This is a genomic window from Burkholderia crassaminum, from assembly GCF_964265005.1.
Classification (GTDB): domain Bacteria; phylum Pseudomonadota; class Gammaproteobacteria; order Burkholderiales; family Burkholderiaceae; genus Burkholderia.
The window spans coordinates 1,259,262-1,316,932 of sequence record NZ_OZ183799.1 but is presented as its reverse complement, the minus strand read 5'-3'; the positions used below and the strand labels follow the sequence as shown (position 1 = coordinate 1,316,932).

Below are 57,671 nucleotides of genomic sequence, written 5' to 3'. Positions count from 1 at the left end.
CCCGAGCTTGCGCGGATCGCACAGCGCAACCTGCGCGCGAATCGCGCCGGTTTCCTTGAGCCGCTGCACGCGCTTCCAGCACGGTGTCTGCGACAGGTTCACGCGCTGTGCCAATTCCGCGATCGGCAGCGTGGCATCCGCCTGCAACAGCTCCAGCAGCTTGCGATCGATGGCGTCCATTTCTCCAGTCCCTCGTAGATAGAAATTTATTCTATTCATCCTGCACAACGGGGAACAATATGAAAACCGCATCGCCGCGTCGACCGGTATAAATACCGATCCGGTATGCACGCGAGACGAGCGAATCCGCCGGCACGCGGCCCGCTCCAGACGAAACAGGCGATCCCGCCCGTCAAGGTGGAATCGCCTGGCGTTCCTGCACGTACGGCCGGCCCCGCGCTCACGCGCCGCCGGCCGGCGCGCCGCTCAATACGCGGCCGTCGCGATCTCGCGCACGAAGCTGCCTTGCTCGAGCGCATCGACGAACGCGACCGCGTAGTCTTCCGCCGAGATCTTGCTGTTGCCCTGTGCGTCCACGATCAGCTTGCCGACGCCCGTGCGGAACGTACCCGTGCGCTCGCCCGGGGCGATCAACGCGGCCGGCGCGAAGAACGTCCAGTCGAGATCGCCGGCCGTCTTCAGGTAGTCGAGCGCGTCGCGGTGCGCGAGTGCGACCGCCTTGTACGCCTCCGGGAAACCTTCGCTGTCGACAAGCTGCTTGCCGGGTGCGACTTCGAGCGAACCGGCACCGCCCACCACCACGAGCCGTTTCAGCCCTGCCTGGCGGGTGCCGGCGACCAGTGCCTTCGCAGCCGCGACGACCTTCGCCGCATCGTCCTGCTTCGGGCCGTACGCGCTCGCGACGACGTCATGACCCGGCAGCGCGGCCGCAATACTGGCCGCGTCGAACAGGTCCGCCGCCTTCACGGTGATGCCTTCGCCGGCTGCACCGGGGTTGCGCGACAGCGCGGTCACGCGATGGCCGCGTCGTGCGGCTTCCGCGGCGATGCGCGAGCCGATCGTGCCGGTAGCGCCGAACAGCGCGATATTCAAAGTACGTTGCGTCATATCGATTCTCCAGTAAGAAAAATATGTAACACAATTAATTACATATAAGACCGAAAAAAACGGGGCAAAGCCCCCGTTGCGCCGGACGCCGCGCCTCTCGCGCCGTCCGGCCTCCTGCCCTGCCGCCGGTCACCCGCCGGCGCGCGCCTCATGTTGCGTGCGCTGCTCCAGCTCCAGCACGTCGGCCGTGACGTCGGCCAACGTGCGCGTGGCAAGCGATGCTTCCATCGCACGCTGCGCATCGCCGATGTAATCGATCAACGCACCCTGGATGTGCCGCCCGACGAGACACGCGGGATTCGGCGCCTCGCGGTGCAGCGCGAACAGTTGCGCATCGTCAACCGCGCGATACACGTCGAGCAGCGTGATCGCGCCGGGCTCGCGCGCCAGCAGCGCACCGCCGCCCGCACCCAGTTGCGACGTGGTCAGCCCCGCGGCCGCCAGCATCGACAGCAACCGGCGGATCAGCGCCGGATTCGTGTTCACGCTGCCCGCGATCATGTCGGACGACAGCGGCACGCCCTCCTGCATCGACAGCAAGGCAAGCACGTGGACGGCAAACGCGAACCGGCTGCTGGTATTCATTCCTGACTCACTTGACGACGCCGGCCCGTCCTGCAGCCGGCGACATGTGTAACCATCATAATTACATTTCGCGGATCATGCAAGCCCGCATCACTCTCCGCTCGCAGGCTTGGCGCCCGAGGCATTCTGCTGGCTCCACTGCTGGAGCTTCTTGCCGGCTTCCGCGATCTTCGCGCCGGCTTCGGAAGCCGCATGCGCGACGACGGCGGACGCGGCCGCGTCGATCTGCGCCTGCGCGGCGGATGCGAGGCCGCTCGCGGACAGCGGCGGCACCGCTGACGCCGCGGACGCGATGCCGGCCTTCGCGGCGTTGAGCTGCTGGTTGACGGTGCTCGCCACCTGGTCGAGCGCCTTGGCCGCGTTGTTCGCGGCATCGGCAGCCGCGCTCGCGGCCGTATCGGGTTGCGTGACCGGCGCACCGGACTTCTCGCAGCCCGCGAGCAACAGCAGCGCGCCGGCGGCCACGGCCGCCAGTACGGACCCGGGCACACGACGCGCCCGCGATGTCTTCATGTTCATCAGCAATCTCCGGCCGCGCATCGCGCGGCCTCGTGGTTGGACCGACGTCGATGATACCGCCTGTGGAACAGGGCCAATCACGCCCCGCCATTAAAAATGGCTTTCAATTTCGGACTCGTCTGATTCAATCGCGCACGCGAGCGCACTAAAGTTGACACGCTTCAATCCGCTTCGGACGTGCCCCTTTTTCTCATGGATTTCCTCATCGACTGGTTCATCGCCCTGGCCGCGCTGCTCGCCGCCATCCTGTTCCTGTGTCTGCGCCCGCGGTCGGCGTGCCGTCTGGCCGAATCCGGGCGAGCGCGCCGCGTCGCAACCGCGCGACTGCTCACACAGGCCGTGATCGGGTTCTGGACGGCCGCGCTGATCGTCGTGCAAGGCATCCTCGGCCCCGACGGCGAAGGCCAGTCGCTTGCGGGCTTCGCGGCGCTCGCGTTTGCCGCGCTCGGGCTGACGACCGTCGCCGCCTACTGGTCGGCGTGCGCGCTGCGGCTGCGCCGGCCGCCCCAGCTGTTCCCGCGCCACTGACGCAGCGGATCGGTGCGCAACGACGCACCATCGCGCACCACGCCGCACCAATCGGCTCGTCGCACGCACCAGTTCCGCACGCACCGCACCACACACGTGCACCCGGCATCGCACTCGGTCCGTGCCGGGCGCGCCCCCTTCCCGTGCACGATTCACCGGAATGCCGCAACGTGCGGCGTTCGAGCACCAACTCCATGCAGCCGCTCACCAAGTTGGCTCGATACTTGCATTCCTTGCCCGTTTTTTGCGCAAGGAAGCCACGGCATGGTTGGTCTGAAATCCGGCGTCGACACACTGTTCCTGTTGATCGGTGCCGTCATGGTGCTCGCGATGCACGCGGGCTTTGCATTTCTCGAACTCGGCACGGTCCGCAAGAAGAACCAGGTCAACGCGCTCGTGAAGATCCTGGTCGACTTCTCGGTGTCGACGCTCGCGTATTTCTTCATTGGCTACACGATCGCGTACGGCGTCGAATTCTTCGACGACATCGGCACGCTGTCGCAGCACAACGGCTACGCGCTCGTGCGCTTCTTCTTCCTGCTGACCTTCGCGGCGGCGATTCCCGCGATCGTGTCCGGCGGCATCGCCGAGCGCGCGAAGTTCAATCCGCAACTCGTCGCGACGCTGATCATCGTCGGCTTCATCTATCCGTTCTTCGAAGGAATGGCATGGAACGAACGCTTCGGCGTGCAAGCCTGGCTCACGCACGCGTTCGGCGCGCCGTTCCACGATTTCGCGGGCTCGGTCGTCGTGCACGCGTTCGGCGGCTGGGTCGCGCTGCCGGCCGTACTGCTGCTCGGCGCGCGCCACGGCCGCTACGCGAAGGACGGCCGGATCGCCGCGCACCCGCCGTCGAACATCCCGTTCCTCGCGCTCGGCGCGTGGGTGCTCGCGGTCGGCTGGTTCGGCTTCAACGTGATGAGCGCACAAACGCTCGACAAGGTCAGCGGCCTCGTCGCCGTGAACTCGCTGATGGCGATGGTCGGTGGCACGCTCGCCGCGTGGATGGCCGGCCGCAACGACCCGGGCTTCACGTACAACGGGCCGCTCGCGGGCCTCGTCGCGGTGTGCGCGGGCTCCGACGTGATGCACCCGATCGGCGCACTCGTCACGGGCGCCGCGGCCGGCGCGCTGTTCGTCGCGATGTTCACCTGCGTACAGAACAAGTGGCGCATCGACGACGTGCTCGGCGTATGGCCGCTGCACGGCATGTGCGGCGCGCTCGGCGGCCTCGCGGCCGGCGTGTTCGGCCTGCCTGCCCTCGGCGGCCTTGGCGGCGTGTCGTTCATGTCGCAGCTCGTCGGCACGCTCGGCGGCATCGCGATCGCGACCGCGGGCGGCACGCTCGTCTACGGTGCGCTGAAAGCGACCGTCGGGCTGCGCCTCGACCGCGAAGCCGAGTTCGACGGCGCCGACCTGTCGATCCACCGTATCTCGGCGACGCCCGAACGCGATTGAGCGCCTGACGAACGCCTGACGCATCATTACGTTTTCAATTCAAAAAACTTTCATCGAGCGTCCTTACACTTCCGTCCAGTTTTCAATATGCCTTCGTGAAGCTTGCCGTTCGCCTGCTTGCGCTTCACGAAGGCCATTCTTCCAACAACTGAAACTGGACTCCACATGCCCGCGTTGCCCAATGCTGCCCGTCGTCAGGCCCTGAAGATCCTCGCCGGCGCGCCGATGCTGCCCCTTTCCGGCCTCGCGCTGCCGGCCCTGCTGACGGGTTGCGGCGGCGACGACAATCCGGCGTCGACGCCGGCCCCGGTCGCCGCAGCGTACACGTCGGCGACGTTCTCGGCGATGGCCGCGCCCACGCTCGACAACGCGGCCGCGATGGCCACGACGACGGTCGGCTCGACGCTGTCGGTGTCGTTCTCGGACGGCTCGTCGCGCAACTTCAAGCTGGCGTACCGGCCGTTCTTCGTGACGGGCGACATGGTGCCGGACGGCAAGGGCGGCACGACGCTCGCGGGCGGCTACTACGACATCAACAACCAGCCGATCATCGACCGCTCGGTTGCCGGCAAGGAGCGCCAGTTCTATTCCGACTGCCCGGACGGCAGCTCGCTGCTGACGCTGAAGAACGCGAACGTGCCCGGTGTGAAGGGCAACACGGTGTTCGCCGTCGTGCAGTTCGAATACACGACGCGCGACCAGGCCAGCGCATCGCAGTACGGCCAGCTGCCGTCGCCGATCGCGGTGCTGACGCTCGACCAGGATCCGGCCAACGGCGCGCTGAAGGTCGTCAAATACCACAACGTCGACACGTCGAAGGCGCACGGCCTGTGGATCACCTGCGGCGCGAGCCTGTCGCCGTGGGGCACGCACCTGTCGAGCGAGGAGTACGAGCCGGACGCGACCAAGGTCGCGACCGACGCGCAGTTCAAGGCGTTCAGCAAGAACACGTTCGGCGACGAGACGAAGGCGAACCCCTACCACTACGGCCACCTGCCCGAGATCACCGTGAATCCGGACGGCACGGGCACCGTGAAGAAGCACTATTGCCTCGGCCGCATCTCGCACGAGCTGATCCAGGTGATGCCGGACCAGCGCACCGTGATGATGGGTGACGACGCAACCAACGGCGGCCTGTTCATGTTCGTCGCCGACAAGGTGGCCGACCTGTCGGCCGGCACGCTGTACGTCGCGAAGTGGACGCAGACGTCGTCCGCCGGCGCGGGTACCGCCACGCTGACGTGGATCAGGATCGGCCATGCGACGAGCGGCGAAATCGAAACGCTCGCGAACACGCTGAAGGCGTCGGACATCATGGACCTGGTGACCACCGACCCGAACGATGCGAGCTATACGAAGATCCACTTCGGCGGCAAGTTCAACTGGATGCGCGTGAAGCCGGGGATGGAAAAGGCGGCCGCGTTCCTCGAGACGCACCGCTACGCGGCGCTGCTCGGCGGCAGCATGGGCTTCACGAAGCTCGAAGGCACGACCGTGAACGCGAAGGACAAGATCGTCTACACGGCGATGTCGCGGATCGAGACGTCGATGGTCAAGGGCAACGCGGTGTCGCGCGACGTCGCGGTCGACAAGAAGATCGCAGCTGGCGCCGTCTATGCACTGAACCTGAAGGGCAGCCAGCGCGACACGACGGGCAGCGCGATCGACAGCGAATGGGTGCCGGTCGACATGGGCGCGCCGGCCGCGCTCGTCGGCGAGGATCTCGCCACGGCCGATGCGCTCGGCAACCTCGCGCACCAGGACAAGATCGCGAACCCGGACAACCTGAAGTTCTCCGAAAAACTGCGCACGCTCTTCATCGGCGAAGACTCGGGCATGCACGTGAACAACTTCCTGTGGGCCTACAACGTCGACACGAAGTCGCTCGTGCGCGTGCTGTCGTGCCCGGCCGGCGCGGAATCGACGGGCCTGCACGCGGTCGACGAGATCAACGGCTGGACGTACATCATGAGCAACTTCCAGCACGCGGGCGACTGGGAATCGCCGCTGCACGACAAGGTCAAGCCGACGCTCGATCCGCTCGTGCGCGCGAACTTCAAGGATCGCTTCGGCGCGAGCGTCGGCTACCTGACGGCCGAGCAAACCAGCATCAAGCTCGCGAAGGCCTGACCGGGCCACGCGAGGAGGACCCGCCTCCTGGCCGGGCGCCCCTAACCGGGCGTCCCTTTCTTCATCACCGTTCATTCGTCGGCGCTCCACGCCGTTTGATGCGCGATGCCCCGTGCGGGCATCGCGCTTTTTTTTGCGCACGCGAATCGCGTAACGCGCACGCGCAAAGAGACGCCGCACGGGTTCGAACGGGGGCTTTCGACGATCGGGGGATAATACGGGTCTGACGCGTCCGGGCGGACGAGCAGAAAGACAGGCAAAAAAAAGCGCCACGGAGACCGTGGCGCTAAAAAAGTTCTAGCCATTCCGAGGGCCGTGCTAGAACCTGAGAGACTGCGCGAAACACCGTTGCCGGTTAAACTCCTGAAACGATGTTTCGAAAACGTGAGACATTCTTTCCGTTTCCGCCCGACAAGTCAAGCGGTATTTGCACCGGTTCATGCACTTTGTGGCAACGCACATTTGAGCGTTTTCCTAATAAACCAAGGGTGAACCCGTAAAATCTCATCCAATGACCGGTTCACCTGCAGAACATGCATCCTTTGACAATAGTCCTACAATACCAACAAAATTGAAATCGAGTTTCGGAAATAGAGAGAATCCCTCGTGTCGACAACTGTAACCTCTCCCGCGTCGCGGGACCGTGAATCCTCGCCCGACGAGATCACCGCCCTCGCCCGCGGCCTCGCCGTGCTGCGTCGCATCGCGGCTGCCGACGCGCCCGTCAGCAACCGCGAGCTGACCGAACTGACCGGCATCCCGAAGCCGACCGTCTCGCGCATCACCGCGACGCTCGTCAGCGCCGGCTTCCTGTTCCAGTTGCCCGACAGCGAGCGCTTCGTGCTCACCGCGTCGGTACTCGAACTGAGCCACGGCTTCCTGCGCAACTTCGACATCCGCGCGCGTTCGCGGCCGTTCATGATCGAGCTGGCCGAACGCACGTCGCTGTCCGTGCACCTCGCGGTGCGCGACCGGCTCGACATGGTCGCGATCGACGTGATCCGGCCGCGCTCGGCCGTGCTCGTCACGCGTCTCGAGATCGGCTCGCGGATGGACATCGCGCGCACCGCGGTGGGGCGTGCGTATCTCGCCGCACTCGAGGACGACGAACGCCGCCTGCTGCTCGAGTCGCTGCGCACCACGGCGGGCGACGACTGGCCGCATGTGTCCGCGCGCCTGAACCCCGCGCTGGACGACGCAATGCGCGACGGCCACGCAATCGCGATCGGCGAATGGCGCGAGGGCCTGAATGCCGTCGCGGCCGGTTTCGTCGGCCCGTCGGGCCAACGCTATTCGGTGAATTGCGGTGGCGCGTCGCACCAGTGCCCGCCCGAATGGCTGCACGAACACGTGGTGCCCGCGCTGCACGAATGCATCGCGAAAATCACCCGCGAGATCGGCGGCGCACCGGCCCGGCGGCACACCGTGTAAGCGATTCGTCATCGTTCTGTCGTGTTCTGTAACGACCGTAACCCGATGAAAGATAGACCACTGGACTGTAACGGGGACGGGACGTAGGATCATGCCCATCGTCGCGCCGCCTTCGCGGTGCGCACCGCTCTTTTCCCGCGCAGGCCGGCGGGGCCCCGGACCGAGCCGGGCGCCCCCTCCCGGCACCGCCCGCTCACGCGCAGCCTAGCAGTCCGATTTCCGGCACGCCGCGCCGTCTTCCTGACAGAACACGATGGATAACGAACAAAAGCCCACGCCTCCTTCGAAAGATCCCGCGTCTCCCGCCGCACGGCGCCCGCGCCGCACGCTGATGGCCGGGGCGCTCGCGGTCGTCGTTATCGGCGGCCTGCTGTGGTGGCACCCGTGGAACCGTACGCCGGCGGCCGGCAGTACCGCGACGGGCGCAGGCGCAAGCGCCGCCAGTGGTGCCGGCGGCCACCGCGGCCGTGGCGGCCCCGCCGCGATGGCGAACGTTCCGCAGCCCGTGCAGGTCGCGACCGCGACGCAGGGCGAAATGCCGATCGTGCTGTCCGCGCTCGGCACCGTCACGCCGCTCGCGAACGTGACGGTCAAGACGCAGCTGTCGGGCTACCTGCAGTCGGTCTCGTTCCAGGAAGGCCAGATCGTCAAGAAAGGCGATGTGCTCGCGCAGATCGACCCGCGCCCCTACCAGGTGTCGCTCGAAAACGCCGAAGGCACGCACGCGCGCGACTCGGCGCTGCTCGCGACGGCCCGCCTCGACCTGAAGCGCTACCAGACGCTGCTGTCGCAGGACTCGATCGCGTCGCAGACCGTCGATACGCAGGCTTCGCTCGTCAAGCAATACGAAGGCGCGGTGAAGACCGACCAGGCCGCGATCGATTCCGCGAAGCTGAACCTCACGTATGCGCGCATCACCGCGCCGGTGACGGGCCGCGTCGGCCTGCGCCAGGTCGACGCCGGCAACTACGTGACGCCGGGCGATTCCAACGGCCTCGTCGTGATCACGCAGCTGCAGCCGATGAGCGTGATCTTCACGACGTCGGAAGACAACCTGCCACAGATCCTCAAGCAGGTGAACGCGGGCCAGACGCTGTCGGTCACCGCGTACAACCGCAACAACACGGTGCCGCTCGAGACGGGCTCGCTCGCGACCCTCGACAACCAGATCGACACGAGCACGGGCACGGTCAAGCTGCGCGCGAACTTCGATAACAAGGCAGGCATGCTGTTCCCGAATCAGTTCGTGAACACACGCCTGCTCGTCGACGTGCTGCGCAATGCGACGATTGTGCCGACGTCCGCGGTACTGACCGGCTCGATCGGCCAGTTCGTCTACGTCGTGAAACCCGACAACACGGTGACCGTGCGCAAGGTCACGATCGGCCCGGTCGACGGCGAACGCACGAGCATCGCCAGCGGCGTGTCGCTCGGCGAGCGCGTGGTGACCGACGGCTCCGACCGCCTGCGCGAAGGCGCGAAGATCTCGATCCCGGCCGACAAGCCGAAAGGCGCGTCGGGCGCGCGCGGCGCCGGTGCGGCGTCGGGTGCATCGGGCGCCGGCGGCCATCGCGGCGGACACAAGCACGGCGCGTCGCAGGCAGCGGCCCCCGCGGCCCAGTAACGCGCGGGCCGCTCGATGAATCCATCCCGCCTCTTCATTCTCCGGCCGGTCGGCACCGCGCTCCTGATGGCGGCGATCATGCTGGCCGGTCTCGTCGCGCTACGCTTCCTGCCGCTCGCCGCACTGCCGGAAGTCGACTACCCGACGATCCAGGTCCAGACCTTCTACCCGGGCGCGAGCCCGGAGGTGATGACCTCGTCGGTCACCGCGCCGCTCGAACGGCAGTTCGGGCAGATGCCGTCGCTGAACCAGATGTCGTCGCAGAGTTCGGCCGGCTCGTCCGTGATCACGCTGCAGTTCTCGCTCGACCTGCCGCTCGACATCGCCGAACAGGAAGTGCAGGCCGCGATCAACGCCGCCGGCAACCTGCTGCCGTCCGACCTCCCTGCCCCGCCGATCTATGCGAAGGTCAACCCGGCCGACGCGCCGGTGATCACGCTCGCCGTCACGTCGAAGACGCTGCCGCTCACGCAGGTGCAGGATCTGGCCGACACGCGCCTCGCGATGAAGATCTCGCAGGTCGCGGGCGTCGGCCTCGTCAGCCTGTCCGGCGGCAACCGCCCGGCCGTGCGGATCCAGGCGAACCCGACCGCGCTCGCGCAGTACGGGATGAACCTCGACGACCTGCGCACGACGATCTCGAACCTGAACGTGAACACGCCGAAGGGCAACTTCGACGGCCCGACGCGCGCCTACACGATCAACGCGAACGACCAGCTCACGAGCGCCGACCAGTACAACAGCGCCGTCGTCGCCTACAAGAACGGCCGCCCGGTGATGCTCACCGACGTCGCGACGGTCGTCGCCGGCTCGGAGAACACCAAGCTCGGCGCCTGGGTGAATTCGGAGCCCGCGATCATCCTGAACGTGCAGCGCCAGCCGGGCGCGAACGTGATCCAGACGGTGGACGCGATCAAGGCGCAGCTGCCGAAGCTGCAGGAAACGCTGCCGGCCGCACTCGACGTGCAGATCGTCACCGACCGCACGACGATGATCCGCGCCGCCGTGCGCGACGTGCAGTTCGAACTGCTGGTCGCGGTCGGGCTCGTCGTGCTGGTGATGTACCTGTTCCTCGCGAACATCTACGCGACGATCATCCCGAGCCTGTCGGTGCCGCTGTCGCTGATCGGCACGCTCGCGGTGATGTACATGGCCGGCTTCTCGCTGAACAACCTGTCGCTGATGGCGCTCACCATCGCGACCGGCTTCGTCGTCGACGACGCGATCGTGATGATCGAGAACATCGCGCGCTACGTCGAGGAAGGCGAATCGGGGCTCGAGGCCGCGCTGAAGGGCTCGAAGCAGATCGGCTTCACGATCATCTCGCTGACGGTGTCGCTGATCGCGGTGCTGATCCCGCTGCTGTTCATGGGCGACGTGGTCGGGCGCCTCTTCCACGAATTCGCGATCACGCTCGCGGTGACGATCGTGATCTCGGCGATCGTGTCGCTCACGCTCGTGCCGATGATGTGCGCGAAGCTGCTGCGCCATTCGCCGCCGCCCGAGAGCCATCGCTTCGAGGCGCGCGTGCACCGGGCGATCGACTGGGTGATCGCGCGCTACGCGGTCGCGCTCGAATGGGTGCTGAACCGCCAGGGCTCGACGCTCGTGGTTGCCGTACTGACGCTCGTGCTGACCGGGCTGCTGTACGTCTACGTGCCGAAGGGCTTCTTCCCCGCGCAGGATACCGGCGTGATCCAGGCGATCACGCAGGCGCCGCAGTCGATCTCGTACGGCGCGATGGCCGAGCGCCAGCAGGCGCTCGCGGCCGAGATCCTGAAGGATCCGAACGTCGAGAGCCTCACGTCGTTCATCGGCGTCGACGGCAGCAACATCACGCTGAACAGCGGCCGGATGCTGATCAACCTGAAGGCGCGCGACGACCGTTCCGAGACGGCCGCGCAGATCATCCGCGACCTGCAGCATCGTGTGTCGAACATCACCGGCATCTCGCTCTTCATGCAGTCGGTGCAGGATCTGACGATCGACTCGACCGTCAGCCCGACGCAGTACCAGTTCATGCTGACGAGCCCGAACTCGGAAGAATTCGCGACCTGGGTGCCGAAGCTCATCGCACGGCTGCAGCAGGAGCCGTCGCTCGCCGACGTCGCGACCGACCTGCAGAGCAACGGCCAGTCCGTCTACATCGAGATCGACCGCGCGAGCGCCGCGCGCTTCGGCATCACGCCGGCGACCGTCGACAACGCGTTGTACGACGCGTTCGGCCAGCGCATCGTGTCGACGATCTTCACGCAATCGAACCAGTACCGCGTGATTCTCGAGTCCGAGCCGAAGGAGCAGCACTACGCGCAATCGCTGAACGACATCTACCTGCCGTCGGCCGGTGGCGGCCAGGTGCCGCTGTCGTCGATCGCGTCGTTCCACGAGCGGCCGTCGCCGCTGCTGGTCGCGCACCTGTCGCAGTTCCCGTCGACCACCATCTCGTTCAACCTCGCGGCAGGCGCATCGCTCGGCGAGGCGGTCAAGGCGATCGACGCCGCCGAGAAGGACATCGGGCTGCCCGCGTCGTTCCAGACGCGCTTCCAGGGCGCGGCGCTCGCGTTCCAGGCATCGCTGTCGAACCAGCTGTTCCTGATCCTCGCGGCGGTCATCACGATGTACATCGTGCTCGGCGTGCTGTACGAGAGCTACATCCATCCGATCACGATCCTGTCGACGCTGCCGTCGGCCGGCGTCGGCGCGTTGCTCGCGCTGATGATCACCGGGCACGACCTCGACATCATCGGGATCATCGGCATCGTGCTGCTGATCGGTATCGTGAAGAAGAACGCGATCATGATGATCGACTTCGCGCTCGAGGCCGAGCGCGTCGAAGGCAAGCCGCCGCGCGAGGCGATCTACCAAGCGTGCCTGCTGCGCTTCCGGCCGATCCTGATGACGACGCTCGCCGCGCTGCTCGGCGCGGTGCCGCTGATCATCGGCTCCGGCGCGGGCTCCGAGCTGCGCCAGCCGCTCGGGGTCGCGATCGCCGGCGGCCTGATCGTGTCGCAGGTGCTGACGCTGTTCACGACACCCGTGATCTACCTCGGCTTCGACTCGCTCGCGCGCCGTGTGCGCGGCTGGTTCGAACGCCACGGCCCCCATGCCGGCAAGCGCACGGATGCGTAAATGAACCCCCACGCTCACTTCGTTCGCTGCCCCCGAGGGGGCGGTCGGCACCCTTGGGGCGGCCCAGCGGGTGCCGACATGAAACGACCCCCACGCTCACTTCGTTCGCGTGGGGGGGCGCAGCCCCCCCATCTCCCGAAAACGCATCCGTCGGAACACGCGGCGGCCCAGCGAGTGCCGACATGAACCTGTCGCGCCCCTTCATCACCCGCCCCGTCGCGACGACGCTGCTCGCGATCGGCGTCGCGCTCGCGGGCCTGTTTGCGTTCGTCAAGCTGCCGGTGTCGCCGCTGCCGCAGGTCGACTTCCCCACCATCTCGGTGCAGGCGTCGCTGCCCGGCGCGAGCCCCGAGACGGTCGCGACCAGCGTGACGAGCCCGCTGGAGCGGCACCTCGGCTCGATCGCCGACGTCTCCGAAATGACGTCGACGAGCACGGTCGGCAATGCCCGGATCATCCTGCAGTTCGGCCTGAACCGCGACATCGACGGCGCCGCGCGCGACGTGCAGGCCGCGATCAACGCGGCGCGTGCCGACCTGCCCGCCGCGCTGAAGAGCAACCCGACCTACCGCAAGGTCAACCCGGCCGACTCGCCGATCATGATCGTGTCGCTGACGTCGGAGACCTCGTCGCCCGCGAAGCTGTACGACGCCGCGTCGACGGTGCTACAGCAGTCGCTGTCGCAGATCGACGGGATCGGCCAGGTGTCGGTGAGCGGCTCCGCGAACCCGGCCGTGCGCGTCGAGCTCGAGCCGCAGGCGCTGTTCCACTACGGGATCGGCCTCGAGGACGTGCGCGCGGCGCTCGCCTCCGCGAACGCCAACGCGCCGAAGGGTGCGATCGAATTCGGCCCGCAGCGCTACCAGCTGTATACGAACGACCAGGCGTCCGAGGCGTCGCAGTACCGCGACCTCGTCGTCGCGTATCGCAACGGCGCGGCCGTGCGGCTGTCCGACCTGTCCGACGTCGTCGATTCGGTCGAGGATCTCCGCAACCTCGGCCTGTCGAACGGCAAGCGCGCGGTGCTCGTGATCCTCTACCGCTCGCCCGGCGCGAACATCATCGATACGATCGACCGCGTACGCGCGGCGCTGCCGCAGCTCACCGCGTCGCTGCCGGCCGACATCACGGTCACGCCCGTGCTCGACCGCTCGACCACCATTCGCGCATCGCTGAAGGACACCGAGCACACGCTGCTGATCGCGGTCAGCCTCGTCGTGATGGTCGTGTTCCTGTTCCTGCGCAACTGGCGCGCGACGCTGATCCCGAGCGTCGCGGTGCCGATCTCGATCATCGGCACGTTCGGCGCGATGTACCTGCTCGGCTTCTCGATCGACAACCTGTCGCTGATGGCGTTGATCGTCGCGACCGGCTTCGTCGTCGACGATGCGATCGTCGTGCTCGAGAACATCTCGCGGCACATCGAGAACGGCAAGTCGCGCATGCAGGCCGCGTTCGACGGCGCGCGCGAGGTCGGCTTCACGGTGCTGTCGATGAGCATTTCGCTCGTCGCGGTGTTCCTGCCGATCCTGCTGATGGGCGGCATCGTCGGGCGCCTGTTCCGCGAGTTCGCGCTGACGCTGTCGCTCGCGATCGCCGTGTCGCTCGCGGTGTCGCTCACGGTGACACCGATGATGTGCGCGCGCCTGCTCCCCGAGTCGCACGAACCGCAGAGCGAAGGCCGCTTCGCGCGATTCCTGGAACGCTGTTTCAGCCGCATGCAGCGCGGCTACGAACGTTCGCTGTCGTGGGCGCTGCGCCGGCCGCTGCTGATCCTGCTGACCCTGTTCGCGACGATCGGGCTGAACGTCTACCTGTACATCGTCGTGCCGAAAGGCTTCTTCCCGCAGCAGGACACCGGGCTGATGATCGGCGGCATCCAGGCCGACCAGTCGACGTCGTTCCAGGCGATGAAGCTGAAATTCTCCGAGATGATGCGGATCGTGCAGAGCAACCCGAACGTGAAGAGCGTCGCGGGCTTCACCGGCGGCACGCAGACCAACTCGGGCTTCATGTTCGTCACGCTGAAGGATCGCACCGAGCGCAAGCTGTCGGCCGACCAGGTGATCCAGCAACTGCGCCCGCCGCTGTCGGACGTCGCGGGTGCACGCACGTTCCTGCAGGCCGCGCAGGACATCCGCGTCGGCGGCCGGCAGAGCAACGCGCAGTACCAGTTCACGCTGCTCGGCGATTCGAGCACCGACCTGTACAAGTGGGGGCCGGTCCTGACCGAGGCGCTGCAAAAGCGCCCCGAGCTGACCGACGTGAACTCGGACCAGCAGCAAGGCGGCCTCGAGGCGATGGTGACAATCGACCGCGCGACGGCCGCGCGGTTCGGCATCAAGCCCGCGCAGATCGACAATACGCTGTACGACGCATTCGGCCAGCGCCAGGTCTCGACGATCTACAACCCGCTGAACCAGTACCACGTGGTGATGGAGGTCGCGCCGAAATACTGGCAGAGCCCCGAGATGCTGAACCAGGTGTGGGTCAGCACGTCGGGGGGCAGCGCGAACGGCTCGCAGACCACCAACGCGGCCGCAGGCACCTACGTCGCGACCGCGGCCGGCACGTCGAGCGCCGGCACGGCTGCGCAGAGCGCCGCGGCGATCGCGTCGGACTCCGCGCGCAACCAGGCGCTCAACTCGATCGCCGCGAGCGGCAAGTCGAGCGCGTCGTCGGGTGCGTCGGTGTCGACGTCGAAATCGACGATGATCCCGCTGTCGGCGATCGCGACATTCGGGCCGAGCACGACGCCGCTGTCGGTCAACCACCAGGGGCTGTTCGTCGCGACGACCATCTCGTTCAACCTGCCGCCCGGCGTGTCGCTGTCGCAGGCGACGCAGGTGATCTATCAGACGATGGCGCAGGTCGGCGTCCCGCCGACCATCGTCGGCAGCTTCCAGGGCACCGCGCAGGCGTTCCAGCAGTCGATGAACGACCAGCCGATCCTGATCCTCGCGGCGCTGCTGGCCGTCTATATCGTGCTCGGGATCCTGTACGAGAGCTACATCCACCCGATCACGATCCTGTCGACGTTGCCGTCGGCCGGTGTCGGTGCGCTGCTCGCGCTGCTGCTGTTCAAGACCGAGTTCAGCATCATCGCGCTGATCGGCGTGATCCTGCTGATCGGCATCGTGAAGAAGAACGCGATCATGATGGTCGACTTCGCGATCGACCAGACGCGCAACTACGGCAAATCGTCGTTCGACGCGATCCACGAGGCGTGCCTGCTGCGCTTCCGCCCGATCATGATGACGACGATGGCAGCGCTCCTCGGCGCACTGCCGCTCGCGTTCGGCAACGGCGACGGTGCCGAGCTGCGTGCGCCGCTCGGGATCGCGATCGCCGGCGGCCTGATCGTGTCGCAGGTGCTGACGCTCTATACGACGCCGGTCGTCTACCTGTACATGGACCGTTTCCGCGTCTGGGGCGAGAAGCGGCGCAACCGCCGCGGGAATTCCGGCGGGCCGGCCGTCGCCGGGGAATAAGGAAAGCGGCCGCCCGCCGGGCGGCCGCTTGCCGCGCTTGCGCACCGGCAGCGATCGGCTATCGTGAGTCCATGCCCACCGCGGGGCCCTTCACGGGGACACACCATGAACGTCCAGCTCAACCATACGATCGTCTGGTGCCGCGACAAGCGCGCGTCGAGCCGCTTCCTCACCGAGCTTCTGGAACTGCCGCCGCCGACGCCGTTCGGCGCGATGCTGGTCGTCCCGCTCGACAACGGTGTGTCGCTCGATTTCTACGAGCAGGCGGGGGACATCCGGTCGCAGCATTACGCGTTCCTGCTCGACGAAGCCGGCTTCGATCGCGTGCTGGCCCGCATCCGCGAGCGCGGACTGCCGCACTGGGCCGATCCGGCGAAGCGGCAACCCAACGACATCTACCGCCACAACGGCGGCCGCGGCGTGTATTTCGACGATCCGGACGGCCACTTCCTCGAAGTGATGACGCGGCCTTATGTAATGAACGATTAGCTCGGCTGGCGGGCCGGCATTGCGCCGGCCGCTATTGCGCGGTGCGGAGGCCGGCCTGGGTGCAGGCCTGTTTCGGACGACACCCGGCCGGCGGCCCTTACTCGGCAGTTACTCGCGGGTTACTCGGCCGCTGCCGCCGTCTTGCGCGGACGCCGCGCGCGCGGTGCCGCCTTGCGGGCCGGTTTCTTCGGCTTGGCTTCGGCGGACGCCTCGACAGCCGCCCCGGCCGGCGCGGCAGCCCCCTCTCCGCCGACATCGCCGGCCGTCGGCTCGGCGTGCGTCACCGCGGCGGGCCACATGTCGCCCTGCTCCGGGTCGCGATGCGTATCGTCCGCATGCTTGCCGTGCGCGTGCTTGTCGCCACCGTGCTTCGCCGCGCCATGCCCGGCGTCGTCCGGCTTCCCGGCCGACTGACGGCCAACGCTCTTCGCGGCGGCGCCCTTCTTCGCGCCGGTTTTCTTCGCCGCGCTCTTGCGCGCACGCTTGCGGCCATCCTTCGCGTCGCCGTGCACCTCGGCCACTTCCACCGCTTCGGTCGTTTCAGCCGGCACGAGTACCGCCGCTTCGGCGGCTTCGGCCATCGCCGCCTCTTCCGCGTCGACCTGCACGGTTTCGTGCACGACCGCTTCCGCCCGCGGCTCGCGACGGCGCGGCTGGCGGCCGGCCCGCGCCGGCTCCGCCGGGCGCGACCCGTGATGCGCGCCATGGTGTGCGCCACCGCCGTCGCCGGCCTGCGCAGCCTGCTCCGCGGCCGCCGACTGGCGTGCCCGCGACACGAACGCGCCCGACTTGTCGTCACGCCCCACTTCGAGCAGGCCGCGCGCCTGCGCCTCGTCGAGCAGGTTGCCGAACGCGCGGAATCCGTAATACGACTCGTTGAAATCCGGCTTGCGACGCTTGATCGCGCTCTTCAACACCGACGCCCAGATCTTGCCGACGTCGTCCCGCTCCGACGCGAGCGCGTCGAACGTCTCCACTGCGAGCGCGATCGCCTCGGCCTTGCGCGCGTCCAGGTCGTGCTTGCGCGACGCCGCCGGCTCGTCCGGCCGCTTCGCACCGCCGTTGCCCGCGCGCTGCTGCTGTTCGCGCTTCGCGAGCGTGCGCTGCTGCTCGCGCACCAGATCGTCGTAGAAGATGAATTCGTCGCAGTTCGCGACCAGCAAGTCGGACGTCGATTTCTTCACGCCGACGCCGATCACCTTCTTCGCGTTCTCGCGCAGCTTCGACACCAGCGGCGAAAAATCCGAGTCGCCGCTGATGATCACGAACGTGTCGACGTGCGACTTCGTGTAGCAGAGGTCGAGCGCGTCCACGACGAGCCGGATGTCGGCCGAATTCTTGCCCGACTGGCGCACGTGCGGAATCTCGATCAGCTCGAAGCTCGCCTCGTGCATCGACGCCTTGAAGCCCTTGTAGCGATCCCAGTCGCAATAGGCCTTCTTCACGACGATGCTGCCCTTGAGCAGCAGGCGCTCCAGCACGGGCTTGATGTCGAACTTCTCGTACTTCGCGTCGCGCACGCCGAGCGCGACGTTCTCGAAGTCGCAGAACACGGCCATGCTGACGTTGTCCAGGGGTAATGCCATGTGTACTCCAACCGGTGGGCCGATGCGTTGTATGACGTAGCGGCGAAAAATGCATCGCGCACATGATAGCCGGTCGGCGCGTCATTCCCGCATCCGTGTGAATGAACGACGACCGGAATGTCCATCGGCCCGCGCCTGATGCCGGTGCGCCCGTAGCCGGTATGCCCCTTAATACACACCCGCCGCTGGGGCAAATCGACATTACACTTGAGTTATCGGTCGTCCGTCCCTATCTGGAAGGATGACGCATCGAGCAAGGAGCGGTTTCATGACGACGAAGGTACTGCTGATTGGCGCGACCGGCCGAACGGGCCAGGCCTGCGCGGATCTGCTGCTCAAGCAGCCGGAGTTCGAGGTCACGGCGCTGGTGCGCCGGCACGGCTATGCGCTGGCAGGCGCACGGGTGGTCGAGGCCGATCTGACGAACGATTTCTCGCACGCATTCCAGGGCATCACGCACGTGATCTACGCGGCCGGCTCGGCCGAATCGGAAGGTGCGGCCGAAGAGGAGCAGGTCGACCGCGACGCGGTCGCCCGCGCGGCCGAATACGCGCTGGCCTACAACGCGCAGAAGCTCGTGGTGATCAGCTCGCTGTCCGCGTACCGGCCCGAACTCGGCCCGGACGCGCTGCATCACTATTCGCAGATGAAGCGCGAAGGCGACGATCGCGTGATCGCGTCGGGCGTCGACTACGCGATCCTGCGCCCCGGCCCGCTCACGGACGATCCGGGCGTCGGCAAGATCGCGCTCACCGACGCGTGGTTCGAAGCCGCCCCGCCCGTGTCGCGCCAGGATGTGGCCTGGGCCGCGATCGAAGCGATCAAGCTCGGTATCTCGCGCAAGGTCGTCGGCTTCGTCGGCGGCAGCGTGCCGATCGAACAGGCATTGCGCGCATAGCGGCCTTACGCGCGCCGCCGCGCGGCGGCGCGTTGCTCCGGTACCGGCGGCCCGCACGACGGGCCGCTTTGACGCACGCAGTGCCCCGGTGCCCGTTTACTGCTTCGGATGCGCGTCGGCCCATGCCTTCACGGCGGTGAGCGTGTTCTCGACGTGCTTGTCGGGCGACATGCTCGTGTATTCGTAGAGAATCTTCCCTTCCGGTGAAATCACGTAGGACACGCGATTCGCGCGGTCGATCGCCGGCAGTTTCGCGTCGTATTCCCGGATGATCTTCGCGTCCGGATCGGCCGCGACCGGGAACTTGCTGCGACACTCGCTCACCGAGAACTTCGTCAGCGTGTCGATATTGTCTGCCGATACGCCGATCACCGTCGCGCCGTAAGCCTTGTAACGGTCGACCGCATCCGCAAACGCGTGCGCCTCGATCGTGCAGCCCTTCGTGAACGCGGCCGGGTAGAAATACAGCACCACCGGCCCCTGCTTCAGCGCGTTAGCGAGCGAGTACGTGTAAGTCTTGCCGCCCAGCGACGCCTGCGTCGTGAAATCGGGCGCCTCGGCGCCCGGCTTCAGCTCCGCCTGCGCCATCAGTGCATGGCCGGCCACCAGCGCCGCCACAGCGGCGCCCAGCAACAGTTTTCGCTTCATCTGCGTCCTCATTTCTTATAAAGTCAGCGTCGATGTAGACCACGCCGGCGTTCGACTGTCGAACACCGGCATGGCCGATTCGGTCCCGCGGCAGCGCCATCCGCGCCCGGCCCGTTAAAGATTCCGCACAGTCTGCCGTTATTCCTTCCGGACAACCGGTTCCAGCCCTTCACGTCAGCGAGAAACATGGAAGCCAACAGGAAACAGACGTCACGCAAGGGCTCCTGGCGCAGTGCCTTGCATACGCTGCGCCGCTTCGCCTGGTCGGGCGGCGCGCTGATGCCTGCGCGCGCGGGCGCGCCGCGCCGCGACGACTCCGTGCGCAACTGGCTGGAACAGACGGTCGGCACGGTGGACTTCCTCGCCCATGTCGACCGGGAGCTGCGCTTTCTGTACGTGTCCGACGCGAGCCTGCGTTTCATCGGCTACCACCGCGACTACCTGCACACGCTGACGTTGCGCGACCTGATCGCTGAACAGGATACCGCGGCGCTCGAAGGCCTGCTTGCGCGCGCCGCGCGTTCCGGCCAGGTCGAGAAGGCGACGATGTGCATCGTCAAGTCGCTGACCTACCCGCTGGACGTCGAGATCCGCGCATTCAAGAGCCGCCACCACGGTGTCGACGGATTCGCGATCGCGGCGTTCGACGTGTCGTCATGGCGCGCGCTCGAGGCGAAGCTGACGTACGAAATGCACCACGACCCGATGACGGGGCTCGACAACCTGTCCGCGCTCGTGCCCGCGCTGATGCGCGCGCAGCAGGCCGCCGACGAGGACGGCACCTGCGCGGCGCTGCTGCTCCTCGACCTCGACGACTACCAGCGGATCAACCGCGCGCTCGGCTACGACGCAGGCGACACGCTGCTGCGCGAGACCGCGCAGCGGCTGAAGGCGCTCGTCACGCCGAACGAACAGCTCGCACGCGTCGCGAGCGACAAGTTCGCGGTCGTGCTCGGCGCGCCGGACCGCACGCAGGCAAGCAACGCGGCCGATGCACTCGCACGCCGGCTGCAGGCCGCGGTGCGCGAGCCTTACGTGTACCACGGGCAGACCGTGCACCTGTCCGCGAGCATCGGCATCGCGCTCTACCCGGACGAACGTGCCGCGCCGCATCGCGCGCAGCACCACAGCCCGCTGCTGCGCCGCGCCGACCACGCGCTCGCGCAAGCGAAGGCATCGGGCGGCAACGCGCTCGCGTTCCATGCGCCCGTTGACGATCCGGCGGACGCCGAACGGCTGAAGCTCGAAGCCGACCTGTACGACGGTGTGCGCAACGGCGAGTTTTCGCTCCATTTTCAGCCGATCACGCGCAGCCAGTCAGGCGCGGTGGTCGGCGTCGAGGCGCTGATCCGCTGGCGCCATCCGGTGCACGGCCTCGTGCCGCCGGCGACCTTCATTCCGCTCGCCGAATCGATCGGCCTGATCAACTATCTCGGCAACTGGGTGCTCAAGGCCGCGTGCATGCAGCTCGTCGCGTGGGATCGCCAGGGGCTCGCACTGCAGTACGTGGCGGTCAACGTGTCGCCGCAACAGTTCCGCGACCCGCGCTTCACGCAGAGCGTGCGCGAGGCGATCGCGCTGACGGGCATCGACCCGCGCCGCATCGTGCTCGAGATCACCGAAAGCCTGCTGATGCACGATCCCGCGCAGGCGAAGGGGTTGCTCGAGGAGCTGACCGATCTCGGCATCCGCTTCGCGATCGACGATTTCGGTACCGGCTATTCGAGCCTCGCATATCTGCAGCGCTTCCCGCTCGCGAAGCTGAAGATCGACCGCAGTTTCGTCGAGAATCTGCTGACCTCGCGCAACGACCGCGCGATCGTGTCGGCCGTGGTCGGCCTCGCGCAGACGCTCGATCTCGAGCTCGTCGCGGAAGGCGTCGAGACCGAGGCGCAGCGCGAATTGCTGACGGAGATGGGCTGCAACCATATCCAGGGCTGGCTCGTCTGCCAGGCGCTGCCGTCCGAAGAGCTTGCGCGGCGCTTCGAGGCACAGCAGCTGCACCTGCACGCCGCCGCCTGACGCGCGCGGCGAACCGGACAGATCCGTATGTCAATCACCGAACACCTGCCCCGCACCGCATTGCTCGACAAGCTGTGGGCCCGGATGAACGAACGGGGCGATTTCCCGCTGCTGTCGGAGTCGCTGCGCGCGACGATGGCCGCGATGAAGAACGACGACCTCGACTTCACCGCGCTCGTGCGCGTCGTACTGTCGGACTTCGCCCTCACGCAGAAAGTGCTGCGGCTCGCGAACTCCGCGATGTACATGGCGTTCGGCGGCAACATCACGACCGTGACCCGAGCACTGATGGTGCTCGGCATGGATGCCGTCGGCCATCTGGTCGTCGGGCTCAAGCTCGTCGACCATTTCCACCACAGTACGCCGCGGCGCATCGATGCGAAGCTCGAACTGAACCGCGCGCTGCTGTCCGGCTGCGTCGCGCGCAAGCTCACCGAGCGCGCCGAGCTGCGCGCGGGCGAAGAAGCCGTCGTCTGCACGCTGATGCGCCAGGTCGGCAAGCTGCTCGTGGTCTGCTATCTCGACAGCGAATGGGACCGGATCCGCCGCCGCGCGGCCGAGCTGAACGGCGACGAAGCGGCCGCCTGCATCGACGTGCTCGGCGTCGGCTTCGACGAGATCGGGCTCGAGGCGGCCGCGCGCTGGCGGTTGCCCGACGTGATCCGCGCGGGGATGGCCGACCACGACCACGTGGTCTGCACCGACGCGTTCGGCAACGACGAGGACGACCGCGATGCGGGCCATGCGACCGATGACGGCCCGGCCGACCGCGTCCGCTGGCTGCGCGAGATCAGCCGCTGCTCGACCGACGTCGCAGGCGCGCTCGTGATGCCCGCGAGCCCGCAGCGCGATGCGCGCATCGCGGCGCTCGCGCAGCACTACGGCGCGGAACTCGACATGGAACCCGACGCACTCGTCGAGATCGCCGAGCGGCTCGCGCGCGAGGAAGCGAGCGACACCATGATGCGCGAGATCGTCGAGCTGCGCGCAAACGCCGATGCGATCGCACGCGCACAGGCCGAGCCCGAGGCGTGCCTCGAAGCCGGCCTCGCGGACCTGCGCGCGCTGCCGTCCGAGCACGTGCTGACACCGGTGCTCGCGCTCGCGTCGGAAAGCCTGCTGGCCGGCCTCGCGTTCACGCGCACCGTGATGTTCGTACGTCACGACGACGGCATGTTCGCCGCGCGCCTCGGCTTCGGCACCGGCGTCGATACGGCCCTCGACCGGCTGCGCTTCGACGAGCGCTTCGAGCCGGACGTGTTTCATCTCGCGATCTCGAACTCGGTCGGCATCTTCATCGAGCAGGCGCAGGAGCCGAAGATGCTCAAGCGCCTGCCCGGCTGGTATCTCGACGCGTTCGACGACACGCGCGCGTTCGTGCTGCTGCCCGTGCGCGTCGGCACGACGACCGTCGCGCTGCTGTACGGCGACTGGGCCGGCGCGCAGCCCGCGCGCAAGATCACGCAGCAGGAAATGAGCGTGCTCAACGAGCTCGCCCACGAACTGGGCCGGTTCTTTCCGGCCTGACGCGGCCGCGGGCCGCCGCCCCCTGCCGTTTTCCACCTCCAAAAGCAAACCGGCCGCATGAGCGGCCGGTTTGTTTGCATCGTGCGATCGAACGCAGTGCTTACTTGAGCGTCACGGGCACGCTGAAGTACTTCTTCGCGAGGTTGTCGATCGTGCCGTCGGCCTTCAGGTCCTTCAGCGCCTGATCGAGCGCGGTCTTCAGCGCCGCGTCGTTCTTGCGCAGGCCGAAACCGACGCCCGAGCCGAGGATCTCGGCATCGCTCACGGTACCGCCCGCGAACGCGAAGCCCTGGCCTTGCGGCTTCGTCAGGAAGCCCTTCGAACCGGCTTCCGCGTCCTGGAACGTCGCGTCGAGACGGCCCGACTTCAGGTCGGCGTAGGCCAGGTCCTGCGTCTGGTACGGCACGACTTCGACGCCTGCCGGCGCCCACTTCTTCTTCGCGTACGCTTCCTGGATCGTGCCCTGCAGCACGCCGACGCGCTTGCCCTTCAGCGATTGCGGGGTCGGCAGCAGGCCGCTGCCCTGCTTCGCGATCAGCTGGTTCGGAATCGTGTAGATCGGATCGGTGAACGCGATCGCATGCTTGCGCTGGTCGGTGATCGTCATGTCCGAGTTGATCGCGTCGAACTTGCGCGCCTGCAGCGCCGGGATCAGGCCGTCGAAGTCGTTCTCGACCCACACGCACTTCGTCTTCAGCTTCGCGCACACCGCGTTGCCGATGTCGATATCGAAGCCGGTCAGCTTGCCGTCGGGCGTCTTGTATTCGAACGGCGCGTACGAGGCTTCGACGCCGAAACGGATCTCTTTCAGATCCGCGGCAAACGCGCTGCCTGCCGCCACGGCCGATGCCGCCACCACCGCATGCGCGGCCACTTTACGCCAATCCAACTTCATCAGGTGTTCTCCTCGATACTCGAATGTTCCGGAACTACGGGCGCATGCATCATTGCAGGGTCGAATGACCGCGACAACGTTGCCGCCGCGCCGTGATGCGGCGCAACAGCCGCAAGGCCGCGATTGTACCAATCCGCGCGGCCCGATATGGCAAAGCAGCCGTCAGTGCGCAATGTTGCGGTGCGCACACGACGCCGGTCGGGCCGGCCGCCGAACTTGCAAGACGATGTCGCAAATACGCAAGCGCGACGCGCTGGCCGTCTGCGCGGCGTGGGGGCGTCATCTCGAAAAAAGAATGGTGGCCAGGCGATGCGCGGGCCGTGGGTCGCCGCGGCCGCGCGCAATCGGCACCGTCAGACGAGCGCGGCGAGCGTGTCGCGCGTCGTGTCGACGACGAGCAGGCCCGCGCGCAAACCCGGCTTCACCGACGGATTCGGGAACACGATGCGCTCCTCGTCATGCGTCACCGTGTAGCGATAGTCGCCGTCCTGCGCGAGTACCGTGCCGCGCACGAACGCGGTGAAGTTCGCGACGTCGGCCGCGACGAATAGTTCGAGCGCATCGCTCTGCTTCGTGATCTGGTCGATCACGGTAAACACGCGCGGCAACGGAATGTCGACCTCGTAAGCGGCGCCCGACACGAGCTTGCGCACCGCACGGTCGGCCGGCGCGAAGCGCGTGAGGTCGTTCTGGCCGAACGGGCGCACCTTGCCGAGTTCCAGCGTGCACGCGAGCGCGCCGCAGTGCTCGGCCGTGAAATGCGAATACGTATTGCCCTTCGCGGTATGCAGCAGCACGGCCGCGATGCGCGCGTCGCCGAGCCATTCGAACATCGCGCGCGTCGGCGGCGTGCCCGTGTGCGGCAGCAGTGCGAACTGCTCGAACACCGACGCGCGGATCGCCGTATGCATGTCGATGTGCCAGCGCGCGGCGCCGGCCGGCGCGGCCGCGAAGAACGCGGCGGCGGCCGCTTCGAGCTGCGTGGCGCGCGGCGCTTCGCGGCTGGCGGGCACCTGCGCGTAACGGCCGCTGAACAGGCGGTTCAGGTCGTCGTCGAGATAGCGTTCGCCGGCGCGCATCGCCGGCACGTTGCCGAGCACGACGAGCAGCCGGCACGCGAGCGGCAACGCCCCAGATGCGAGATCGCGCACGAGCATCGACAGCAGCTCGATCGGCGCCGTCTCGTCGCCGTGCACGCCGGCCGACACGAGCACGCTCGCGCGTGCCGCGCCGGCGGTCTCGGCCGCGGCCGGTTCGAGCGCGAGCAGCCCGTCGCCGCGCCATTGCCAGCGCACAGCGCCCGCTGCGCAGGTGCCGTCCGTTACGGACGGCGCACTACCCGTCAGCGTGAACGCGAGGAAGTCGTCGAGCAGCGCGTTGGCCGGCATCCGTGCCTCAGCGCTGGAAGTCATACAGCGAACCGACGCGCAGGATCTGCGTGAGCTCGTCGAGCGCCGTGCGCGATTCTTCGAGCAACGCCGGATCGGCGAGATCTTCCGGTGCAAGGCGATCGCGATAGTGCCGGTCGATCCACGTGTCGAGCGACGTGAACAGCGTGTCGTTGATCCACACGTTCGACGTCACGGCCGCGCGTTCCGCTTCGTTCAGCACGACGCGCAGGCGCAGGCACGCCGGGCCGCCGCCGTTCTTCATGCTTTCGCGCAGGTCGAACACGAGCACGTCGTGAATCGGGCCGCTGCCGGCCGCGAGTTCGTCGAGATAGGCCGCGACGTTCGCGTTCTCGCGGCATTCCTGCGGCACGACGAGCACCTGCGAGCCGTCCGCGCGCGACAGCAGCTGGCTGTTGAACAGATACGACGTCACCGCGTCGTTCACGCTCACGGCCGCATCCGGCACCTCGATCACGTTCAGGCGCGCGCCGCGTGCGTCGAGCGCGGCGGTCAGCGTGTCGTAGATCGCCTGCTTGTTGACGAACGCGCGCTCGTGCGTGAACAGCGTGTCGCGGTTGCCGACCGAGATCACGTCGTTGTGGAACACGCCCGCGTCGATCACGTCCGGATCCTGCTGCGCATAGACGGTCGCCTCTTCGGCGAGCCCGTGGCGATGCGCGACCGCGCGGCTCGCCTCGAACGTCTGGCGCGCCGGGAAGCGCTTCGGCTCCGGCCCGCGGCGGTATTCCGCACGGCCGTACACGAAGAACTCGATGCCCGGCTTGCCGTATTCGGCGCAGAAGCGCGTATGGTTCGCCGCGCCTTCGTCGCCGAGTGCCGGCGTACCGGTCAGCGCTTCGTGCACCGCGAAATGCGCGGGATCGGCGAACAGCGTCGACAGCGTGCGGCGCGTTGCTTCGTGTTCGATCGCGCGATGCAGCTTGCTGCACAGGTTCGCCGGCGTGAAGTGCACGCGGCCGTCGCTCGTGTCGGCCGACGGGCTGACGGTGGCCGCGTTCGCGGTCCACATCGCCGATGCCGAGCTCGCCGCGGCGAGCAGTTCGGGCGCCTGCTTCGCGGCCTTCGCGATCACGTCCGCGTCCTTGCCCGAGAAGCCGAGCTCGCGCAACAGGCGCAGCGACGGCCGCTCCTGCGGCGGCAGCACGCCTTGCGCGAAGCCGAGATCGGCGAGCTGCTTCATCTTGCGCAGCCCCTGCTTCGCGGCGGCCTTCGGGTTCGCGGCCGACTTCTCGTTGTTGAGCGACGCCACGTTGCCGAACGACAGGCCGGCGTAGTTGTGGGTCGGGCCGACGAGCCCGTCGAAATTGGCTTCTTGTGCGTTCATCGTCGTTCCCTCGTTCAGAAATGCAGGCCCGGCGACAGGCTCGCGGGCAAGGTCAGTTGCGTGCTTTCCACCGACGCCATCGGATACGCGCAATAGTCGGCCGCGTAGTACGCGCTCGGGCGATGGTTGCCCGAGCGGCCCGCGCCGCCGAACGGCGCGGCGGACGACGCGCCGTTGGTCGGTCGGTTCCAGTTGACGATCCCCGCGCGAATCGTGCGGCGGAAGTGCTCCCATGCCTTCGCGTCGTCGGCCAGCAGGCCGGCGGACAGGCCGAATGCCGTGTCGTTCGCGCGCTCGATCGCTTCGTCGAACGTCGCGTAGCGGACGATCTGCGCGAGCGGGCCGAAATGTTCTTCGTCAGGCAGGTTCGCGACACCCGTCACGTCGACGATCGCCGCGTTCACGAAGCCGAGGCGCGGATCGCGCTGCGTCATCGCGATGATCGGCTTCGCGCCCTGCTCGATCAGGCGCGACTGTGCGTCGACCAGCTTCGCGGCCGCACGGGCCGAAATCACCGCGCCCATGAACGGCTGCGGATCGGCATCGAACACGTCGGCCGTGATCTTCGACGTGACGTCGGCGAAACGCGCGAGGAAGCGGTCGCCGAACGCGCCCTGCGGCACGAAGATGCGGCGCGCACACGTGCAGCGCTGGCCGGCCGACAGGAATGCCGACTGGATCGTGTGATGGACGGCCGCGTCGATATCCTCGACTTCGCCGATCACGAGCGGGTTGTTGCCGCCCATCTCGAGTGCGAGCACGATTTCTGGACGGCCGCCGAACTGCTTGTGCAGCAGCGTGCCGGTATCCGAGCTGCCGGTGAAAAACAGCCCGTCGATCTGTCGATGGTTCGCGAGCGCGATGCCCGTATCCTTCTCGCCCTGCACGAGGTTCAGCACGCCGGCCGGGAGCCCGGCTTCCTGCCACACTTCGACCGTCGCGCGCGCGACGCCCGGTGCGAGTTCCGACGGCTTGAACACGACCGCATTGCCGGCGATCAGCGCGGGCACGATATGGCCGTTCGGCAAGTGGCCGGGGAAGTTGTACGGGCCGAACACCGCGACGACGCCGTGCGGGCGGTGGCGCAGCACCGCGACACCGTCGGCCATGTCCTGGCGCTTCTCGCCGGTGCGTTCCTGGTACGCCTGGATCGAGATGCCGACCTTCGCGGCCATCGACGCGACTTCGGTGCGCGCCTCCCACAGCGGCTTGCCCGTCTCGCGGCCGATCGCGGTCGCGATGGCTTCCTTGCGTTCGTTGAGCAACGCAGCGAAACGCTTGACGATCGCGCAGCGCGATTCGAAGTCGAGCGCCGACCAGCCGGCGAATGCGCGGCGCGCGCTCGCGACCGCACGGTCGACGTCGGCCGCCGACGCGCTGGCGCCCTGCCACGCGATCTCGTCGGTGCCCGGGTTGCGCGAAGCGAACACGGGGCCCGAGCCTGCGACCCAGGCGCCGTCGATGAAGAGTTCCGTCATGATTCGTTTATCCCTGTTTGACTTTGAGCGGCAGCACACGCACCGGATCACCGGCCTTCACGTCGAGCGCGACGGCATCGTCGGCCGACAGCACGAACGAGCCGTTCGCGACCACGCCCGGCGCGACGCCGACGCGGAAGTCGGTGAGCGACGTGTTCGACACGAGCGACTTCGGCGGATGGCCGCCCCGCGCACCTTCGCCCGCATCCGGTTCGCCGATCGCGACCGGCACGACGACGCTCTCGCGCACCGTGCGCAGGTCGTTGACGTGGCATTCGAGCACCGGGCCCGCGTCGAAGATGTCGACGTGATTCTGGTAACGCAGCCCTTCCGCCTCGAGCATCTTGCGGGCCGGCAGCGTGTCGCGGTGCGTGAGGCCGACCGCGTCCTGCGCGTCCTGCGGCAGCAGGTCGACGTACACCGGGTAGCGCGGCATCAGTTCCGCGAGGAACGACTTGCGGCCGTGCGAGCTCAGGTAGTCGGCCGCGTTGAAATCGATCTGGTAGAAGTGCGAACCGACTGCGCGCCAGAACGGCGACGTGCCGTCCTCGTCGAAGTGGCCGCGCAGTTCCGCGCAGATGCGTTCCGGAAAGCGCTCGCGGAACTGCGCGATGAACATGAAGCGCGAGCGCGACAGCAGGCCGCCCACACCGCCCGTGCGATAGCGCGGGCTCAGGAACAGCGAGCACACTTCCGCATAGCCGGTCAGGTCGTGCGAGATGTTGAGCGCGGACATCCGCGTCCACACGCCGAGCTCCTGGCTCGCGTGCACGACCGTGCTCACGCGATAGTTGTAGAACGGCTGTTCGAGGCCGACCTGCGTCTCGATCCCGCATACGCCCGCGATGTCGCCCGTCGTCGATTCTTCCATCACGAAGAAGTAGCCGGCCTCGCCGGCCGCGGCCTCGCCCGCGAGCGTGCGGCGCGTGCGCTCGATGCGTGCGGCGAGCGCGTCGCGGTCGGGCTTGAACGTGGTCAGGCCCGGCCCGGTTTCCTTCGCGAGCGACACGAGCGCGTCGACGTCGCCCGTTTGTACGACCCGAACGACGATCATGCTGCGTCTCCCTTCAAATCTTCATCGTCGCGGCGGTGCAGCGGCACGCAGCGCACGACATCGCCATCCTTCACATCGAGCGCCGCACGCACGTCGCCGGCCAGCGGGGCATCGACCGTGTCGCCCGGCAGGTCGGCCAGCACGCAGCGGAACGATTCGCCGCTGCCCGTCGACACCATGTACGCGACGTCGCCCTGCTGGTGCGCGGCCTCGCGCACGACGCGCTCCGTGCCGTGCTTCACGCACGCGGTACGGTCGACCTGCGCGGTCAGCACCGGGCCCGCGTCGAAGATGTCGACAAAGCGGTCGGGCTCGAAGCCTTCCTCGAGATGGATGTCATAGGCGAGCAGTGCCGATTCGTTCGGCTCGCCGAGCACGCGCTGCGCGGCTTCCGGCAGCAGCGGCACGTAGAGCGGATAGGCCGGCATCACTTCCGCGATGAAGGTGCGGCTGCGGCCGCCCGATGCGATGTCGACGTCGGTGAAGTCGCGGCCGAAGAACTTGCGGCCCACCGCTTCCCAGAACGGCGATGCACCCGTGTTGTCGCTCACGCCGAGCAGCAGCGTGAACACTTCCGGCGTGAAGCGGCGGCGGTTCGCGGCGATATACATCATCCGGGCGCGCGAGATCAGGTGCGCGGCCGCGTCGCCGCGCAGCGACGGATCGACGTAGAAGCCCGCGAGCCGGCTCTTGCCGGTCAGCTCGTGCGACATCGTGAGCGCGTGGATCTTGCGGTTCACGTGCAGCTCGCGTGACGCGTGAATCAACGCGTCGTTGCGGAACGCGTAGAACGGTTCCGAGTAGCCGGCCGCGGCCACGATGCTCGCCGTGCCGAGCAGCTTGCCCGTCGACGAATCCTCGAGCACGAAGAGGTAGAACTCCTCGCCGGCGAAGTCGACGTCCGCGCGAAACGAATCCTCGGAGAGCGCCACGCGCGCTTCGAGCGCCGCGCGGTCGTGCGGCAGCGAGTGCAGGACCGGCTGCGCGGTGCGCGCCATGTGCGCGAGCGCATCGAGATCCGTGAGTTTGCCGGGGCGAACAAATAGCATCGTCGTTCCTGTCTGCGATGGGGGCGCCGATCAGCGCGCGGTGGCTTCCTGGGCGGCGAGCACTTGTTCGACTGCCTTCTCGAAGCGCTTCATGCCTTCGTCGAGCAGGTCGAACGGGATCACCAGCGACGGCACGAAGCGCAGCACGTTCGGACCGGCGATCAGCATGATCAGGCCGTTCTCGGCGGCGGCGGTGACGAAGTCCTTCGCGCGGCCGTCGAATGCGGCGGTGAGTTCTGCGCCGACCAGCAGGCCCTTGCCGCGCACGTCCTTGAAGATGCCGAAGCGCGCGTTGATGCGCTCGAGCGCGCCCTTCAGGCGTACGCTGCGTTCGCGCACGCCTTCGAGCAGTTCCGGATCGCCGATCAGTTCGACGACCTTGTCGGCGATCGCCGATGCGAGCGGGTTGCCGCCGTACGTCGTGCCGTGCACGCCGACCTTGAAGTGCGCGGCCAGCTCATTGGTCGTCAGCATCGCGCCAATCGGGAAGCCGTTGCCGAGTGCCTTCGCGGTCGTCAGGATGTCCGGCGTGACGCCCGTGTCCATGTACGCGTAAAACTGGCCCGTGCGGCCGACGCCCGTTTGCACTTCGTCGAAAATCAGCAGCGCGTTGTTCGCGTCACAGGCTTCGCGCAGTGCCTTCAGGAAGGCCGGATCGGCCGGGATCACACCGCCTTCGCCTTGCACGGGCTCGACGATCACGGCGCAGGTTTGCGGGCCGATCGCGGCCTTCGCGGCTTCGATGTCGTTGTACGGCAGGTGCTTGATGCCGCCCGGCACGGGGCCGAAGCCTTCCGAGTATTTCGGCTGGCCGCCGACGCTGACCGTGAAGAACGTGCGGCCGTGGAACGACTGCACGAACGAGATGATTTCCGCCTTATCGGCGCCGTGGCGATCGAACGCGACGCGGCGCGCGAGTTTCAGGGCCGCTTCGTTCGCTTCCGCGCCCGAGTTCGCGAAGAATGCGCGGTCGGCGAAGGTCAGCGATTCGAGGCGCTTGGCGAGGCGCAGCACCGGCTCGTTCGTGTAGCCGTTGCCGATGTGCCAGAGCTTGCGGCTTTGTTCGTCCAGGACTTTCAGCAGTTCCGGGTGGCCGTGGCCGAGCGACGTCACGGCGATCCCGCATGCGAAATCGATGTACTCGCGGCCGGCCGTGTCCCACACGCGGGAGCCCTCTGCGCGATCCGGCACGAACGGCGCGGGGGAAAATACCGGCACCATCACTTCATCGAATGTCTGGCGGGTCACGGTCGAGGTCGTCATGGTCGTTCCTTTCGGTTTCGTAAGAGGGTTCAACAGGATCAAGTTTAGGTAAGGGTGACGCAAGCGTCTTGCGGAATTGCGACGGGTTCTATCGGAAGCGGATAGTGCGCTTTATTTTGCCCTCTCCGGGCGGGGGGTTTCTTGGAAGCGTGTCTGGTTTTTTGGGTTTTTGGGTTTTTGGGTGGTGCGCTTGCCTTTGTCGTGAAGCACCTGTGATCTTGTCGGTCTATTTGCGTCGCCCCTCCGCGGGGCAGCGGTCACTTTTCTTTGTCTTGCCAAAGAAAAGTAACCAAAAGAAAGGCGCCCGGATAACGCATGACTTCCCGGTGCCGTGGCCGTCAAAGTGGTTCGCACCTAAGTGTCCGCGCCAGTCAGGAACGCGGAGTGGTTCGAGCAATGGTTCTGACACCACTCCCCACCCAACAGAGCGGTATACCACCCGCAAGCTCCGCCCTCGCTTCGCTCGGCCGACAGGGACACCCCCTCCAGTAGCGCATGTGGTCAATCAGTTCCGGCAATCGCGGGGGAGCACCCCGAATTCAGCGGATCAAGGCCTGCCCTCATCCGCAAAAAAGGGACGCAGCAACCCATCACGAAAACACACGGCCACGCGACGTCGTCAGACACCCACCGATGCCAAGCAGTCCGATGGATACGAATGGCGTGAGCAAAGAGCGTGTCCGATCCTCTGACGCAGCGCTGGCAGAAGCACGCGAGCGCACGCAATGCGACGTGAATTACCTTGCAGCCGAGCGAAGCGAGGATGGAGCTGGCGGGCGGTATACCGCTCTGTTGGGTAGGGAGTGGTGTCAGAACCATTGCTCGAACCACTCCGCGCTCCTGACTGGCGCGGACACTTAGGCGGTGTCCACTCCGTGGACCACGGCACCGGGAAGTCATGCGTTATCCGGGCGCCTTTCTTTTGGTTACTTTTCTTTGGCAAGACAAAGAAAAGTGACCGCTGCCCCGCGCAGGGGCGACACTAATAGACCGAAAAGATCACAGGTGCTTCACGAAAAAGCCAGTGCACCGCAGAAACCTGAATCAATCCTTCCCGCGCTCGACGAGCGCCCCCCCGCGAGGCTCGCTCCCCCCACCGGTTTGCTTCTCGAGCCACGCTCGCCGATCCTCCCGAGGCGTAACGCCAAATCGCTCGCGGTACGCATTAGAAAAGTGCGCAGCAGAAGAGAACCCACAGGCGAGGCTAACCTGGACGACGGACTTGCTGGTCCGCTGCAACTGCGTCCTTGCCTTGAGCAACCGGAGGTTGAGGTAATACTTCGAGGGCATCGCCCCGAGATACTGTCGAAAGAGCCGCTCCAGCTGCCGGCGTGAAACGCCAACGAGTTCGGCGATCTCATCCGTCGTCAACGGATCCTCGACATTGGCTTCCATGAGCAGCAACGCATCGTTCAACCGAGGATGCCGCTCGCCCGGCGCGGTCACAAAAGGAATCCGCTGCCGCTCTTCGCCGCTCCGCAAAGTCCCGACCCCGAGTGCATCGGCAATCCGCTCCGCGAGGTCCGCCCCATGTTCCCGGCCAATCATGGCCAGCATGAAATCCACAGTAGCCTGCCCACCGGCACAGGTCGCCCGATCCCGATCGATCTCGAAGATCTGCTGCGTGACGATCGACCGCTCGAACTGTTCGGCGAACTGCTGATACGTCTCCCAGTTCACGCTCACCCGATACCCGGAAAGCTGCCCGGCCATCGCAAGCCACCACACGCCATGATGAATCCCGGTCACGAGCGGCGTGCGCTGCCCGACCCGCGCGAGACTCGCGAGAAACAACCGATAGTCGGCAAACTGCTGAAACCGCTCCGACACGACGATGACCCAGTCACACGCGATCGCATCGTTGAACGCCGCATCGGCATGCCACTGCGCACCGCCGGCCAGCGGCACCGGCCGCCCGTCCCACGAACACACCTGCCAGCGATACAGCAGCCGCCCGTCGATCTCGTTCGCGAGGTTCAGCGCGTCGACGATCGGACCCACGCCCGACATCGACACGGGCGGCAATGCAACGATCGCCACCTGCATCGTGCGGGTGGCGCCTGCGGGACGAGACACCGGTACCACGTTTGAAACCTGCCCTGTCGCGTTACTTGAGACTGCCCGACAGGAACTGCTTGAGCCGCTCGCTCTGCGGGCGCACCAGCACTTCCTTCGGATCGCCCTCTTCCTCGGTCCGCCCCTGATGCAGGAACATCACGTGGTTCGACACGTTGCGCGCGAAACCCATCTCGTGCGTGACGACGATCATCGTGCGGCCTTCCTCGGCAAGCTTCTGCATCACCTTCAGCACTTCGCCCACCAGTTCCGGGTCGAGCGCCGACGTCGGTTCGTCGAACAGCATCACGTCCGGATGCATCGCCAGCGCACGCGCGATCGCAACCCGCTGCTGCTGGCCGCCCGACAGGTGCGACGGATACTGCTTCTCGACGCGCGGCGCGAGGCCGACCTTCTCCAAGTATTCGCGCGCACGCTCCTCGGCTTCCTTCTTCGAAATGCCGAGTACGTGCACCGGCGCTTCCATCACGTTCTCGAGCACATTCATGTGCGCCCAGAGGTTGAAGTGCTGGAACACCATCGCGAGCTTCGTGCGAATGCGCTGAAGCTGCTTGTGATCGGCGACCTCGAGCGCACCGGCGCGGTCGGTCTTCGTGCGCACGGCCTCGCCGTCGACGACGATCTGCCCCGCATTCGGCCGCTCGAGAAAATTGATGCAGCGCAGGAACGTGCTCTTGCCCGAACCGCTCGCGCCGATGATGCTGATGACGTCACCGGCCTTCGCGTTCAGCGATACGCCCTTGAGCACTTCGTTGTCGCCGTAGCGCTTGTGGATGTCGAGCGCCGCAAGCTTGGCGGCTGCGCCCGTTTGAGTGATCTCGGCCAACTGGCTCTCCTCGAAGTGAATCAATGACGGGCGGCCGCGAGATACGCGAGCCAGTGGCGCTCCGCGCGGCGAAACGCCGCGACGAGTGCGAACGATACCGCAAGATAGATCAGCGCGGCGATCCCGAACGACTGGAACGCCATGTAGGTCGCGGAATTCGCATCGCGCGCGACCTTCAGGATGTCCGGCACGGTCGCCGTGAACGCGACGGTGGTCGCGTGCAGCATCAGGATCACCTCGTTGCTGTACAGCGGCAACGCGCGGCGCAGCGCCGACGGCAGGATCACGCGGCGATACATCGTGAACGGCGACATCCCGTACGCACGCGCCGCCTCGACCTCGCCGTGCGGAATCGCACGGATCGCACCCGCGAAGATTTCGGTCGTGTACGCGCAGGTATTCAGCGCGAACGCGAGAATCGCGCAGTTGAAGCCGCTGCGGAAGAACGCGTCGAGCAGCGAGTGCGAACGCACGAACTCGAGGCTGTACATGCCCGTGTACAGCAGCAGCAACTGCACGTAGAGCGGCGTGCCGCGGAACACGTACGTGTAGAACCGCACCGGCGTCGACACCCACTTGTTCCTCGACACGCGCGCGACCGCGAGCGGCACCGCGCACACGAAGCCGAGCGAAATCGACGCGACGAGCAGCCACAGCGTCACCGCGAGGCCGGAGAGGCGCTGGCCGTCCCAGTAAAGGAACGCCTGGCCGAATTCCTGGAGGATCTCGATCATAGTTCTGCGTGCCGCACGCCCATGGAGTAACGCTTCTCGAGCTGGATCAGCACGAGGTTGGAAACGGTCGTGATCGCGAGATAGATCAGCGCCGCGACGAGGATGAAGAAGAACATGTTGAACGTGCTCTTGCCGGCGTCCTGCGCGGCCTTCACGACGTCCGCGAGGCCGATGATCGACACCAGCGCGGTGGCCTTCACGAGCACCTGCCAGTTGTTGCCGATCCCGGGCAGCGCGAAGCGCATCATCTGCGGAAACATGATCCGCGCGAACACCCGCGCGCCGCTCATCCCGTAAGCCGCACCGGCTTCGAGCTGGCCGCGCGGCACCGACAGGAACGCGCCGCGGAAGGTCTCGGTGAAGTACGCGCCATAGATGAAGCCGAGCGTCAGCACGCCGGCCACGAACGGGTCGATGTCGATCTGGTCCCAGCCGACGAAATCGGTGAACTGGTTCAGCCAGATCTGGATGCTGTAGAACAACAGCAGCATCAGGACAAGATCGGGCACCGAGCGGATCAGCGTCGTATAACCGGTCGCGATCGCTCGCAGCACCCGGTTGGGCGACAGCTTCGCCACCGCGCCGATCAGCCCCAGCGCCACCGCAGTGGCGAGCGACAGCACCGACAGCTCGATGGTCTGCACGGTGCCGGCCCAGAGGACAGGACCAAAGCCGTAAAGGAACACGCGCGTCTCCAGAGTTGGAATGGATGCCGACGCGTATGCCTGTCCCGCGCCGGGCTGACGCGGATAGTCGCAAGCGAAATTGATTGCCTCAAACCACCTTGCACGCGATTGCTGCGTCGCAACAATCCGTCCCATCATTTGCAACTACGGCCTACGCCGCTGTTTCAAAAGGAAAAAAGCCGCTCCCTGACAACCGGATAACGGGCAGGGAAGCGGACTTTTTGCAATTTTCCGGTCGCTTTTTCGATATAGCGCCGAAGGCGGCTGCGCTTACCGCCCCTTCAGGATGTCGGAGCGCGAAGTCGTATAGACGAGCCCGTCCGGACCGAAATGAACGTTGAAGAATGCGTCGGTGTTGACGCCGTCCTCGAGCCAGCGCCAGCTCCAGACTATCTCGGGCTTGAGCGGATACTGCGCGATGTCGCCGGGCTTGCCGAGCAGGCGCCGCACCTCGTCCTCGTTCATCCCGGGGCGCACCTTCGCGAAATTCTCGGCGGTCAGCACCTGCGTCGCGCCCGTATAGCGGCCGTTCGCATCGAGATCGACGAACCACGTCTGGTTGCCCATCGGGCCGCGCGGGTATTCGAGACGCTTCGAGCCATCGGTGAAGTCGCGCTCGGTCTCGGGCTTGCCCATCGTGCCGCGCACGTCGGCCTCGGTCGATTCGCCGACCTTCAGCCCCTTCAGAAGCAGCGGCGCGGGCTTGATCGCGTTGAAGAAGTCCCTGATACGTTGCACGTCGAAGTTGCCTTGCTTGTCGTCGCAGCCGGTCAGCGCCAGCGCGGCGGCCAGCATCGTCACGGGAAGCAGCCGGAAACGGAAATTCATCGGAAGAAATGCGCGTCGAGAAAACACGCGGCAAGGATACCCGCGCGACGCCAAAAGCGCGAGACGGGCGCGCGGCCCGTCTCATGATCAATGCATCGTTTCAGTTTCGGTTTCGGCCACGCGGCTCGTCGCTTGCGGCGCGCGCGGCACGGCCGGCGGCGCGCCGATGTGGCGCCGCGTACGCACGAGTTCGGCAAGCTGCCACGAACCGAGCGCCAGACAGCCGAACAGCACCTCGCGGCCGCGCTTGACCAGCGCGAGCGACAGCGCCGTCTCGCGGTCGACGCCGAACATCTGCGCGAGCAGCACGACGGTCGCCTCCTGCACGCCGAGGCCGCCCGGCACCATGAACGCCGCATGGCGCACGGCCTGCGTCATCGCCTCGATCGCGATCGCGCCGCCAATCGACACCGGATGGCCAAGCAGCGCGAGCGCCCAGTAGATCTCGAGCGCACCGAGCACGTAGCCGGCCAGTTGCCAGAAGAATGCGCTGAACAACAGGCCCGTGCGCGACATCAGCGCATCGATATCGGCATCGAGCCGCTTGCCGTCCACGCCCTGCAACAGCCGGTGCGAATCGCCGAGCAGGCGGCCCGCGAACCGCTCGATCGCATGGAAGACACCGCCGCGGCGCATCAGCACAACGCCGAGCACGGGTAGCGGCAGTGTCAGCAGCAGCGCGAGGCCGATCGTGCCGCCGCCCATGTTGTCCGTCGTCGCGAGCAGCAGCACGAGGCCGAGCGCGGCAAACGCATACTGGACGACGATCGTCACGAGCACCTCGACGATCACCGACGCCGTCACGCGGCTCGCGTCGGGCACCTGCCAGCGCGCGAGCCGGATGCCGACCAGCTCACCGCCGATCCCGACCACCGGCAGCAGCCGGTTCACCGCTTCGCGCACGGTCGCGATCCACCAGAGGAACGGCAGCGACGAGCGCTTGTCGAGCAGCAGGTGCCACGCGTAGGCGTCGAGCAACAGCGGCAGCGCGTGGAACGGTACGAGCCACAACAGCGCGTAACCGGCGCGCGCGAGCATCCGCGACACGTCGCCGATGCCGTCGTGCAGCCCCAGCGCGAGCAGGATGCCGATGCCGATTGGCCAGCCGAGCCACTTGATCCACTTGGTCATGACGGCTGCGCTCCCGGTGCGCGCGGCGCATGCGCGCCGCGCCGCGCCGCGGGCTGGGCGAACACGTCGGCAAAACCGCCGGTCGCGACGCCCGCAGCCTTCAGCGCGGCCGCCACGCGCGGCGACAGCAGCGCATCGAGTTCGTCCACCGGACGGTAGCCGGTCATCGTCGGCGTAATCGGGCCGTCGCCGGCCTCGGCCGGATGGCAGTAGATCTCGCCGACGCCCGGCGGCAGCTTGGACAGCGCGTCGAGCAGCACGGCCTCGTCCATCGCGCCCGTGTGTTCGATCCCGACCACGTAGTCGTTGTGCGCGAGACCCGCGCGGTCGAGCCGCGCGCGCACGAGCGCGATCCACGGCTTGAGCAGCGCGGGCGCGCTCGTCTCGTACGGCAGCCGCACCGCGCGCAGCCCGTAGTCGCGGCCGATCTCGATGATCAGCGACAGCACGGTCGGATGCAGGTGGAAATGCTTGTGCGCGTTCACGTGGTCGAGCGGCAGGCCGCTCGCCGCGAACGCGTCGAACTGCGCGCGAATCTCGCGGCGCAGTTGCGCACGAACGTGCGGCAGGAAGAAGAAGCGACAGCCGTCCTTCGCCATCGCGTCGCCGAACCGCCCGTCGGAGCCGACGAGCGCGGGAATCTCATGCGCGGGCAGCGTGGCCGGCCCGTCCGCAAGCACGAGATGCAGGCCGACCGCGAGCGACGGCAGCCGCCGCGCGCGCTCGATCGCATCCTGTGCGGCGGGCGCGCCAACCATCAGGCTGGCAGCGTTCAGCACACCGTCGCGGTGCGCGCGCTCGACTGCCGCGTTGACGCGCGGGTGCAACCCGAAGTCGTCCGCGGTGAAGATCAGCGCCCGCGCCGCCCGCTGCGTCGCCACGGATTACGCCTCGTGTGCGCGCAGGAAGCGGAAGAATTCGACGCCTTCGCGCAGGCGACGCTTCATCATGTCCCAGCTCGTCAGCATCTCGCGCACGATTTCCCAGATCTTCGACGGACGGAAGTAGAACTGGCGATAGAACTGCTCGAGGTGGTGATAGATCTCGTCGCGCGACAGGTGCGCATAGCCGATCGCCGCGAGCTGCACGCCTTCCTTGCTCACCAGGTTGATCGTCTTGTTCTCTTCCATCCAGCCGTTTTCGACGGCCTGCTTGTAGAGCGTCGTGCCCGGATACGGCGCGGCGAGCGAGACCTGGATCGTGTGCGGATTGATTTCCTTCGCGTACTCGATCGTCTTCTTGATGGTCTCCTGCGTCTCGCCCGGCAGGCCGAGGATGAAGGTACCGTGGATCTTGATGCCGAGCTTCTTGCAGTCCGCGCTGAAACGACGCGCGAAATCGGTGCGCACGCCCTTCTTGATGTTCACGAGGATCTGGTCGTCGCCGGATTCGAAGCCGACCAGCAGCAGGCGCAGGCCGTTTTCCTTCATGACCTTGAGCGACTTGTACGGCACGTTGGCCTTCGCGTTGCACGACCACGTCATGCCGAGCTTGCCCAGGCCGATAGCGATGGCTTCGGCGCGCGGCAGGTCGTCGGTGAAGGTGTCGTCGTCGAACATCAGTTCCTTCACTTCCGGCATGTTGTCGCGGATCCACTTCGCTTCCGCGAGCACGTTCTCGACCGAGCGCGTGCGGTAGCGATGGCCGCTGACCGTCTGCGGCCACAGGCAGAACGTGCAGCGCGACTTGCAGCCGCGACCCGTGTAGATCGACACGTACGGGTAGTTCAGGTAGCCGATGAAGTAGTTGTCGATCTTCAGGTCGCGCTTGTAGATGGGCGCGACGAACGGCAGTTCGTCCATGTTCTCGAGGATCGGACGCGCTTCGTTGTGCTCGATCGAGCCGTCCTTCGCGCGCCAGCTCAAGCCCTTGATCTCGGGGAACGGCTTGCCTTCGGCGATTTCCTTGCAGGTGTAGTCGAATTCCTCGCGGCACACGAAGTCGATTGCCTCGCTCGCCGTGAGCGAGTTGTGCGGATCGACCATCACCTTCGCGCCCACCATGCCGACCAGCATCGACGGCTTCATCTTCTTCAGATCCTGCGCGAACATCGCGTCGGTCGGGAACGACGGCGTGCTCGTGTGGATGATCACGAGGTCGTAGTCGTTCGCGATCTTCAGCGTCTCCTCGACCGACAGGCCGTCGGCCGGTGCATCGAGGACGCGGCTGCCCGGCACGAGCGCGGCCGGCTGTGCGAGCCACGTCGGATACCAGAAGGAACGGATTTCGCGCTTCGCCTGATAGCGCGAGCCGGCTCCGCCGTCGAAGCCGTCATACGAAGGGGCCTGCAAGAACAGCGTTTTCATGAGTGCTCCGGTAGCCTGCATAGTTCGATTCGTTACAACGATTCAGTCAAAAAACCGCGGGCCGCCATGCCGGCGCCCGCCTCTCTGTCATGTCGCGTTGCGCGGCCTTGCCGCGCAGCGCGTCTCGGCCCTCGGGCCGGGTTCGATCGGAACGGCCCTAGCGGCCGTCCACTGCTTCAACGGCCGCCGTCGCGCGTTCGCCGCCAACAACCGTCATCCTCGCGCCGCGCCACACGACGTGCGTGCCGAACACGGCCGCGAGCCACTCGAGCGCGAGCAGCGTGTCGCGCACCGCGACGAGCGGCAGGTCGCGCCAGAATGCGCGCCAGCCGTCCTCGCCACGCGCGTGCAGCACGAGCCGCCCGAACGCGCCCACCACGGCCGCCCCGCCCGCCAGCGAGCCGGCGAAGGTGCCGTCGAGGCGCAGCGCGAGCGCCGCGCCGATCGCGAGCCACGGCACGGTGAACGTAATGAACAGGAACGCGAAACCGGCCGGGTTCAGCGAACGGATCGTGCGCAGCCAGCGCGTCTCGCGGTGCCACAGCGGCCCGAACGACGGCTCGATCACGTCGGTCGCGACCTCGACCTCCGACAGCACGGTGCGTCGCCCGAGGCGGCGCGGCAGCTCGGCAAGCCAGAAATCGTCGGCCAGTTCGTCCTTCAGCGCGGGAAAGCCGCCGATCCGGTCGAGCGTGTCGCGCGTCAGCGCGAGCGTCGCGCCGAAGCCGAAGCGGCTCGAGCGGCCGAGGTGCGTGATCCGGACCGACGGCGCGAACCACGCATCGACGAATTGCGCGCCGATTCGCGTCCAGAACCCGCCGACGCTGCGCGCATGATACAGGCACGTGACGACACCGACCGACACATCGGCGAGCGGCGCCGTCACGCGCTCCAGATAGTCGGGCTTCACCGCGATGTCGCTGTCCGCGATCACGATGCGGCCGTACTTCGCGCGCTCGGCGAGATTGATCAGGTTGCTGACCTTCAGGTTCTTGCCGTGCACGCGCGAGTCGACCACCAGCGTGATGTCGCACTCGGGGTAGTCGGCGCGCAGCCGCTCGACGACGGCAATGGCCGGATCGGCCGCCGACGCGACGCCGAACAGCACTTCATAACGCGGATGGCGCTGCTCGCAGAACGTCGCGAGGTTTTCGTACAGGTGCGGCTCCGCGCCGCACAGCGGCTTGAGCACGCTGACCGGCTCGAAGCCGTCGCGCACGGCCGTGCGCGGCGTACGCGGCCGCGGCGCGAACGCGGCGACGAGCGCATAGCCGGCCGCGGCCAGCGTAAAGACGATCAGGAGCCAGTCGAGCATCGTTGCGGTTGCCGTCATGCGCGACGCCTCCCGGCGACCTGAACGCCATGGAGAACGCTTGAGCGTGATTGAGCGTGATTCGATATTCCGACAACGACGAACGCGGGCACGACCCGACTCCTTGTTCCAGCAGCGTCTGTATATGAGGGAGGCTCGACCCATCCTTCGGGTGTGGCCATGCCCGGCTTCGCGTGGCGCATCTTCCGCGCAACGCCCGGACGGGATGCGGGAAGACTCGTATGGCTACCTTCGGCACAACATGGGCAGGCGCCGGATTTTAGCAGTCTGCGGCACACCGCGCTCGGCACTACGAGAAACGCACTGGTGCAATTCCGGCAAAGCTGCGCAGTCGGCGAACCATTTGAGCACACCCGCGTTTACGTTAGCGTAAGCGGTTTGCAGGCGTATTGCAGTCTTGAAAATCAAACGTTTCGTGCAAATTTGTACGTCGATGCGGATTCACATCCAATCGCCGTAAAGATTGGTAATTAATCGCAGATTAGATTGATTTTTGCAACGATCGCCGAATTCGACCCTGCACCCCTGAAAGGCGCATGGGTATCGGGCCGCCCCCAGCACGTTCCGGAACCCTTTGGCAAAATCCTTGGCATTTGTTGCGTACGCGCATCACCCCGCCCCCTCGTTCGAAGGCCAACCGATGACTCCGTTTTCCGTACTCGATCTCGCCCCCATTCCGGCCGGCGCCGACGCCTCCCAGGCTTTCCGCAACACCGTCGATCTCGCGCAGCACGCGGAACGCTGGGGTTACCAGCGCTACTGGCTCGCCGAGCATCACAACATGCCCGGCATCGCGAGCGCGGCAACAGCCGTCGTGATCGGCCATGTCGCGGGCGCCACGCGGACGATCCGGGTCGGGTCGGGCGGCATCATGCTGCCGAACCACGCACCGCTCGTGATCGCCGAGCAGTTCGGCACGCTCGCGTCGCTGTATCCGGGGCGCATCGACCTCGGCCTCGGCCGCGCGCCCGGCACCGACCAGACCACGTCGCGCGCGCTGCGCCGCGACCTGATCGGCAGCGCCGACTCGTTTCCGGACGACGTCGCCGAGCTGCAGCGCTACTTCGCGGAGCCGGTGCCCGGCCAGCGCGTGCGCGCGGTGCCCGGCGCGGGGCTCGACGTGCCGGTGTGGCTGCTGGGTTCGAGTTTGTTCAGCGCGCAGCTGGCCGCGATGCTCGGGCTGCCGTTCGCATTCGCGTCGCACTTCGCGCCGGATTACCTGATGCGCGCGCTCGAGATCTATCGTGCGCAGTACCGGCCGTCGGCCGCATGGCCGAAGCCGCATGCGATGGTCGGCGTCAACGTGTTCGTAGCCGATACCGACGACGAGGCGCGGCGCCTGTTCACATCGCTGCAGCAGCAGTTCATCAATCTGCGGCGCGGCACGCCGGGCAAGCTGCCGCCACCCGTCGACGTGCTCGAGGCCAACGAGCTCGAGCTCGCGACCGTGGCGCATTCGCTGTCGTTCGCGGCGGTCGGCTCACGCGACACGGTGCGCGACAAGCTGCGCGACCGCATCGCGCAGACGGGGGCCGACGAGCTGATCGTCACCGCACAGATCTACGATCACGCGGCACGGCTGCGTTCCTTCGAACTGACCGCGCAGATCCGCGACGAACTCGCGAGCGAAGCGCACTGACGGCACGCGCCCGGGCCGCCTGCGGCCGGCCCCGCATCACTGCGGGTGCACGGCCTCCAGCCCGTCGAGCAGCGCCTTGTGAAACGCGTCCGGGTCCTGGATCTGCGGCGCGTGCCCGAGCGCCGGGAATTCGACGAGCTGCGCGCCGGGGATCGCGGCCTGCGTCCGCTTCGCGAGTTCCGGGTAGTGGCCGAGCTTCGCATGCACGTCGGGCGGCGAGACGTCCTTGCCGATCGCCGTCGTGTCCTTGTCGCCGATCATCAGCAGCGTCGGCACGCGGATCGCGCCGAGTTCATAGACCACCGGCTGCGTGAGGATCATGTCGTAGATCAGCGCGGAGTTCCACGCGACTGCGTCGCGACCGGCACCACGGTACATCCCGGCCAGCATCTGCACCCAGCGCTCGTACGACGGCGACCACTTGCCCGCGTAGTACGTGCCCTGCTCGTAGCGGCGGATGCCGTCGGCCGTGGTCTTCTGCTCGCGCGCATACCAGTAGTCGACCGACAGCGGCGGCACGCCGAGCGCCTTCCAGTCCTCGAGGCCGATCGGGTTCACGAGCACGAGCTGGTCGGTCGCCTTCGGATACATCAGCGCGTAGCGCATCGCGAGCATCCCGCCCGTCGAGTGGCCGACGATCGTCGCCGACTTCACCCCCACCGATTCGAGCAGCGCGTGCGTGTTGCGCGCCAGTTGCTGGAAGCTGTACTGGTAGCGATCGGGCTTCGACGACTTGCAGAAGCCGATCTGGTCCGGCGCGATCACGCGATAGCCGGCGCGGCTCAGCACGCCGATCGTGTCCTCCCAGGTCGCCGCGCAGAAGTTCTTCCCGTGCAGCAGTACGACGGTGCGGCCGTTCGGGTGCGCCGGCTGCACGTCGAGGTAGGCCATTTCGAGCGTTTCGCGCTGCGATACGAACGGGTACAGATGCACGGGCGCCGGATAGGTGAACCCTTCCAGGCGCGGGCCATACACGGGCCCGTCATTGCCGGCGGGCGACGCGGCAGCCGCCACGGCAGGCATGGCGCACGCGACGGCGAAGCCCGCGCCGAGCACGGCGGCGCGCGCGGCAAACAACATCTTGCAAATCGAAAGCATGGCGATCACGGTGATTGGAGACGCACGCGGGCGGCCGGGCTGCCTCGCGCCCCGCGATTCTACGCGGTCGCGCTGACGACGGCGCGCAACACCCCGGGGCCGCGCAACTTCCGCGCGCGCGACGAACTCGGGTATCGTGTGACGTGACCCTGAAACGCGTGCAGGCGATTCCCATGAAAAACGTCCTCAGCATTCAGTCGCACGTCATCTACGGCCATGCCGGCAACAGTGCGGCCGTGTTCCCGATGCAGCGCCTCGGCGTCAACGTCTGGCCGCTCAATACCGTCCAGTTGTCGAATCACATGCAGTACGGCCATTGGGCCGGCAGCGCGATCGATGCCGCGAAGATGGAGCAGCTCGTCGACGGCATCGCCGCGATCGGCGCGCTCAAGCGCTGCGACGCCGTGCTGTCCGGCTTCCTCGGCTCGCCGCCGCAGGCGCGTGCGGCCGTCGAGATCGTGCGCTCGGTGAAGGCGATGAACCCGAACGCGTGGTACTTCTGCGATCCGGCGATGGGCCAGACGGGCGGCATCCGGCCCGAGCCCGGCGTCGAAGAATTCATGGTCCAGGAAATGCCGGCGCTCGCCGACGGCATGTCGCCGAATCACACCGAACTGCAGAAGCTCGCCGGGCGGCGCATCGAAACCGTCGCCGAAGCCGTCGAAGCATGCCGCGCGCTGATCCGGCGCGGCCCGCAAATCATCCTCGTCAAGCACCTGCACGACCGCAACAGCCCCGCCGATCGCTTCAACATGCTCGCCGTCACCGAAACCGAAGCGTGGATCGGCCAGCGCCCGCTGTACGCGTTTCCGCGCCATCCGGTCGGCGTCGGCGACCTGACCAGCGCGATCTTCGTCGCATGCCGGCTGCGCGGCGACTCCGTGCGCGCCGCGTTCGAGCACACGCTCGCGGCCGTGCATGCGGTCGTGAAGGCCACCTACGATGCGCGCCGCTACGAGCTCGAACTCGTCGCCGCGCAGGACGAAATCGCGCACCCGAGCGAATGGTTCGGTGCGTGGGTGACGGACGCCTGATACACCGGCGTCGCCCTTCGCTTCACCGGCGCGCATCCCGCGCCGCTTTCCCGCCCTGCCCCTGCCTCACCACGACCGCTAGCGATATGCCCCCCGACGCTGCGTCGAACTCGCTTCGATGCGGATGCAAACGTTTCCGGACTTCACATGAATGACACCGATTCCTCGCTATGCTCGCGGCGGCACAACCCGGCGCAGCCGCATCCTGCGACCCGGGCGTGCCCTTCCAGCAGTTCCCGCCAATCGGCTCCCCCCTTTATCACACGATAACGACCATGACCCGATCGAACCGTCGTGACTTCCTGCGCGTCGCTGCCGGCACCGCCGGCGCCGCCGCGCTGAACCTGTTCCCGCCCGTGATTCGCGATGCGCTTGCGATTCCTGCGAACCGCCGCACCGGCACCATCCGCGATATCGAACACATCGTGATCCTGATGCAGGAGAACCGCTCGTTCGACCACTACTTCGGCACGATGCGCGGTGTCCGCGGCTTTGGTGACCCGCGCCCGCTGCGCCTCGCGAACGGCAAGTCGGTGTTCCACCAGCCGGTCGGCCCGGCCGAGCTGCTGCCGTTCCATCCGGGCGCGGACAAGCTCGGCCTGCAGTTCCTGCAGGACCTGCCGCACGGCTGGCAGGACATGCACGCGGCATGGAACAAGGGCCGCTATGACCAGTGGGTGCCGAACAAGGGCACCACGACGATGGCGTACCTGAAGCGCGACGACATCCCGTTCCACTACCAGCTCGCCGACGCGTTCACGATCTGCGACGCGTACCACTGCGCGATCCCGAGCTCGACCGACCCGAACCGCTACTACATGTGGACGGGCTACGTCGGCAACGACGGCACGGGCGGCGGCCCGGTGCTCGGCAACGAGGAAGCGGGCTACGGCTGGACGACCTATCCGGAAGTGCTGGAGAACGCCGGCGTGTCGTGGAAGATCTACCAGGACATCGGCACCGGCCTGAACGCCGCCGGGTCGTGGGGCTGGACGCAGAACCCGTACATCGGCAACTACGGCGACAACTCGCTGCTCTACTTCAACCAGTACCGCACCGCGCTGCCCGGCACGCCGCTGTACGACAAGGCGCGCACCGGCACCAACATCAGCGCGGGCGGCACGCTGTTCGACGTGCTGCAGCAGGACGTGAAGAACGGCACGCTGCCGCAGGTGTCGTGGATCTGCGCGCCGGAAGCGTATTCCGAGCATCCGAACTGGCCGGCGAACTACGGCGCGTGGTACATCGAGCAGGTGCTGCAGGCGCTCGTGTCGAATCCGGAAGTTTGGAGCAAGACCGCGCTCTTCATCACGTACGACGAGAACGACGGCTTCTTCGATCACGTGCAGCCGCCGTTCGCGCCGCAGTCGCGCGACAACGGGCTGTCGACGGTCGCGACGACCAACGAAGCGTTCCCCGGCGACGCATCGCATATGGCAGGCCCGTACGGGCTCGGGCCGCGCGTGCCGATGCTCGTCGTGTCGCCGTGGACGAAGGGCGGCTGGGTCTGTTCGCAGACCTTCGATCACACGTCGCTGCTGCAATTCATCGAGGCGCGTTTCGGCGCGCAATACCCGGTCAAGGCGGGCAACGTGTCGCCGTGGCGTCGCACGGTGTGCGGCGACCTGACCGCCGCGTTCGACTTCGCGACGTCCGATGCCGCCTGGCCGACGCTGCCGGACACGAGCAGCTACGCGCCGCCCGACCGCCTGCGCCACCCCGACTACATCCCGGTGCCGCCGGTGCTGCAGAAGCTGCCGAAGCAGGAGGCCGGACTGCGTCCGGCGCGCGCGCTGCCGTACGAGCTGTTCGTGCACGGTCGCGTCGAATCGGTCAACGGCCTGTTCCGGCTGACCTTCGCGAACACGGGCCGCGCGGGCGCCGCGTTCCAGGTGCAGTCACGCAACCGACTCGACGGCCCTTGGGCGTACACGGTCGAAGCCGGCAAGCGGATCGCCGACACGTGGAGCGCCGCGGCGTCGCTCGGCCTGTACGACCTCGACGTGTACGGCCCGAACGGCTTCTACTGCCATTTCCGCGGCCCGTTCGCGACCGGCGTCGGCAGCGCGAACGTGAACCCCGAGGTGATCTACGGCTATGACGTCGCGAACGGCAACATCACGCTGCGCCTGATGAACCGCGGCCACAAGGCCGTGCGGCTCAAGGTCACGAACGCGTACGGCCACGGCCGCGCGCGCACGTTCGATCTCGCACCGGGCCAGCAGGTCGACGACTACTGGGATCTGCGCGGCAGCCACGGCTGGTACGACCTGACCGTCAGCGACGGTCGGCTGCTCGGCTTCCTGCGCCGTTTCGCGGGCCACGTCGAGACGGGCCGCCCGAGCACCAGCGATCCGCTGATCCGCACGCACGCATCGCACGACGATACCGAAGCCGCATCGGACGCCCTGTCCGACTGACGGCGTCCTGTGCGCGGCGCGGCCCCGGCGGGCCGCGCCGCCTCCCTGTCCCTCGCCCCCGCACCTCCCCCTCTCCACCCGCTCCGTTCGCGACGGGAAACTCCCGATACCAGCTGCCCCCGCACGCGCAGAAGCTATGCGCAAATCCGCACCGAATGCGCGGCAAATTGCCAAGACCCGGGCATATCGGCGACCTATATATCGAGGCGATCGGGGCTCTTCGCCGAGCCTGACGGGAGATTCTTCCGAGGATCACGATGCCGACCTCCCCGCCCGATTCCGAGAAGCGGTCGAACCGCCCGCCCGTCGCACGCGCTCAGCCGGCCCGAGCGTGTGCGGTACTCACTCGCAGGTGTCGAACAAGAGGAACAACATGAAATTCCGTCATTCCCTGCTGTCGGTGTCGATTGCATCCGCGCTTGCCCTCCTCTCGCAACAGGCCGCCCAGGCCGCCGATACGACCGACGTGAAGGTCGGTTTCGCCGCGCCGCTCACGGGCGTGAACGCCGGCTACGGCAAGGACCTGCAGAACGGCGTGCAGCTCGCGCTCGACGATGCCGCCGCGCAGAAGGTGCAGATCGCCGGCAAGCCCGCGCACTTCAACCTCGTCGTGCAGGACGACCAGGCCGACCCGCGCATCGGCGTGCAGGCCGCGCAGGCGCTCGTCGACCAGAACGTGTCGGTCGTGGTCGGCCATTTCAATTCGGGGACGACGATTCCGGCCTCGGTCGTCTACGACAAGTCCGGCATCCCGGTGATCGATCCGGCGGCGACCAACCCGACCCTCACGGCGCGCGGGCTCGCGAACATGTTCATGGTGATCGCGACCGACGGCCAGAACGCCGGCAACGCGGGCAAGTACGCGGTCGATGTGACGAAGGCGAAGCGCATCGCGATCATCGACGACCGCACCGCGTTCGGCCAGGGCGAGGCCGACGAGTTCGAGAAGGCCGTGAAGGCCGCCGGCGGGAACCTCATCGGCCGCGAATTCACCAGCAACCAGGCGGTCGACTTCCGCGCGCAGATCACGAGCCTGAAGGCCAAGAATCCCGACCTGATCTTCTTCGGCGGGCTCGATTCGCTCGCCGCGAACTTCATCAAGCAGATGCGCCAGCTCGGTCTGAACGCGCAGTTCGTCGGCGGCGGCGGCGTGAAGGACAACGAGTTCATCAAGATTGCGGGCCCGGCCGCCGAAGGCGCGATGGCGTGGGAATACGGCCGGCCGCTCGACGAGCTGCCGCAAGGGAAGGATTTCGAACAGCGTTTCAGGAAGCGCTTCGGCGTCGACGTGCTGTCGTATGCGCAGTTCGGCTACGACGCGGCCTGGGCGGCGATCAAGGCGATGCAGGCGGCCGGCTCGACCGACCCGAAGGTCTATCGCCCGGCGCTGAAGAAGATCGACTTCGAAGGCGTCACCGGCCGCATCTCGTTCGCGAACGACGGCTCGCTGAAGAGCGGGATGTCGACGCTGTACCAGGTGAAGAGCGGCGCGTGGAAGACGATCACGACGAAGGGAGGCTGATCGGCGGTGCCGGCGGCCGGCAGCGGAAACGCCGCCCGGCCCCGGTGATCGATGAACGGATATTGATCTCGTATGACGACTGATGTTGGTGCGATTCGACCGGGCCGGGCGGCACCGCGGGCCGCGCCGCCCGGCGCATCAGCCGGCCTGCGTGTCGCGTTCGGCTTCGGCCGCCTCGTGCGCGCGGCGCAGCCGCTCGCGGCTGTTGGTGAGGTGCGTGCGCATCGCGGCGCGTGCGGCCTCCGGGTCGTGGCGCGCGATCGCCTCGTAGATATCCTCGTGCTCGTGATTCAGCCGGCCGACGTAACGCTCGAGATCGTCACCGGCAAAACGGGCCGAATTCACGCGCGTGCGCGGGATGATCGACGTGCCGAGCTGCGTCATGATGTCGACGAAATAGCGGTTGCCGGTGGATTGCGCGATCTGCAGGTGGAACTGGAAATCGAGCTGCGCCGTGTCGCGGCCACCGCCCGCGCCTGTTGCGATCGCGTCGAGCGCACGCCGCAGCGCGGCAAGGTCGGTATCGTTCGCGCGCTGCGCGGCGAGGCTCGCGCATTCGCTCTCGAGGCTGATGCGCAGTTCCAGCACCGCGAGCACGTCGCGCAGCGTCGTGATCGTCGCCGGGTCGATGCCGAGCGTCTGACGGCGCGACGGCTCCAGCACGAAGCTGCCGATGCCGTGGCGGGTCTCGACGAGGCCGCTCGCCTGCATCCGCGAGATCGCCTCGCGCACGACCGTACGGCTCACGCCCTGCGCCGCCATGACTTCGGTTTCGGTCGGCAGCTTGTCGCCGGGACGCAGCGTGCCGTTTTCGATCTGCGCGGTCAGCGCGTCGACGACATCTTGTGCGAGGCTGCGTGCGCGACGGCGCGGCGCTGCGGGAAGCGTAGGCACGGACATGAGGCCGGTTCCTTTTTGAATGATCGTAATGTGAGCCGAGGGTTTACGCGGGGTTTGAGCGAAAGCCGATGATTCATTATACTGCGTCACAAGTCATCCGACGACTGATGATAGAAGCACGGATCTCCTGTCGACTCAAGCAAGCGCTCCGGCGCCGCCTGGTCCCATGCTTTACGATCAGCCAGCGTTCGCGTTCTGCGCTCCGCTGGTTCGGTTGCCGCTTCCACCCCGTTCCGGGTTGCGTCGACCTGCGGGGCTTGCGCGCCGCGCACGTCGGTTGTCGAATGATCGCACCTCCCGCCGCGCGCGGCAAAGCTTTTGCCGCACGGCATTGCCCACCCTTTCGCCATCGCCGCCCATGAACGCCGTCACCGCCTCGCCCTCCCACGACACGCCGCGCATCGTCGACCTGCAAGCGATTCCGGTCGCCGGCCACGACAGCATGCTGCTCAACCTGAGCGGCGCGCACGGCCCGTTCTTCACCCGCAACCTCCTGATCCTGAAGGACAGCGCGGGCCGGACCGGCGTCGGCGAAGTGCCCGGCGGCGAAAGCATCCGCCGCACGCTCGACGATGCGCGCGCGCTCGTCGTCGGCCAGCCGGTCGGCAATTACCACGCAGTGCTCAACGACGTGCGGCGTACCTTTGCCGACCGCGACGCGAGCGGCCGCGGGCTGCAGACCTTCGACCTGCGCACGACGATCCACGCGGTCACCGCGCTCGAAGCCGCGCTGCTCGACCTGCTCGGCCAGCATCTCGGCGTGCCGGTCGCAGCGCTGCTTGGCGAGGGCCAGCAGCGCGAGCGCGTCGAAATGCTCGGCTACCTGTTCTACGTCGGCGATCGCACGAAGACCGCGCTGCCCTACCGTGACGGCAGCGGCGCGACCGATGACTGGACGCGCGTGCGCGACGAAGCCGCGCTGACGCCCGAGGCCGTCGTGCGGCTCGCCGAGGCCGCGCATGCGCGCTACGGCTTCAACGACTTCAAGCTGAAGGGCGGCGTGTTCGAAGGCGCAAGCGAGATCGAGGCCGTGACGGCGCTCGCCGAGCGCTTCCCCGACGCGCGCGTGACGCTCGACCCGAACGGCGCATGGTCGCTCGACGAGGCCGTACGCCTGTGCCGCGACCAGCACCACGTGCTGGCCTACGCCGAAGATCCGTGCGGCGCTGAGAACGGTTACTCGGGCCGCGAGGTGATGGCCGAATTCCGCCGTGCGACGGGGCTGCCGACGGCAACCAACATGATTGCGACCGACTGGCGGCAAATGGGCCACGCGGTGCAGTTGCAGGCCGTCGACATCCCGCTCGCCGATCCGCACTTCTGGACGATGCAGGGTTCGGTACGCGTCGCGCAGATGTGCCGCGACTGGGGTCTTACGTGGGGTTCGCATTCGAACAACCACTTCGACGTGTCGCTCGCGATGTTCACGCATGTCGCGGCCGCCGCGCCCGGTCAGGTCACGGCGATCGACACGCACTGGATCTGGCAGGACGGCGAACGGCTGACGCGCGAGCCGCTGAAGATCGAGAATGGACTGGTGGAAGTGCCGAAGCGGCCGGGTCTCGGCGTCGACATCGACATGGATGCCGTCGCGGTCGCGCACGAGTTGTACAAGCAGCACGGCCTCGGCGCCCGCGACGATGCGGCGGCCATGCAGTATCTGATTCCGGGGTGGACGTTCAATAACAAACGGCCCTGTCTCGTGCGCTGAGCAAGGGACGAACCGGGCGGCCGAATCGCCCGGTCGAGCCGGAATCGGGGGAAGCGACGCGGCCCGCACCCGGCTTGCGGGTATCTGGCGGAAGATGCTGCGCGGGTCGAACGGGATGCGGATCGGGATGGTGATGGCGGGCCTGGCCGGCCGCATCTACGCGACCGCACGTACCCTGCCATCCCTAGCCGGCCAGACCTACACGGCCATACCTAGCCGGCCGCCCCAATCCCCCGCGCCATCCCCGACGCGGCAAACACGATGACGATCACCAGCAGGGCCTGCCAATGGCCGATCCGCACATAAGTGCGCGCCCGGCCGAGATCGGGCATCTGCTGTCGCCGCGCGGCCGCACGCCACCGGATCAACCCCAGCATCGGCACGACCTCGAGCAGCAGGATCAACACGAGCGCTGTCATCTTCAGGTGAAAAAGCGGCTCGTGCAGGTAGTACGCGGCGCCCTTCTCGAAACCGCCGAACGCGCGCGTGAGGCCCGTGACGATCAGCACGAGCGCCGACAGCCCCCACGCGGCATCCGCCTTGAATACGCCGGGCAGGTCGGCCGCCTGCGCCGACGCGATGAGGCGGCGTAATGCGCGGTTGCGCCCCGCGATCGCGGCAAATGCGACGCCGAACGCACTCAGGTGAATGGCAGCCAGCAACCAACGGACGATCATCACGCCTCCTTGTCGCCCGCGCCCGATGCGCAGACTTGTCAGACGATCTGCTTGAGCGCGGCGTCGAGCGCGAGCACCGCGACGCGGTCGCCTTCGGTCGCGAGCGGCGCGCGCATGACGATCTGCCGGTTATGGCCGACGGCCGCAGGCGAATCCCACAGCAGTTCGACCTTCGGTCGATTGAACAGGCTGCCGCGACGCGGCGGCACGACTGCCGGCTGCCCGTCCGTCGCGCCCTCGCCTGCGGCAGCTGCCGTACGGCCGGGCCAGCGCACCGACAGTTCGCGCGCGTCGTACTGGCCGACCTTGCGGCTTTCCATCCAGACGATCGCGGTGCGCGTCAGCACGTCGAGCGAAATCGCATAACGGCCGACCGCGAAGCGGCGGGCGGCCACGTTGGTGCGCCACAGCGGCCGCGGACGGCAGATCCAGACGATCGCCGCATAAAGCGCCGGCGCGGCAACGAGCCAACCATTGGTCGCCGTCACGGCATGCAGCGCGAGGCGCCAGCCGTCCACCCAGACGAACATACCGATCGACCAGATTGCGAACAGCAAACCGATCAGCGCAAAGACGCGCAGCGCCTGGCGCAGCCACTGCGGCAGCGGATGAAACGGCCGTTCGGCGCGCGCGACGGCACCCGGCAGCGCCAGCAGCAGGAAGATCAGCAGGAGGTAGACGAACGCCCAGGGCGACGACACCATCGCCGACAGCGACGAGCGATAGCCCATCTGGGACATCGAGAACAGCCAGCGCGCGAGCAGCACGAGACCGATCGCGCGCAACGCGAAGATCACACCGGCGCCGGGGGCCGGAGCTGCGCGCGTGGTTTTCGTTCTCGCCAAGACTGCTCTCCTCTGGATATTCGTACAGGGCCGGATTTCACGGCACGGCCATTATAGGGACATTACCGTCTGGACAGACGGCAGGATGGCGTGCCGGGCCGCTTCGGGGGCCGTTCGCGGCGTCGGGCGCGGCGAGAATACAACAGATCCGCGCCGCAGATGTGACAACGCCCCGCCGGAAACCCGGACGGGGCGTCGTTGGCAAGCCGCGCGCCGCAGTGCGGCGGCGGCCCGCAATCAGCCTGCGTTGACTTCGCGGAGCACCGTGCGACGCTTCTGGCGCAGCAGTTCCTCGTAGCCCTTCACATAGTTCTGCGCCATCACCTTCGACGAGAAGCGGGCTTCGAACGCGGCGCGGACTTTCTCGCGCGGCAGCGTGTCGAGGCGCTTGAGCGCAGCGACGGCCGACAGCTCGTCTTCGACGACGAAGCCCGACACGCCGTTGTCGATCACTTCCGGCACCGAGCCGCGCTTGAACGCGATCACCGGCGTGCCGCAGGCCATCGCCTCGATCATCACCAGGCCGAAGGGCTCCGGCCAGTCGATCGGGAACAGCAGCGCGTGCGCGTTGCCGAGGAATTCGGTCTTTTCGGACTCGCTGATTTCGCCGATGTACTCGACGTGCGGCAGCGCGAACAGCGGCTTGATCTCCTCTTCGTAGTACGCGCGGTCAGCCTTGTCGAGCTTCGCGGCGATCTTGATCGGCAGGCCGGCCTGCTCGGCGATGCGGATCGCCGTGTCGACGCGCTTCTCCGGCGAGATGCGGCCGAGGAACGCCAGGTAGCTCGGCTTCACGTTCGGGATCGGCGTCAGCAGGTTTTCCGGCAGGCCGTGGTAGACGGTCGACAGCCAGTTCGCCTGCGGCAGCGGGATGCGCTGGTTGTCGGAGATCGACACGACCGGCACGTCGCTGAATGCATTGAAGATCGGCTGCAGTTCCGGCAGGTCGAGACGGCCGTGCATCGTCGTCAGATGCGGGACCGGCTGGCGCGAGAACAGCGAAAACGGGTAGTAGTCGATGTGGCAGTGCAGGACATCGAACTCTTCCGCGCGGCGGCGCACCTGCTCGAGGAGCAGCATGTGCGGTGCCATCACGTCGCGGATCGTCGGGTCGAGGCGCAGCGCCTGCGGCCAGCAGGCTTCGAGCTTCGCGGAAGTTTGCGAATCGCCGCTCGCGAAGAGCGTGACGTCATGCCCCATCTCGACAAGTGCTTCGGTGAGGTAGGACACCACTCGCTCGGTACCACCGTACAGTTTCGGGGGCACCGCTTCGTGCAACGGAGCGATTTGGGCGATTCGCATGCGTAACTCCTAAAAAATCGGCTAAAAACCAGGTATGGGTCGGCAACCTGCCGGCGGTCCGGGCTGGATGCATGTCGTCCGAAGATCGGACGAATCAGCCTGCCGGGGGCGTCAAACCCGCGCTGCTCGAGGAGCGTCGGCGACGCGACAGGCATAGAACGTTTGAAACGAAGACCCGTTGACAGGGGTTCGTAAAAAACCTGGAATCGAACCCGGAGCCGATTATCTAGGGTTAATCCTGATACGGCGCACAACATTTCAAACACTTTACTTTGTTACAAAGGTGCAACACTTTGCAACCCGCGGACTTGGGTGTCCGTTCTAGAGTGGAAGGCCCTTTTGGCACTCCCTGCACCCGTGACTGCCGGCAGCGTGATTCCGGCACATGAGGCAGGACGGGATGCCGGATTTTATCTCAAAATCGATCGCGAGCCCCTGGCCAAGGCAAGATTCGCGCAGCGCGACGCACGGCCTTGTTTACAATGCCGGATTATTCAGTCCGGGCGAACGCCGGCATGCGATCCAGCCGCAACGCTCAATCACCGAATCACCGCACGCATATTTTGGAATCTCTCACCCCTGCCCAGCGCAACGCCCACAACGCGGAGCTCTCGAGCTACGCGCACCGGCCGATCGCGTTCCTGTTCCGCTACATCCGCCTCCACCCCGTCGCACACCTCATCGTGTTCTGCAGCGTGCTGGCCGCCGTCGGCTGCGCGCTCGGCTCGCAATACGCGATCAAGCACCTGATCGACGTACTCGCGACCGGGCGCCATCACCCGGGCCCGCTGTGGAGCGCGTTCGCGCTGCTCGTCGGGCTGATCGCGGCCGACAACCTGCTGTGGCGCGTCGGCGGCTGGGTCGCCGCACACACGTTCGTCGCGGTCACCGGCGACCTGCGGCGCGACCTGTTCCAGTACCTGATCGGCCATTCGCCGACCTACTACTCCGAAAAGCAGCCGGGCACGCTCGCGAGCCGCATCACGGCCACGTCGAACGCGGTCTATACGTCGGAGAACACGATGGCGTGGAACGTGCTGCCGCCGTGCATCGCGGTGATGGGCGCGATCCTGATGATCATCGTCGTCAATCCGATGATGGCCGCCGGCCTGCTCGGCTGTTCGGCCGTGCTGTCCGTGATCCTGTTCAAGCTCGCCGGGCGCGGCTCGGCCCGCCACCATGCGTTCGCGGCGAAGGCCGCCGCGGTCGACGGCGAGCTCGTCGACGTGATCGGCAACATGGGCCTCGTGCGTGCATTCGGGATGACGGTGCGTGAACAGAAGCGCTTCGGCGCGACGGTCAAGGCCGAAATGGATGCGCGCCAGCAAAGCCTGCTCTATCTCGAGAAGCTGCGCCTGCTGCACGCGGTGATCACCGCGATGCTGTCCGCCGGCCTGCTCGGCTGGGCGCTGTGGCTGTGGGATCAAGGTCAGGCGACGTCGGGCGACATCGTGCTCGTCAGCTCGCTCGGCTTCACGATCCTGCACGGCACGCGCGATCTCGCGGTCGCGCTCGTCGACGTCACGCAGCACATCGCCCGCCTGTCCGAAGCCGTCAAGACGTTGCTCGAGCCGCACGGGATGCCGGACCGCTCCGACGCGCAGCCGCTGTCGGCCAAGGGCGGTCGCGTCGATTTCGAGCGCGTGACGTTTGCGTATCCGCACCGCCGCGCGATCCTCGACCACTTCGACCTGCATATCGAGCCGGGCCAGCGCGTCGGCCTGATCGGCAAGTCGGGCGCCGGCAAGTCGACCGTGCTCGCGCTGCTGCAGCGCTTCTACGACACGCAGGACGGCGTCGTGCAGGTGGACGGCCAGGACGTGAAGACGATCACGCAGGACAGCCTGCGCCACGCGATCGCGCTCGTGCCGCAGGACATCTCGCTGCTGCACCGGACGATCTACGACAACATCGCGTACGGCCGCCCCGAAGCGACCCGCGACGAAGTGCTCGCCGCCGCGCGCGACGCCCGCTGCGCGGAGTTCATCGAGGCGATGCCGGAGGGCTATGACACGATCGTCGGCGACCGCGGCGTCAAGCTGTCGGGTGGCCAGCGCCAGCGCATCGCGATCGCGCGCGCGATCCTGAAGAACGCGCCGATCCTGCTGCTCGACGAAGCGACGTCCGCGCTCGACAGCGCATCCGAGGAAGCGATCCAGAGCGCACTCGACCGCCTGATGGTCGGTCGCACGGTAATCGCGATCGCACACCGCCTGTCGACACTGCGCAACTTCGACCGGATCATCGTGATGAACAACGGCAAGGTGATCGACGACGGCCCGCCCGACGTGCTGCGCAACCGCCCCGGCCTGTACCGCGACCTGCTCGCGAAGCAGCACGGCCGCCATCACCCGGCCCCCGACGGCGGCGCGCCGACCGGCGAGCGCGTGGCCTGACGTAACGGCCCGCAGCCAGCAAAAAAGCCGCAGTGCTTCTGGCACTGCGGCTTTTTTTCGTTGCGCGGTGAACTGCCGGTTACACGTGCTGCAAGTCGCGCAGAAAGTTGTCGCGCCACACCGACACGTTGTTCTCGCGAAGCTGCGCGATCATGTCCGTGTAACGTGCGCGCCGCTCGGCGAGCGGCATCGTCAGCGCCTGCGACAACGCATCGGCCATCCCGTCGATATCGATCGGATTGACGATCAGCGCACCCGTCAGCTCGCGCGCGGCGCCCGCGAAGCGCGACAGCACGAGCACGCCCGGATCGTCCGGATTCTGAGCGGATACGTACTCCTTCGCGACGAGGTTCATCCCGTCGCGCAGCGGCGTCACGTAGCCGACCCGCGCGAGCCGGTACAGCGCCGCGAGCAGCTGGCGATCGTACTGGCGATGGATATAGAGGATCGGCGCCCAGTCGAGCTCTGCGAAGCGTCCGTTGATGCGTCCCGACTCCCCTTCGAGCTGCAGGCGGATGTCCTGGTACGCGCGCAGCTCCGCGCGGGTCGACGGCGCGATCTGCAGGAACGACACGCGATTGCGATGCGACGGCTCATGC

Annotated in this window: 45 protein-coding genes (2 of these 45 cut by a window edge); 17 read left to right on the top strand and 28 right to left on the bottom strand. The window is 66.9% G+C overall.

Annotated elements, in window-relative coordinates; genetic code table 11:
* The 4 genes from ACPTTF_RS06095 to ACPTTF_RS06080 all read right to left on the bottom strand — a co-directional run.
* Positions 1-180 carry the start of an Lrp/AsnC family transcriptional regulator gene (locus tag ACPTTF_RS06095; RefSeq protein WP_011351482.1) on the bottom strand. It extends 291 nt beyond the left edge of the window, so 180 of the gene's 471 nt are visible here — the first part of the coding sequence; the start codon lies at positions 178-180; its stop codon lies off the left edge, out of view.
* A gap of 246 nt (positions 181-426) precedes the next feature.
* A complete protein-coding gene (locus tag ACPTTF_RS06090; protein ID WP_423370563.1) occupies positions 427-1,068 on the bottom strand; it encodes an NAD(P)-dependent oxidoreductase in 642 nt (213 codons plus the stop codon).
* A gap of 129 nt (positions 1,069-1,197) precedes the next feature.
* The gene (locus ACPTTF_RS06085) at positions 1,198-1,653 is read right to left on the bottom strand and encodes an Rrf2 family transcriptional regulator (protein WP_423370562.1); all 456 of its coding nucleotides are present in this window, start codon (positions 1,651-1,653) and stop codon (positions 1,198-1,200) included.
* A gap of 90 nt (positions 1,654-1,743) precedes the next feature.
* On the bottom strand, positions 1,744-2,172 hold the full coding sequence (locus ACPTTF_RS06080; RefSeq protein ID WP_166892830.1) for a hypothetical protein: 429 nt from the start codon (positions 2,170-2,172) through the stop codon (positions 1,744-1,746).
* Between the two features lie 192 nt (positions 2,173-2,364).
* On the opposite strand from ACPTTF_RS06080, the gene ACPTTF_RS06075 reads away from it, so the two are divergent.
* The 8 genes from ACPTTF_RS06075 to ACPTTF_RS06040 all read left to right on the top strand — a co-directional run bounded on the left by ACPTTF_RS06075 (position 2,365) and on the right by ACPTTF_RS06040 (position 16,452).
* Positions 2,365-2,700: a hypothetical protein gene (locus ACPTTF_RS06075; RefSeq protein ID WP_423370561.1), complete on the top strand. Its 336-nt coding sequence runs from the start codon at positions 2,365-2,367 to the stop codon at positions 2,698-2,700.
* Positions 2,701-2,964: 264 nt separating this feature from the next.
* A complete protein-coding gene (locus ACPTTF_RS06070; RefSeq protein ID WP_423370560.1) occupies positions 2,965-4,158 on the top strand; it encodes an ammonium transporter in 1,194 nt (397 codons plus the stop codon).
* A 165-nt stretch (positions 4,159-4,323) separates the two neighbouring features.
* Positions 4,324-6,288 (top strand): PhoX family protein, encoded by a 1,965-nt coding sequence (locus ACPTTF_RS06065; RefSeq protein ID WP_423370559.1) that lies wholly within the window; start codon positions 4,324-4,326, stop codon positions 6,286-6,288.
* A gap of 606 nt (positions 6,289-6,894) precedes the next feature.
* A complete protein-coding gene (locus tag ACPTTF_RS06060) occupies positions 6,895-7,719 on the top strand; it encodes an IclR family transcriptional regulator domain-containing protein (protein WP_166957739.1) in 825 nt (274 codons plus the stop codon).
* Between the two features lie 253 nt (positions 7,720-7,972).
* The gene (locus tag ACPTTF_RS06055; RefSeq protein ID WP_423370558.1) at positions 7,973-9,343 is read left to right on the top strand and encodes an MdtA/MuxA family multidrug efflux RND transporter periplasmic adaptor subunit; all 1,371 of its coding nucleotides are present in this window, start codon (positions 7,973-7,975) and stop codon (positions 9,341-9,343) included.
* Positions 9,344-9,358: 15 nt separating this feature from the next.
* A complete protein-coding gene (locus ACPTTF_RS06050; protein ID WP_423370557.1) occupies positions 9,359-12,472 on the top strand; it encodes an MdtB/MuxB family multidrug efflux RND transporter permease subunit in 3,114 nt (1,037 codons plus the stop codon).
* Positions 12,473-12,654: 182 nt separating this feature from the next.
* Complete coding sequence (locus tag ACPTTF_RS06045; protein ID WP_166957736.1) at positions 12,655-15,963, top strand: efflux RND transporter permease subunit; 3,309 nt, start codon at positions 12,655-12,657, stop codon at positions 15,961-15,963.
* A gap of 105 nt (positions 15,964-16,068) precedes the next feature.
* Positions 16,069-16,452 (top strand): VOC family protein, encoded by a 384-nt coding sequence (locus ACPTTF_RS06040; protein WP_423370556.1) that lies wholly within the window; start codon positions 16,069-16,071, stop codon positions 16,450-16,452.
* Positions 16,453-16,571: 119 nt separating this feature from the next.
* Here the strand turns inward: ACPTTF_RS06040 and ACPTTF_RS06035 are convergent, their stop codons facing one another.
* A complete protein-coding gene (locus ACPTTF_RS06035) occupies positions 16,572-18,038 on the bottom strand; it encodes an NYN domain-containing protein (RefSeq protein ID WP_423370555.1) in 1,467 nt (488 codons plus the stop codon).
* A gap of 268 nt (positions 18,039-18,306) precedes the next feature.
* On the opposite strand from ACPTTF_RS06035, the gene ACPTTF_RS06030 reads away from it, so the two are divergent.
* Positions 18,307-18,936: an NAD(P)H-binding protein gene (locus ACPTTF_RS06030; RefSeq protein WP_423370554.1), complete on the top strand. Its 630-nt coding sequence runs from the start codon at positions 18,307-18,309 to the stop codon at positions 18,934-18,936.
* Between the two features lie 96 nt (positions 18,937-19,032).
* Here the strand turns inward: ACPTTF_RS06030 and ACPTTF_RS06025 are convergent, their stop codons facing one another.
* Positions 19,033-19,584, bottom strand: coding sequence for a peroxiredoxin (locus ACPTTF_RS06025; protein ID WP_166957730.1), 552 nt, complete (start codon positions 19,582-19,584; stop codon positions 19,033-19,035).
* Between the two features lie 279 nt (positions 19,585-19,863).
* Between ACPTTF_RS06025 and cdpA the strand changes: the two genes are divergently transcribed.
* Both cdpA and ACPTTF_RS06015 read left to right on the top strand, forming a co-directional pair.
* The gene (gene cdpA / locus ACPTTF_RS06020; protein ID WP_208101998.1) at positions 19,864-21,606 is read left to right on the top strand and encodes a cyclic di-GMP phosphodiesterase CdpA; all 1,743 of its coding nucleotides are present in this window, start codon (positions 19,864-19,866) and stop codon (positions 21,604-21,606) included.
* Positions 21,607-21,633: 27 nt separating this feature from the next.
* Complete coding sequence (locus ACPTTF_RS06015) at positions 21,634-23,133, top strand: HDOD domain-containing protein (protein WP_423370553.1); 1,500 nt, start codon at positions 21,634-21,636, stop codon at positions 23,131-23,133.
* A gap of 100 nt (positions 23,134-23,233) precedes the next feature.
* Here ACPTTF_RS06015 and ACPTTF_RS06010 read toward each other — a convergent pair whose 3' ends face one another.
* The 16 genes from ACPTTF_RS06010 to hpnI all read right to left on the bottom strand — a co-directional run bounded on the left by ACPTTF_RS06010 (position 23,234) and on the right by hpnI (position 41,528).
* Entirely contained in the window at positions 23,234-24,028 is a 795-nt protein-coding gene (locus ACPTTF_RS06010; RefSeq protein ID WP_423370552.1) for an ABC transporter substrate-binding protein, read from the bottom strand.
* Between the two features lie 353 nt (positions 24,029-24,381).
* On the bottom strand, positions 24,382-25,416 hold the full coding sequence (astE, locus tag ACPTTF_RS06005) for a succinylglutamate desuccinylase (protein WP_423371847.1): 1,035 nt from the start codon (positions 25,414-25,416) through the stop codon (positions 24,382-24,384).
* Positions 25,417-25,423: 7 nt separating this feature from the next.
* The gene (astB, locus tag ACPTTF_RS06000; RefSeq protein WP_423370551.1) at positions 25,424-26,764 is read right to left on the bottom strand and encodes an N-succinylarginine dihydrolase; all 1,341 of its coding nucleotides are present in this window, start codon (positions 26,762-26,764) and stop codon (positions 25,424-25,426) included.
* A 14-nt stretch (positions 26,765-26,778) separates the two neighbouring features.
* Entirely contained in the window at positions 26,779-28,242 is a 1,464-nt protein-coding gene (gene astD / locus ACPTTF_RS05995) for a succinylglutamate-semialdehyde dehydrogenase (protein ID WP_423370550.1), read from the bottom strand.
* 7 nt (positions 28,243-28,249) lie between these two features.
* On the bottom strand, positions 28,250-29,296 hold the full coding sequence (astA, locus tag ACPTTF_RS05990) for an arginine N-succinyltransferase (protein WP_423370549.1): 1,047 nt from the start codon (positions 29,294-29,296) through the stop codon (positions 28,250-28,252).
* Positions 29,293-30,345 (bottom strand): arginine/ornithine succinyltransferase subunit alpha, encoded by a 1,053-nt coding sequence (gene aruF, locus ACPTTF_RS05985; RefSeq protein ID WP_166957713.1) that lies wholly within the window; start codon positions 30,343-30,345, stop codon positions 29,293-29,295. Before aruF ends, astA begins: the two co-directional genes overlap by 4 nt.
* A 30-nt stretch (positions 30,346-30,375) precedes the next feature.
* Positions 30,376-31,608, bottom strand: coding sequence for an aspartate aminotransferase family protein (locus ACPTTF_RS05980; protein WP_423370548.1), 1,233 nt, complete (start codon positions 31,606-31,608; stop codon positions 30,376-30,378).
* Between the two features lie 1,044 nt (positions 31,609-32,652).
* Positions 32,653-33,693: a GlxA family transcriptional regulator gene (locus tag ACPTTF_RS05975; protein WP_027787973.1), complete on the bottom strand. Its 1,041-nt coding sequence runs from the start codon at positions 33,691-33,693 to the stop codon at positions 32,653-32,655.
* Positions 33,694-33,715: 22 nt separating this feature from the next.
* Positions 33,716-34,510, bottom strand: coding sequence for an ABC transporter ATP-binding protein (locus tag ACPTTF_RS05970; RefSeq protein WP_166957709.1), 795 nt, complete (start codon positions 34,508-34,510; stop codon positions 33,716-33,718).
* A 20-nt stretch (positions 34,511-34,530) separates the two neighbouring features.
* Positions 34,531-35,244 carry an ABC transporter permease gene (locus tag ACPTTF_RS05965; protein WP_043182061.1) on the bottom strand — a complete coding sequence of 238 codons (714 nt, stop codon included), beginning with the start codon at positions 35,242-35,244 and terminating at the stop codon, positions 34,531-34,533.
* A complete protein-coding gene (locus ACPTTF_RS05960) occupies positions 35,241-35,930 on the bottom strand; it encodes a histidine ABC transporter permease HisQ (RefSeq protein WP_166957707.1) in 690 nt (229 codons plus the stop codon). The genes ACPTTF_RS05965 and ACPTTF_RS05960 overlap by 4 nt, the downstream gene beginning before the upstream one ends.
* A gap of 270 nt (positions 35,931-36,200) precedes the next feature.
* Entirely contained in the window at positions 36,201-36,758 is a 558-nt protein-coding gene (locus ACPTTF_RS05955; protein ID WP_166957705.1) for a hypothetical protein, read from the bottom strand.
* An 87-nt stretch (positions 36,759-36,845) separates the two neighbouring features.
* Positions 36,846-37,889, bottom strand: a complete 1,044-nt coding sequence (locus tag ACPTTF_RS05950; protein ID WP_423370547.1) for an HpnL family protein — start codon at positions 37,887-37,889, stop codon at positions 36,846-36,848.
* Positions 37,886-38,770 carry a hopanoid biosynthesis-associated protein HpnK gene (gene hpnK, locus ACPTTF_RS05945; RefSeq protein WP_423370546.1) on the bottom strand — a complete coding sequence of 295 codons (885 nt, stop codon included), beginning with the start codon at positions 38,768-38,770 and terminating at the stop codon, positions 37,886-37,888. The genes ACPTTF_RS05950 and hpnK overlap by 4 nt, the downstream gene beginning before the upstream one ends.
* A gap of 3 nt (positions 38,771-38,773) precedes the next feature.
* Entirely contained in the window at positions 38,774-40,195 is a 1,422-nt protein-coding gene (hpnJ, locus tag ACPTTF_RS05940) for a hopanoid biosynthesis associated radical SAM protein HpnJ (protein WP_048249491.1), read from the bottom strand.
* Positions 40,196-40,352: 157 nt separating this feature from the next.
* Complete coding sequence (hpnI, locus tag ACPTTF_RS05935) at positions 40,353-41,528, bottom strand: bacteriohopanetetrol glucosamine biosynthesis glycosyltransferase HpnI (RefSeq protein ID WP_423370545.1); 1,176 nt, start codon at positions 41,526-41,528, stop codon at positions 40,353-40,355.
* A 640-nt stretch (positions 41,529-42,168) separates the two neighbouring features.
* Between hpnI and ACPTTF_RS05930 the strand changes: the two genes are divergently transcribed.
* A complete protein-coding gene (locus ACPTTF_RS05930) occupies positions 42,169-43,167 on the top strand; it encodes an LLM class flavin-dependent oxidoreductase (protein WP_423370544.1) in 999 nt (332 codons plus the stop codon).
* Between the two features lie 36 nt (positions 43,168-43,203).
* On the opposite strand, the gene ACPTTF_RS05925 is transcribed toward ACPTTF_RS05930, so the two are convergent.
* Positions 43,204-44,265, bottom strand: a complete 1,062-nt coding sequence (locus ACPTTF_RS05925) for an alpha/beta fold hydrolase (RefSeq protein ID WP_423370543.1) — start codon at positions 44,263-44,265, stop codon at positions 43,204-43,206.
* Between the two features lie 173 nt (positions 44,266-44,438).
* Here ACPTTF_RS05925 and pdxY point away from each other — a divergent pair, with 173 nt between their 5' ends.
* The 3 genes from pdxY to ACPTTF_RS05910 all read left to right on the top strand — a co-directional run bounded on the left by pdxY (position 44,439) and on the right by ACPTTF_RS05910 (position 49,241).
* Positions 44,439-45,299 (top strand): pyridoxal kinase PdxY, encoded by an 861-nt coding sequence (gene pdxY / locus ACPTTF_RS05920; RefSeq protein WP_166957694.1) that lies wholly within the window; start codon positions 44,439-44,441, stop codon positions 45,297-45,299.
* A gap of 275 nt (positions 45,300-45,574) precedes the next feature.
* Positions 45,575-47,719 (top strand): phosphocholine-specific phospholipase C, encoded by a 2,145-nt coding sequence (locus tag ACPTTF_RS05915; protein WP_423370542.1) that lies wholly within the window; start codon positions 45,575-45,577, stop codon positions 47,717-47,719.
* A 373-nt stretch (positions 47,720-48,092) separates the two neighbouring features.
* The gene (locus ACPTTF_RS05910) at positions 48,093-49,241 is read left to right on the top strand and encodes a branched-chain amino acid ABC transporter substrate-binding protein (RefSeq protein ID WP_423370541.1); all 1,149 of its coding nucleotides are present in this window, start codon (positions 48,093-48,095) and stop codon (positions 49,239-49,241) included.
* A gap of 138 nt (positions 49,242-49,379) precedes the next feature.
* Here ACPTTF_RS05910 and ACPTTF_RS05905 read toward each other — a convergent pair whose 3' ends face one another.
* Positions 49,380-50,141, bottom strand: coding sequence for a FadR/GntR family transcriptional regulator (locus tag ACPTTF_RS05905; RefSeq protein ID WP_031400057.1), 762 nt, complete (start codon positions 50,139-50,141; stop codon positions 49,380-49,382).
* A gap of 358 nt (positions 50,142-50,499) precedes the next feature.
* On the opposite strand from ACPTTF_RS05905, the gene gudD reads away from it, so the two are divergent.
* Positions 50,500-51,852 (top strand): glucarate dehydratase, encoded by a 1,353-nt coding sequence (gudD, locus tag ACPTTF_RS05900; protein ID WP_423370540.1) that lies wholly within the window; start codon positions 50,500-50,502, stop codon positions 51,850-51,852.
* Positions 51,853-52,064: 212 nt separating this feature from the next.
* Here gudD and ACPTTF_RS05895 read toward each other — a convergent pair whose 3' ends face one another.
* The 3 genes from ACPTTF_RS05895 to ACPTTF_RS05885 form a co-directional block, all read right to left on the bottom strand.
* Positions 52,065-52,529 carry a DUF2214 family protein gene (locus tag ACPTTF_RS05895; RefSeq protein WP_423370539.1) on the bottom strand — a complete coding sequence of 155 codons (465 nt, stop codon included), beginning with the start codon at positions 52,527-52,529 and terminating at the stop codon, positions 52,065-52,067.
* Between the two features lie 38 nt (positions 52,530-52,567).
* The gene (locus ACPTTF_RS05890; RefSeq protein WP_423370538.1) at positions 52,568-53,374 is read right to left on the bottom strand and encodes a hypothetical protein; all 807 of its coding nucleotides are present in this window, start codon (positions 53,372-53,374) and stop codon (positions 52,568-52,570) included.
* Between the two features lie 237 nt (positions 53,375-53,611).
* On the bottom strand, positions 53,612-54,676 hold the full coding sequence (locus ACPTTF_RS05885) for a glycosyltransferase family 4 protein (RefSeq protein WP_423370537.1): 1,065 nt from the start codon (positions 54,674-54,676) through the stop codon (positions 53,612-53,614).
* A 563-nt stretch (positions 54,677-55,239) separates the two neighbouring features.
* Here ACPTTF_RS05885 and ACPTTF_RS05880 point away from each other — a divergent pair.
* Positions 55,240-57,072: an ABC transporter ATP-binding protein gene (locus ACPTTF_RS05880; RefSeq protein ID WP_166957681.1), complete on the top strand. Its 1,833-nt coding sequence runs from the start codon at positions 55,240-55,242 to the stop codon at positions 57,070-57,072.
* A gap of 79 nt (positions 57,073-57,151) precedes the next feature.
* Here ACPTTF_RS05880 and otsA read toward each other — a convergent pair whose 3' ends face one another.
* Positions 57,152-57,671 carry the final stretch of an alpha,alpha-trehalose-phosphate synthase (UDP-forming) gene (gene otsA, locus ACPTTF_RS05875; protein ID WP_423370536.1) on the bottom strand. The gene runs 860 nt beyond the window's last position, so only the last 520 of its 1,380 coding nucleotides appear in the window; its start codon lies beyond the right edge, outside the window; its stop codon occupies positions 57,152-57,154.

Coding starts and splice junctions, on each gene's coding strand:
- hpnJ (WP_048249491.1), bottom strand. CDS start 40,195: ATGAAAACGCTGTTCTTGCAGGCCCCTTCGTATGACGGCTTCGACGGC.
- ACPTTF_RS06075 (WP_423370561.1), top strand. CDS start 2,365: ATGGATTTCCTCATCGACTGGTTCATCGCCCTGGCCGCGCTGCTCGCC.
- ACPTTF_RS06015 (WP_423370553.1), top strand. CDS start 21,634: ATGTCAATCACCGAACACCTGCCCCGCACCGCATTGCTCGACAAGCTG.
- astE (WP_423371847.1), bottom strand. CDS start 25,416: ATGCCGGCCAACGCGCTGCTCGACGACTTCCTCGCGTTCACGCTGACG.
- ACPTTF_RS05905 (WP_031400057.1), bottom strand. CDS start 50,141: ATGTCCGTGCCTACGCTTCCCGCAGCGCCGCGCCGTCGCGCACGCAGC.
- ACPTTF_RS06045 (WP_166957736.1), top strand. CDS start 12,655: ATGAACCTGTCGCGCCCCTTCATCACCCGCCCCGTCGCGACGACGCTG.
- ACPTTF_RS06055 (WP_423370558.1), top strand. CDS start 7,973: ATGGATAACGAACAAAAGCCCACGCCTCCTTCGAAAGATCCCGCGTCT.
- ACPTTF_RS06010 (WP_423370552.1), bottom strand. CDS start 24,028: ATGAAGTTGGATTGGCGTAAAGTGGCCGCGCATGCGGTGGTGGCGGCA.
- gudD (WP_423370540.1), top strand. CDS start 50,500: ATGAACGCCGTCACCGCCTCGCCCTCCCACGACACGCCGCGCATCGTC.
- ACPTTF_RS05910 (WP_423370541.1), top strand. CDS start 48,093: ATGAAATTCCGTCATTCCCTGCTGTCGGTGTCGATTGCATCCGCGCTT.
- ACPTTF_RS06050 (WP_423370557.1), top strand. CDS start 9,359: ATGAATCCATCCCGCCTCTTCATTCTCCGGCCGGTCGGCACCGCGCTC.
- ACPTTF_RS05915 (WP_423370542.1), top strand. CDS start 45,575: ATGACCCGATCGAACCGTCGTGACTTCCTGCGCGTCGCTGCCGGCACC.
- ACPTTF_RS06085 (WP_423370562.1), bottom strand. CDS start 1,653: ATGAATACCAGCAGCCGGTTCGCGTTTGCCGTCCACGTGCTTGCCTTG.
- ACPTTF_RS06030 (WP_423370554.1), top strand. CDS start 18,307: ATGACGACGAAGGTACTGCTGATTGGCGCGACCGGCCGAACGGGCCAG.
- ACPTTF_RS05965 (WP_043182061.1), bottom strand. CDS start 35,244: ATGATCGAGATCCTCCAGGAATTCGGCCAGGCGTTCCTTTACTGGGAC.
- ACPTTF_RS05885 (WP_423370537.1), bottom strand. CDS start 54,676: ATGCGAATCGCCCAAATCGCTCCGTTGCACGAAGCGGTGCCCCCGAAA.
- ACPTTF_RS05955 (WP_166957705.1), bottom strand. CDS start 36,758: ATGAATTTCCGTTTCCGGCTGCTTCCCGTGACGATGCTGGCCGCCGCG.
- ACPTTF_RS06035 (WP_423370555.1), bottom strand. CDS start 18,038: ATGGCATTACCCCTGGACAACGTCAGCATGGCCGTGTTCTGCGACTTC.
- ACPTTF_RS06065 (WP_423370559.1), top strand. CDS start 4,324: ATGCCCGCGTTGCCCAATGCTGCCCGTCGTCAGGCCCTGAAGATCCTC.
- ACPTTF_RS05980 (WP_423370548.1), bottom strand. CDS start 31,608: ATGACGACCTCGACCGTGACCCGCCAGACATTCGATGAAGTGATGGTG.
- ACPTTF_RS05895 (WP_423370539.1), bottom strand. CDS start 52,529: ATGATCGTCCGTTGGTTGCTGGCTGCCATTCACCTGAGTGCGTTCGGC.
- astB (WP_423370551.1), bottom strand. CDS start 26,764: ATGAACGCACAAGAAGCCAATTTCGACGGGCTCGTCGGCCCGACCCAC.
- ACPTTF_RS06090 (WP_423370563.1), bottom strand. CDS start 1,068: ATGACGCAACGTACTTTGAATATCGCGCTGTTCGGCGCTACCGGCACG.
- cdpA (WP_208101998.1), top strand. CDS start 19,864: ATGCCTGCGCGCGCGGGCGCGCCGCGCCGCGACGACTCCGTGCGCAAC.
- pdxY (WP_166957694.1), top strand. CDS start 44,439: ATGAAAAACGTCCTCAGCATTCAGTCGCACGTCATCTACGGCCATGCC.
- aruF (WP_166957713.1), bottom strand. CDS start 30,345: ATGCTATTTGTTCGCCCCGGCAAACTCACGGATCTCGATGCGCTCGCG.
- ACPTTF_RS06040 (WP_423370556.1), top strand. CDS start 16,069: ATGAACGTCCAGCTCAACCATACGATCGTCTGGTGCCGCGACAAGCGC.
- ACPTTF_RS06080 (WP_166892830.1), bottom strand. CDS start 2,172: ATGAACATGAAGACATCGCGGGCGCGTCGTGTGCCCGGGTCCGTACTG.
- ACPTTF_RS06070 (WP_423370560.1), top strand. CDS start 2,965: ATGGTTGGTCTGAAATCCGGCGTCGACACACTGTTCCTGTTGATCGGT.
- ACPTTF_RS05950 (WP_423370547.1), bottom strand. CDS start 37,889: ATGACCAAGTGGATCAAGTGGCTCGGCTGGCCAATCGGCATCGGCATC.
- astA (WP_423370549.1), bottom strand. CDS start 29,296: ATGATCGTCGTTCGGGTCGTACAAACGGGCGACGTCGACGCGCTCGTG.
- hpnI (WP_423370545.1), bottom strand. CDS start 41,528: ATGACGGCAACCGCAACGATGCTCGACTGGCTCCTGATCGTCTTTACG.
- ACPTTF_RS05930 (WP_423370544.1), top strand. CDS start 42,169: ATGACTCCGTTTTCCGTACTCGATCTCGCCCCCATTCCGGCCGGCGCC.
- ACPTTF_RS05925 (WP_423370543.1), bottom strand. CDS start 44,265: ATGCTTTCGATTTGCAAGATGTTGTTTGCCGCGCGCGCCGCCGTGCTC.
- astD (WP_423370550.1), bottom strand. CDS start 28,242: ATGACGGAACTCTTCATCGACGGCGCCTGGGTCGCAGGCTCGGGCCCC.
- ACPTTF_RS06025 (WP_166957730.1), bottom strand. CDS start 19,584: ATGAAGCGAAAACTGTTGCTGGGCGCCGCTGTGGCGGCGCTGGTGGCC.